Origin of the sequence: Streptomyces acidicola, from assembly GCF_009377235.1 — a bacterium.
Lineage (GTDB): Bacteria > Actinomycetota > Actinomycetes > Streptomycetales > Streptomycetaceae > Streptomyces > Streptomyces acidicola.
The window spans coordinates 1-42,880 of the sequence record NZ_VMNX01000060.1 but is presented as its reverse complement, the minus strand read 5'-3'; the positions used below and the strand labels follow the sequence as shown (position 1 = coordinate 42,880).

46 protein-coding genes and 2 pseudogenes are annotated in these 42,880 nt (G+C 70.6%); 34 read left to right on the top strand and 14 right to left on the bottom strand.

The window, feature by feature from the left end; translation table 11 throughout:
- The first annotated feature begins 119 nt into the window (after nucleotides 1-119).
- Complete coding sequence (locus FPZ41_RS18200; protein ID WP_152863889.1) at nucleotides 120-1,037, top strand: LysR family transcriptional regulator; 918 nt, start codon at nucleotides 120-122, stop codon at nucleotides 1,035-1,037.
- Between the two features lie 83 nt (nucleotides 1,038-1,120).
- Here the strand turns inward: FPZ41_RS18200 and FPZ41_RS18195 are convergent, their stop codons facing one another.
- Complete coding sequence (locus FPZ41_RS18195) at nucleotides 1,121-1,588, bottom strand: pyridoxamine 5'-phosphate oxidase family protein (protein WP_152863887.1); 468 nt, start codon at nucleotides 1,586-1,588, stop codon at nucleotides 1,121-1,123.
- A gap of 117 nt (nucleotides 1,589-1,705) precedes the next feature.
- On the opposite strand from FPZ41_RS18195, the gene FPZ41_RS18190 reads away from it, so the two are divergent.
- The gene (locus FPZ41_RS18190; protein WP_152863885.1) at nucleotides 1,706-2,350 is read left to right on the top strand and encodes an isochorismatase family protein; all 645 of its coding nucleotides are present in this window, start codon (nucleotides 1,706-1,708) and stop codon (nucleotides 2,348-2,350) included.
- A 12-nt stretch (nucleotides 2,351-2,362) separates the two neighbouring features.
- Here the strand turns inward: FPZ41_RS18190 and FPZ41_RS18185 are convergent, their stop codons facing one another.
- Entirely contained in the window at nucleotides 2,363-2,860 is a 498-nt protein-coding gene (locus FPZ41_RS18185; RefSeq protein ID WP_152863883.1) for a Rieske (2Fe-2S) protein, read from the bottom strand.
- A 198-nt stretch (nucleotides 2,861-3,058) separates the two neighbouring features.
- Here FPZ41_RS18185 and FPZ41_RS50570 point away from each other — a divergent pair.
- The 4 genes and pseudogenes from FPZ41_RS50570 to FPZ41_RS18170 all read left to right on the top strand — a co-directional run.
- A pseudogene (locus FPZ41_RS50570) lies at nucleotides 3,059-3,177 on the top strand (HipA family kinase); the annotation flags it as partial.
- A gap of 173 nt (nucleotides 3,178-3,350) precedes the next feature.
- Entirely contained in the window at nucleotides 3,351-3,533 is a 183-nt protein-coding gene (locus FPZ41_RS48330; protein WP_228022800.1) for a hypothetical protein, read from the top strand.
- Between the two features lie 318 nt (nucleotides 3,534-3,851).
- Nucleotides 3,852-4,457, top strand: coding sequence for a TetR/AcrR family transcriptional regulator (locus tag FPZ41_RS18175; protein ID WP_322620389.1), 606 nt, complete (start codon nucleotides 3,852-3,854; stop codon nucleotides 4,455-4,457).
- Nucleotides 4,458-4,754: 297 nt separating this feature from the next.
- A complete protein-coding gene (locus FPZ41_RS18170; RefSeq protein WP_152863881.1) occupies nucleotides 4,755-6,056 on the top strand; it encodes an MFS transporter in 1,302 nt (433 codons plus the stop codon).
- Nucleotides 6,057-6,203: 147 nt separating this feature from the next.
- On the opposite strand, the gene FPZ41_RS18165 is transcribed toward FPZ41_RS18170, so the two are convergent.
- Both FPZ41_RS18165 and FPZ41_RS18160 read right to left on the bottom strand, forming a co-directional pair.
- Nucleotides 6,204-6,953, bottom strand: a complete 750-nt coding sequence (locus FPZ41_RS18165) for an SDR family oxidoreductase (protein ID WP_131565151.1) — start codon at nucleotides 6,951-6,953, stop codon at nucleotides 6,204-6,206.
- A 72-nt stretch (nucleotides 6,954-7,025) separates the two neighbouring features.
- Complete coding sequence (locus FPZ41_RS18160) at nucleotides 7,026-8,096, bottom strand: NAD(P)-dependent alcohol dehydrogenase (protein ID WP_152863913.1); 1,071 nt, start codon at nucleotides 8,094-8,096, stop codon at nucleotides 7,026-7,028.
- A 253-nt stretch (nucleotides 8,097-8,349) separates the two neighbouring features.
- Here FPZ41_RS18160 and FPZ41_RS18155 point away from each other — a divergent pair, with 253 nt between their 5' ends.
- Nucleotides 8,350-9,495: an acyl-CoA dehydrogenase family protein gene (locus FPZ41_RS18155; RefSeq protein WP_152863879.1), complete on the top strand. Its 1,146-nt coding sequence runs from the start codon at nucleotides 8,350-8,352 to the stop codon at nucleotides 9,493-9,495.
- A 178-nt stretch (nucleotides 9,496-9,673) separates the two neighbouring features.
- Here the strand turns inward: FPZ41_RS18155 and FPZ41_RS18150 are convergent, their stop codons facing one another.
- A complete protein-coding gene (locus FPZ41_RS18150; RefSeq protein WP_152863877.1) occupies nucleotides 9,674-10,537 on the bottom strand; it encodes a 3-hydroxybutyryl-CoA dehydrogenase in 864 nt (287 codons plus the stop codon).
- A 256-nt stretch (nucleotides 10,538-10,793) separates the two neighbouring features.
- Here FPZ41_RS18150 and FPZ41_RS18145 point away from each other — a divergent pair, with 256 nt between their 5' ends.
- The 16 genes from FPZ41_RS18145 (at nucleotide 10,794) to FPZ41_RS18070 (ending at nucleotide 25,216) form a co-directional block, all read left to right on the top strand.
- Nucleotides 10,794-11,582: an enoyl-CoA hydratase/isomerase family protein gene (locus FPZ41_RS18145; RefSeq protein WP_131565157.1), complete on the top strand. Its 789-nt coding sequence runs from the start codon at nucleotides 10,794-10,796 to the stop codon at nucleotides 11,580-11,582.
- Entirely contained in the window at nucleotides 11,567-11,968 is a 402-nt protein-coding gene (locus tag FPZ41_RS18140; RefSeq protein WP_407698791.1) for a Zn-ribbon domain-containing OB-fold protein, read from the top strand. The genes FPZ41_RS18145 and FPZ41_RS18140 overlap by 16 nt, the downstream gene beginning before the upstream one ends.
- Nucleotides 11,965-13,110, top strand: a complete 1,146-nt coding sequence (locus FPZ41_RS18135) for a thiolase family protein (protein WP_152863875.1) — start codon at nucleotides 11,965-11,967, stop codon at nucleotides 13,108-13,110. The genes FPZ41_RS18140 and FPZ41_RS18135 overlap by 4 nt, the downstream gene beginning before the upstream one ends.
- Before the next feature lie 61 nt (nucleotides 13,111-13,171).
- Complete coding sequence (locus FPZ41_RS18130; protein WP_194236132.1) at nucleotides 13,172-14,386, top strand: acyl-CoA dehydrogenase family protein; 1,215 nt, start codon at nucleotides 13,172-13,174, stop codon at nucleotides 14,384-14,386.
- Nucleotides 14,383-15,363, top strand: coding sequence for a phosphotransferase family protein (locus FPZ41_RS18125; RefSeq protein WP_152863871.1), 981 nt, complete (start codon nucleotides 14,383-14,385; stop codon nucleotides 15,361-15,363). Before FPZ41_RS18130 ends, FPZ41_RS18125 begins: the two co-directional genes overlap by 4 nt.
- A 92-nt stretch (nucleotides 15,364-15,455) precedes the next feature.
- Nucleotides 15,456-16,709 (top strand): acyl-CoA dehydrogenase family protein, encoded by a 1,254-nt coding sequence (locus FPZ41_RS18120; RefSeq protein ID WP_322620388.1) that lies wholly within the window; start codon nucleotides 15,456-15,458, stop codon nucleotides 16,707-16,709.
- Complete coding sequence (locus FPZ41_RS18115; protein WP_131565167.1) at nucleotides 16,706-17,482, top strand: SDR family oxidoreductase; 777 nt, start codon at nucleotides 16,706-16,708, stop codon at nucleotides 17,480-17,482. Before FPZ41_RS18120 ends, FPZ41_RS18115 begins: the two co-directional genes overlap by 4 nt.
- A complete protein-coding gene (locus tag FPZ41_RS18110; RefSeq protein ID WP_152863869.1) occupies nucleotides 17,479-18,264 on the top strand; it encodes an SDR family NAD(P)-dependent oxidoreductase in 786 nt (261 codons plus the stop codon). The genes FPZ41_RS18115 and FPZ41_RS18110 overlap by 4 nt, the downstream gene beginning before the upstream one ends.
- Complete coding sequence (locus FPZ41_RS18105; RefSeq protein ID WP_228022798.1) at nucleotides 18,261-19,055, top strand: enoyl-CoA hydratase/isomerase family protein; 795 nt, start codon at nucleotides 18,261-18,263, stop codon at nucleotides 19,053-19,055. The genes FPZ41_RS18110 and FPZ41_RS18105 overlap by 4 nt, the downstream gene beginning before the upstream one ends.
- Nucleotides 19,056-19,166: 111 nt before the next feature.
- Entirely contained in the window at nucleotides 19,167-20,315 is a 1,149-nt protein-coding gene (locus tag FPZ41_RS18100; protein ID WP_322620387.1) for an acetyl-CoA C-acetyltransferase, read from the top strand.
- A 94-nt stretch (nucleotides 20,316-20,409) separates the two neighbouring features.
- Nucleotides 20,410-21,033, top strand: a complete 624-nt coding sequence (locus FPZ41_RS18095; protein ID WP_152863863.1) for a TetR/AcrR family transcriptional regulator — start codon at nucleotides 20,410-20,412, stop codon at nucleotides 21,031-21,033.
- Nucleotides 21,034-21,404: 371 nt separating this feature from the next.
- Nucleotides 21,405-21,758: a nuclear transport factor 2 family protein gene (locus FPZ41_RS18090; RefSeq protein ID WP_322620386.1), complete on the top strand. Its 354-nt coding sequence runs from the start codon at nucleotides 21,405-21,407 to the stop codon at nucleotides 21,756-21,758.
- Nucleotides 21,755-22,132, top strand: a complete 378-nt coding sequence (locus FPZ41_RS18085; RefSeq protein WP_131565179.1) for a hypothetical protein — start codon at nucleotides 21,755-21,757, stop codon at nucleotides 22,130-22,132. The genes FPZ41_RS18090 and FPZ41_RS18085 overlap by 4 nt, the downstream gene beginning before the upstream one ends.
- 18 nt (nucleotides 22,133-22,150) lie before the next feature.
- Entirely contained in the window at nucleotides 22,151-22,471 is a 321-nt protein-coding gene (locus FPZ41_RS18080) for an EthD family reductase (RefSeq protein ID WP_152863859.1), read from the top strand.
- Nucleotides 22,472-22,673: 202 nt separating this feature from the next.
- The gene (locus tag FPZ41_RS18075) at nucleotides 22,674-24,182 is read left to right on the top strand and encodes a class I adenylate-forming enzyme family protein (RefSeq protein ID WP_152863857.1); all 1,509 of its coding nucleotides are present in this window, start codon (nucleotides 22,674-22,676) and stop codon (nucleotides 24,180-24,182) included.
- Entirely contained in the window at nucleotides 24,179-25,216 is a 1,038-nt protein-coding gene (locus FPZ41_RS18070) for an MBL fold metallo-hydrolase (protein WP_152863855.1), read from the top strand. The genes FPZ41_RS18075 and FPZ41_RS18070 overlap by 4 nt, the downstream gene beginning before the upstream one ends.
- Before the next feature lie 96 nt (nucleotides 25,217-25,312).
- Here the strand turns inward: FPZ41_RS18070 and FPZ41_RS18065 are convergent, their stop codons facing one another.
- Genes FPZ41_RS18065 through FPZ41_RS18045 form a run of 5 tightly spaced genes read right to left on the bottom strand, consistent with a single transcriptional unit; the run spans nucleotide 25,313 to nucleotide 29,695 of the window.
- Nucleotides 25,313-26,071, bottom strand: coding sequence for an SDR family NAD(P)-dependent oxidoreductase (locus tag FPZ41_RS18065; protein WP_322620385.1), 759 nt, complete (start codon nucleotides 26,069-26,071; stop codon nucleotides 25,313-25,315).
- A gap of 47 nt (nucleotides 26,072-26,118) precedes the next feature.
- Nucleotides 26,119-27,147: a phosphotransferase family protein gene (locus FPZ41_RS18060; RefSeq protein ID WP_322620384.1), complete on the bottom strand. Its 1,029-nt coding sequence runs from the start codon at nucleotides 27,145-27,147 to the stop codon at nucleotides 26,119-26,121.
- Nucleotides 27,144-28,346 (bottom strand): acyl-CoA dehydrogenase family protein, encoded by a 1,203-nt coding sequence (locus tag FPZ41_RS18055; protein ID WP_322620383.1) that lies wholly within the window; start codon nucleotides 28,344-28,346, stop codon nucleotides 27,144-27,146. Before FPZ41_RS18055 ends, FPZ41_RS18060 begins: the two co-directional genes overlap by 4 nt.
- A 35-nt stretch (nucleotides 28,347-28,381) precedes the next feature.
- Nucleotides 28,382-28,786, bottom strand: coding sequence for an ATP-binding cassette domain-containing protein (locus tag FPZ41_RS50255; RefSeq protein ID WP_194236134.1), 405 nt, complete (start codon nucleotides 28,784-28,786; stop codon nucleotides 28,382-28,384).
- 60 nt (nucleotides 28,787-28,846) lie between these two features.
- Nucleotides 28,847-29,695, bottom strand: a complete 849-nt coding sequence (locus FPZ41_RS18045; protein ID WP_228022797.1) for an alpha/beta hydrolase — start codon at nucleotides 29,693-29,695, stop codon at nucleotides 28,847-28,849.
- A gap of 569 nt (nucleotides 29,696-30,264) precedes the next feature.
- On the opposite strand from FPZ41_RS18045, the pseudogene FPZ41_RS18040 reads away from it, so the two are divergent.
- The 9 genes and pseudogenes from FPZ41_RS18040 to FPZ41_RS18000 all read left to right on the top strand — a co-directional run.
- Nucleotides 30,265-30,570: pseudogene (locus FPZ41_RS18040) on the top strand (IS3 family transposase); the annotation flags it as partial.
- A 5-nt stretch (nucleotides 30,571-30,575) separates the two neighbouring features.
- Nucleotides 30,576-30,977, top strand: a complete 402-nt coding sequence (locus FPZ41_RS48325) for a tyrosine-type recombinase/integrase (RefSeq protein ID WP_228022796.1) — start codon at nucleotides 30,576-30,578, stop codon at nucleotides 30,975-30,977.
- 76 nt (nucleotides 30,978-31,053) lie between these two features.
- Nucleotides 31,054-31,809, top strand: a complete 756-nt coding sequence (locus tag FPZ41_RS18030; protein WP_152863851.1) for a HipA family kinase — start codon at nucleotides 31,054-31,056, stop codon at nucleotides 31,807-31,809.
- The gene (locus FPZ41_RS18025; protein WP_322620382.1) at nucleotides 31,806-32,216 is read left to right on the top strand and encodes a DUF3037 domain-containing protein; all 411 of its coding nucleotides are present in this window, start codon (nucleotides 31,806-31,808) and stop codon (nucleotides 32,214-32,216) included. Before FPZ41_RS18030 ends, FPZ41_RS18025 begins: the two co-directional genes overlap by 4 nt.
- Nucleotides 32,217-32,398: 182 nt before the next feature.
- Complete coding sequence (fabG, locus tag FPZ41_RS18020; RefSeq protein ID WP_152863849.1) at nucleotides 32,399-33,160, top strand: 3-oxoacyl-ACP reductase FabG; 762 nt, start codon at nucleotides 32,399-32,401, stop codon at nucleotides 33,158-33,160.
- 17 nt (nucleotides 33,161-33,177) lie between these two features.
- Nucleotides 33,178-33,945, top strand: coding sequence for an SDR family oxidoreductase (locus tag FPZ41_RS18015; RefSeq protein ID WP_152863847.1), 768 nt, complete (start codon nucleotides 33,178-33,180; stop codon nucleotides 33,943-33,945).
- A gap of 201 nt (nucleotides 33,946-34,146) precedes the next feature.
- The gene (locus FPZ41_RS18010) at nucleotides 34,147-35,727 is read left to right on the top strand and encodes an ABC transporter substrate-binding protein (protein ID WP_322620381.1); all 1,581 of its coding nucleotides are present in this window, start codon (nucleotides 34,147-34,149) and stop codon (nucleotides 35,725-35,727) included.
- 163 nt (nucleotides 35,728-35,890) lie between these two features.
- On the top strand, nucleotides 35,891-36,574 hold the full coding sequence (locus FPZ41_RS18005; protein ID WP_322620380.1) for a uracil-DNA glycosylase: 684 nt from the start codon (nucleotides 35,891-35,893) through the stop codon (nucleotides 36,572-36,574).
- Nucleotides 36,575-36,716: 142 nt separating this feature from the next.
- The gene (locus FPZ41_RS18000) at nucleotides 36,717-37,244 is read left to right on the top strand and encodes a hypothetical protein (protein WP_322620379.1); all 528 of its coding nucleotides are present in this window, start codon (nucleotides 36,717-36,719) and stop codon (nucleotides 37,242-37,244) included.
- Nucleotides 37,245-37,268: 24 nt separating this feature from the next.
- On the opposite strand, the gene FPZ41_RS17995 is transcribed toward FPZ41_RS18000, so the two are convergent.
- The 3 genes from FPZ41_RS17995 to FPZ41_RS17985 form a co-directional block, all read right to left on the bottom strand.
- Entirely contained in the window at nucleotides 37,269-37,733 is a 465-nt protein-coding gene (locus FPZ41_RS17995; RefSeq protein ID WP_322620378.1) for a hypothetical protein, read from the bottom strand.
- Between the two features lie 73 nt (nucleotides 37,734-37,806).
- Entirely contained in the window at nucleotides 37,807-38,319 is a 513-nt protein-coding gene (locus FPZ41_RS17990) for a DinB family protein (RefSeq protein WP_131564293.1), read from the bottom strand.
- 80 nt (nucleotides 38,320-38,399) lie between these two features.
- The gene (locus tag FPZ41_RS17985) at nucleotides 38,400-38,999 is read right to left on the bottom strand and encodes a TetR/AcrR family transcriptional regulator (RefSeq protein WP_152863843.1); all 600 of its coding nucleotides are present in this window, start codon (nucleotides 38,997-38,999) and stop codon (nucleotides 38,400-38,402) included.
- A gap of 103 nt (nucleotides 39,000-39,102) precedes the next feature.
- Between FPZ41_RS17985 and FPZ41_RS17980 the strand changes: the two genes are divergently transcribed.
- Together FPZ41_RS17980 and FPZ41_RS17975 are read left to right on the top strand one after the other, a co-directional pair.
- Nucleotides 39,103-40,320 carry an FAD-dependent monooxygenase gene (locus FPZ41_RS17980; protein ID WP_152863841.1) on the top strand — a complete coding sequence of 406 codons (1,218 nt, stop codon included), beginning with the start codon at nucleotides 39,103-39,105 and terminating at the stop codon, nucleotides 40,318-40,320.
- Between the two features lie 35 nt (nucleotides 40,321-40,355).
- Nucleotides 40,356-41,261 carry a Gfo/Idh/MocA family protein gene (locus FPZ41_RS17975; protein ID WP_322620377.1) on the top strand — a complete coding sequence of 302 codons (906 nt, stop codon included), beginning with the start codon at nucleotides 40,356-40,358 and terminating at the stop codon, nucleotides 41,259-41,261.
- On the opposite strand, the gene lnt is transcribed toward FPZ41_RS17975, so the two are convergent.
- A complete protein-coding gene (lnt, locus tag FPZ41_RS17970; protein ID WP_152863839.1) occupies nucleotides 41,185-42,750 on the bottom strand; it encodes an apolipoprotein N-acyltransferase in 1,566 nt (521 codons plus the stop codon). The two genes, FPZ41_RS17975 and lnt, sit on opposite strands and share 77 nt — an antisense overlap.
- Nucleotides 42,751-42,880 lie beyond the last annotated feature (130 nt).

Sequence of the window (42,880 nt, the reverse complement as noted above, 5' to 3'; positions counted from 1 at the left end):
GGGGCCTGGGCGGACGGGCGGGAGGCGCCAGTGGCGGTGGTCATGGGCGTAACGATGCCTCCCCGCGATCTCGTAGCACAAGCGAGAAATGCTGAGCTGAATCTCGTAGCATTACTTACATGTTGAATCTGGAGCGCCTGCGCACCCTGGATGCCCTGGCCCGGCACGGCTCGGTCAGCGGAGCGGCCGAGGGGCTGCACGTCACGACGTCGGCCGTCTCCCAGCAGATGGCCAAGCTGGAGCGCGAGGTGGGACAGCAGCTCCTGGCCAGGAACGGACGCGGGGTGCGGCTCACCGACGCGGGACGGCTGCTCGCCGACCACGCCGCACGCATCCTGTCCCAGGTCGAGCTCGCTCAGTCCGATCTGGAGGCGCAGCGCGGGCAGGTGGTGGGCGAGCTGCGGCTGATCGCGTTTCCGACGGCGATGCGCGGGCTGTTCCCGGCGGTGCTGAGTACGCTGCGGGCCGACCATCCGGCACTGCGGGTGCGGTCACGTGAGCTGGAGCCCGAACTCGGGGTCAACGCGGTGATCCGGGGCGACGCCGACCTGGCCGTCGTCCTCGACTGGTACAACAAGCCCCTGCCCATGCCTGAAGGGCTCGCCAAGGCCGCGATCCTCGACGACCCCGTGGAGATCGCGATGCCCGAGGGGCACCCGCTCGCCGGCCGGGACGCGGTCGACCTGGAGGACTTCGCCGACGACGAGTGGGTCGCCTGGGCCGAGGGCGAGTTCTGTCATGAGTGGCTGCTCTACACGCTGCGGGGCAAGGGCATCGAGCCCTGTATCGCCCACCGCGCCGAGGAGCACCAGACCCAGCTCGCCCTGGTTGCCGCCGGGCTGGGCGTCTGTGTCGCACCCCGGCTCGGACGCGATCCGATACCGGCGGGGGTGCGGGCCGTGCCGCTGCGGCACCGTGTCCACCGGTACATCTACGCGGTGTGGCGCGCGGACGCCGACCGGCGCCCCTCGATCAGGGCGGCGGTGGAGGCCCTGCAGAAGGCGGGGGAGAGCATCGGCTCGGCGGCCTCGCAGTGATGCCGTGAGTCACAGTGATGCTGTGAGTCACAGAGACGGCGTGCCTCACTGTGACGCGGTGCCTCGCCGCCATGCCGACGGCTTCACGAGGACGCCATCTTCCTGAAGTCCCACGAAGCGATCGACTCCGGCGTCAGCCGTACCCACGCGTGGCGGCCGTCGTGCGGCATCTCGTCCAGGCCGAAGTTCTTGCGGGCGAACAGGCGCTCCACGGAGGCGAGTTCGGGGGCCGGCTCGCCCGTACGAGGAGCCTCCCCGACGAAGTCCACGGTGCCCGACAGCTCGACGCCGCGCAGTTCGCCGTAGTCCTCGCCCGCGTCGACCGTGACGGCGACCCGCGGATCACGGCGCAGGTCGGCCCACCGCTTGCTGCGCGTGATCGAGTACAGCCACAGCGAGGTTCCGTCCCAGACGAACCACAGCGGGCTGACGTGTGGAGCTCCGTCGGCCGAGACCGTCGCGACGCGGCAGGTGCGCTGCGTGGCCAGGAACTCGTTCAGCTCGGCCGGCGCCATCATGATCTTCCGGCCCCGGCGCTGCGTGACGGCCATGAAACCTCCCCGGTTCTGACGTAGTGTCAGAAAGGCAGCATGAGTTGTCTTCCGCCCAGGCGCAAGGGGCGTTACGCTCGCCCGCCCCGAGTGCCGGTGACAGGACGAAGGGGAGCCATGCCGTCGTACGAAGCGCTCAGCGCCCTGCTCGACCCCGCGACCACGGTGCTGCTCACCGTCGAGTGCCAGCAGGGCGTCGTGGGCCCGGACAGCGCACTGCCCGAACTGGCGAAGGAGGCGCGCTCGTCGGGTGCGCTGGCGAACGCCGCCCGGCTGGTCGCCGCGGCCCACGAGAGCGGGGTACAGGTCGTGCACGCCGTCGCCGAGCGGCGCCCCGACGGCCGTGGCGCGAGCCGCAACGCCAGGCTGTTCCGCGCGGCCGAACGGCTGCCCGTCCGACAGTTGTCGGGCACCGCGGCCGTGCGCGTCGCGCCGCCCGTCGAGGTCGCCGAGGAGGACCTGGTCGTACGGCGGCTGCACGGGCTCTCACCGCTCGCCGGCACCGACCTCGACGCGCTGCTGCGCAACCTCGGCTGCCGCACACTGGTCGTGACCGGTGTCTCGGCCAACGTGGCCGTCCCGAACACGGTGTTCGACGCCGTCAACCTCGGCTACACGGCCGTCGTGCCCGGGGACGCCATCGCGGGGGTGCCCTCCGAGTACACCCCCGCGATGATCCGCAACACCCTCGCGTTGGTCGCCACGGTCGCGACCACGGACGAGGTGCTGGCCTGTCTCAAGCGGCACCGCCGACGGGCATGAGCGTTCGCCGGCTCAGGCCATCTTGATCGAGTCGCCGTCGACGGTGATCTCCATGGCGGGCAGGGGCTTGGTCGCCGGGCCGCTCTTCACGCTGCCGTCGGTGATCGAGAAGTTGCTGTTGTGGCAGGGGCAGTTGATGACGCCGTCCTTGATGCTCTTCACGGCACAGCCCTGGTGGGTGCATGTCGCCGAGAACGCCTTGAACTCGCCCGCCGTCGGCTGCGTGACCACCATCTTCTGGTCGGCGAAGACCATGCCGCCGCCCTCCGGGATGTCGGAGGTCTTCGCCACCTCCGTGCCGCCCGAGCCCGCGTCGCCGCCGCTCGTGCCACCACTGCTCGCGGTGTCGCCCTGCTCGGTGCCGGCGGCGCTGGAGTTCGAGGAGGCGGACGAGGAGTCGTCTTCCGATCCGCACGCGGTCAGCGCGACGGCGAGCCCCGTCGCGCCGGCTGCTGCGATCACGGCGCGGCGGGCCGGTTTCGATGCGGGCTGGTGCGGTGCGCTGGTCATGCTGGGGTTCCCTTCCATGGAGGTGTGCATCTGCCGACAGGTACGGTCGGCAGAGATCGCCTGTTCAGACGATGCCGAAATCTTCGCCCGTATGCGATGAGACATGGGTAAAGCGGAGCTGTCGGTTCGCTGTCGGGGGGCGCGCACCGCCGCCCGGGCCGTCTCCGGCGTCCGTCCCTGCCCCAGTAACCTGGGGCGATGCTCAAAGAAGTCACCGCGACCCGGTACATCACGCCGCTGCGTGAGGGCGGGTCGCTGCCGGGACTGGTCGAGGCCGCGACCTCGGCACCCATGTCATGACGTTGTCCGGCTGGGGGAGTTGATCTGCGGTGATGCGGCTCCCCCTGGAGCCGGCCTGCGATGATTCGTCTTTCAGCGACTTTCACAGGCGTGCCGTGTTATGCGCTCGGTCCTCCCCGTGTGCTCCCCGGCAGCGCGGATACTCCCCAGACTCCACAAGAAGTGCCGTCGTCACGGGCAGCGGTACCACGTGACGCTGGTCAGCGACGCCACCGCCGCTTTTCTCCCCGAGATGCTGTACGCCGCCCATGAACGGAACCGGCCCACCTGCACCCAGGCCATTCTCACCACGGACCGGCTCGTCGAGGGCTTCGCGGCCCAGGTGTTCTGTCGACGGAGGCTGGTGACGCAGCTCTCGGCTGAGAGATCTTGAAATGGGTGAGGGGCCTTCTGGCAGTGATCCTGCGGCAGTCTCGGGTGGCGACTGCTGCGCTTGTTGAGCGGATGGTGCGGCAAGACCGGTGAGAGCTCTTCCAGCGGGTGGGTCCCTCCGGCTTCCGGAACGTCAGCAGGGCGGCGGCCGGCGTCGGCGAGGCGAGGCGAGCCGCGCCGCGGTAGCGGCGGCATGGGCCCGCGAGCGCGTTCGCGGGCTTTCCTTGGAGGCAGTAGGCCAGGGTGCGTTAGGGTCGGGGGCGAAAGAATTCCCGTATCCGCCCACGGGGCGACGGCCGACGGGTAGGGCGGAGGAAGCGTGACGCCAGAGAGCGGCCGTCGGTCGCCGACGGTTTCCGGTCTGCGCGCGGCGGAGATCCGGACCGCCGCCCTCGCCCTCTTCGCCGAGCGCGGGTACGCGGCCACCACGATGGCCGACATCGGCGCGGCGGTGGGGATGCGAGGCCCGAGCCTGTACAAGCACGTGAGTTCCAAGCAGGAACTGCTCGCGCAGATCATGACGGGCACGATGGAGGACCTGCTGCGTTCGCATCGCAACGCGGTGACGGGCTGCGAGGACACCGTGGAGCGGCTGCGCCGGGCCGCCGAGGCCCACGTCCGCTTCCATGCACGCAACCGCCTGGAGGCCTTCGTGGGGACGGGGGAGATCCGAAGTCTGGAGGAGCCCCACCGGGCGCACGTACTGCGGCTGCGGGCGGACTACGAGCACGCCTTCCGGAACCTGCTCACCGAGGGCGTGGAGGCCGGCCGGTTCCGGATCACCTCGGTGAAGCTCACCTCCTACGCGATCCTGGACCTCGGGATGGGCGTGTCGGTCTGGTACAGGGAGAACGGGGACCTGGCGGAAGACCAGGTCGTCTACCAGTACGGCGATTTCGCCCTGCAACTGGCCGGCGTGCGCTGAGTCCGGGTGTGGACCCGTCGCCCGGCCGCTCGTCCCTGTCAGGCGCCAGACCGCTGAGAGCGACATCGTGGTCGGTTACATGAACTCGACTCGGCTCAGGTAGTCAGTCGCGAGTACGCCCCCTCCTTCCTGATGCGAAACCGGGCCCGGGCCAGCCTTCTTGCCTCGGTGAATCGTTGGATTCCCGCTGTCCGCCAACGCATGGCTGCACGAGGCTAGCTGTACTGAGTTCAGTTCGAGTAGCCTCCCCGCACATCGGCAGGGGTCGGCCCGTGCCGCAGGAAGGAGAGCCGGATCATGAGTGCGACTGAGCGGTCCGCCGCGCCAGGGGCGGAGGACTCGTCGCTCGATCCGCGGTCGGTACGTCGTGCGATGCTCGCCGGCAGTATCGGCACCCTGATCGAGTACTACGACTTCAGTGTCTACGGCTATCTAGCCGTGGCGATCGCCCCGCAGTTCTTTCCCAGCGACGATCCGGCGGCCTCCGTGCTGGCGGCTCTCCTGGTCTTCGCCACCGGACTCGTGGTGCGTCCGATCGGCGGCGTCTTCTTCGGGTGGCTGGGCGACCGGTGGGGCCGGCGCAAGGCCCTGGTCTCATCGGTGCTGGCCATGGGGGTGGCCAGCAGCATCACGGGGCTGCTCCCGACCTATGGCCAGATCGGTGTGACCGCGACGGTGCTGCTCTTCCTCATCCGCGTGGTGCAGGGCATCTCCTCCGGCGGTGAGTCGGTCGGCGCCTACACCTACATCTATGAGTCGGCGCCGCCGAAACGCAGGGCGTTCCTCGGCGCCGTCACGCCCATCGGGTCGAACCTCGGGTTCATGTTCGCGGCCGCCACGGCCGGGACGATCTCCGCGCTCACCACCGAGGAACAGATGGCCGCCTGGGGCTGGAGGCTGCCTTTCCTGATGGCCATTCCGCTCACCCTGGTCTGCCTCTGGGCCCGGCTGCGCATCGAGGACACCCCGGAGTTCAAGAAGGCCGCGGAACAGGCCGACATCCCCACGGCTCCGATCCGCGAGACCCTGTCCACGCACCGTACGGCGCTGCTGCAGTCCATCGGTCTGGCGATGGCGCAGGGCGGGGCCATCTTCCTCGGCCTGACGTACCTCGGCATCTACCTGACCACCGACCTCGGATACGACTCCACACACGTGTTCTGGCTGAGCGCGGGCGTCGTCTTCGTCACGGTCCTGCTCATGGTGCCGGCGGGCTGGCTGTCCGCACGGTTCGGCTGCCGTCGCGTTCTGCTGGCCGGGCTGATCGGATTCCTGGTGACCGCTTATCCGGCGATGATGCTGATGGGCCGCCACAGCCTGGTCCTGGCGGGCCTGGCCTACCTGCTGTACATGCTGAGCAGCGCCATCGTGCAGGTTCCGGCGGCAAGTCTGTGGCCGCACCTGTTCGACCGTCGGGTCCGCTACACCGGCATGGCCATCGGGTACAACATCGGCACCGTGCTCGCGGGCGGAACGGCACCTTACATCGCCGCCTACCTGGTTCAGCGGACCGGCAACCTGCTCTCCCCGGCGTGGTTCGTCATGACGGTCTGCCTGATCGGTATCGGCACCCTGTTCACCGTGCGAAAGGACGTGTAGCGGCGTCGGCCACCGCGACGCTCCAGGCCGGTCTTCCCGATCATGCCGGGCCCCGCGCGCCCATGTGCCAGGGAAGGCCGGCCTGCTGTGTGCGAGGGCCCACGGCACCCGTCCGGACCCTGGACGGATGCCGGCCGGCGGAGCAGATCAGTGCGCCGGGGCCTGCTCGTGACCGATCACGCCGATGGTCTGGCCGCCGTCGATGAGGAACTCGCCCCCGGTGGTGAAGGAGGCGTCGTCACTGGCCAGGAAGAGCACCATGCGAGTGACCTCCTCGGGCTCCCCCATGCGCGGTACCGGCTGGTGGGCGAACAGGTCGGGTGAAGCGCTCTCGCCCATGGGCGTCCGGATGACCCCCGGGTGTACGGAGTTGACACGTACCCCGCTGCCCGCCATGTCCAGCGCCGCGGCTTTCGTCATGCCGCGCACGCCCCATTTGCTCGCGACATAGCCGACTCCGCCGGCGAAGCCCACGAGGCCGGCCGCCGACGACACGTTGACGACCGCTCCCCGGCCGCGGTCGCGCATGCCCGGGAGGACGGTGTGCATGCCGAGGAAGGACCCCACCAGGTTGACGTCGAGGATGCGCCGGAAGTGCTCCGGAGACTGCTCCTCGACACCGCCGAAGTGAACGATCCCCGCGTTGTTGACCAGGACGTCCACGGGACCGAGGGCCTCCTCGGCGGTGTGCAGGGCATGCTGCCACGAGTCCTCACGGGTGACGTCGAGGTGGACGTATCGGGCGCCGGGCACTTCTTCCGCCAGGGCCTTTCCCTCGGTGTCCAGTACGTCGCCGATCAGGACCCGGGCGCCTTCCGCGGCCAGGCCGCGGGCATGGGAGGCTCCCATGCCCCGGGCCCCGCCGGTGACGATCGCGACCTTTCCCTGGAAGCGCATGACGAACTTCCTTTCTGCAGTGGGTGATCCGGCAACGGGCGCGGCGCATGGGGACGTGCCCCGCGGCCGGTCTCAGTCGGGCACGAGCACTGCCCGCCCTCGGACCCGGCCCCCTCGGAGCCGGTCGAACGCCTCCTGTGCGGCGGACAGCGGGAACGGTTCCGTTTCCACATGGATCGCGCCGGAGCGCGCGAGCGAGATGACGTCCGCGAGCTCGGGGCGAGTGCCCCAGAAGGGCAGGGAGAGCCTCAGGCCCGGCGGGAGGGCACCGGGCTTGCGGACCGTCAGATGGCCGCCGCCGCTGCCCACCACCGCCAGCTCGCCTCCTGGGCGCAGCACGCCGGTGGCGAGCGTCAGCGACGTGCTGCTGCCCACGAAGTCGAGCACGGCGTCCGCCCCGGAGCCCGCCGTCCGTGCCCTGAGCACCCGGGCCGTGTCGTCCCGCAGCAGCGTGCCGAACTCCGCTCCGCAGCGGTGCGCGAGGGCCAGGGCCTCCTCCCGGACGTCAACCGCGAACACGCGGCCCGCGGTCGTCGCACGGAGGATCTGGATCGCCAGGTGACCGAGCCCGCCCACTCCGATGACGACGGCGGTGGTGCCCTCGCCGAGCGCGGGCCGCATCCCGGCCACGGCGTGGTACGACGTCAGGCCCGCATCGGACAGGGGGGCCGCCTGACCGGCGGCGAGATCCCCTGTCGGCGCCAGATGGCGCGCGGACGGGACAAGCACGTACTCGGCCATTCCGCCGTCACGGCCCAGACCCGCCCCGTGCCAGGCGAGGGACTCCCGCCGGTCACAGTAATTGGCCCTGCCCGAAGCACAGCGACCGCAGGAGTCGCAGCCCCACGGTCCGTACACCACCACGCGGTCACCGGCCGCCAGGCCGTCGGTGTCGAGGCCGTCCGCATCCGGGCCGTCGGCGTCGGGGCCGAGTGCCTCGACGATCCCGGCGATCTCGTGGCCGAGGGTGAACGGAAGCCGGTACGGGAGCACTCCGGGAGCCGCGCCGACGACATGCAGATCGGAATGGCACAGCCCGGTGGCTTCGACGCGCACCAGCACCTCGGCGCCGCGGGGTACGGGCCGCTCGACCTCGCACCATGCCGGTGGCTCTCCCCATGCCGTCAGCCTCAGCGCCCTCATCTCCACCGCCCAGGTCATGTCCGTACCCGACTGCGGCAGGATAACAGAGCTGAAGTTGATTCAGGATGGTGTGGTGACGATGCGCGGAGCCGCCGTCAGCTCCCCGTCGATGCAAGTTTCCCGGGCTTCCTGGGAGTGAAAGGGTGCGCGCTCCGGTCTTGTCCGGTCAGCGGCCGCTGTCTACGGTTTGAATTGACTTCGATTCTAGATAGTGGTTGATCATTCTTCGCCGCACGAACCCGATGGAGACCCCATGCCCCCCGGTCGCCCCGAGATCGACCCCCAGTTGCTCTTCGAAACCGATGAACAGCGGCAACTGCGCACCGTCCTGAGGGACTTCTACAGCGAGGTGAGCGGCCCCGAGGAGGTCCGCAAGCATCTGGACACCCCGCGCGGACACGCCGAAGCGCTGTGGGCGCGGCTCGCGGGCGAGATCGGGGTCCACGGGCTGGCGATACCCGAGGAGTACGGCGGGGCGGGTTTCACGTTCGTCGAACTGGCGGTCGCCCTTGAGGAAGCCGGACGCGCACTGTACTGCGCGCCGCTGCTGCCCACGGTGGTCCTCGCCGCTCACGCCCTGCTGTACAGCGGTGACCGCACGTCCTGCGAGCGTTACCTGCCCCGGATCGCGGAGGGTGCGCTCACCGCGACCGTGGCCGCGTTCGACGAGGGCGAACCGCAGGTCACCGCCGAGCAGGAGGGCCGGGGCTGGGTGCTGCGCGGCCGGGCGGACTTCGTGCTCGACGGCGCCGGTGCGGAGCTGGTCCTGGTGCGGGCGCGAACGCCCGGTGGTATCGGGCTGTTCGCCTGCGAGCCGGCCGAGGACAGCTGCCGCCGGACGCCGCGCCGCGTTCTGGACGAGACGCGCCGCCAAGCGGTGATGGAGTTCAGAGGCGCGCCGGTCACCGCCGTGGGCACGGCGGAGCGCATCGAGGACACGGTGGCCGCGACCCTCGACGTCGGGCGGGCCGCACTCGCGGCCGAGCAGGTCGGCGGCAGCGGCCACGCGCTCGACGCCACCGTCGAGTTCGTCGCGCAGCGCCACCAGTTCGGACGCCCCATCGGATCCTTCCAGGCCGTCAAGCACCGGCTGGCCGACGTGCTGGTCGCACAGGAGGCGGCGCGTTCGGCGGCCGCGTACGCGACGGCCTGCGTGGCCGCCGCGTCGCCGCAGCTGCCGGTCGCCGCCGGCGCCGCCGCCGTGGTCTGCTCCGAGACCTTCCGCCTCGCGACGGCCGAGTACGTCCAGTTGCACGGGGGGATCGGCTTCACCTGGGAGCACCCGGCGCATCTGTACGTGCGGCGGGCGCGCGGCAGTGCGGTCCTCTTCGGCACCGCGGACCGGAACCGGGCGCGGCTCGCCGGACTCATCGGCCTCGGCGGTGAGCCCGCGGCCTGAGGAGACCCGGACTCCGGCAGTGCGTGCCGGACGGGCACCGTGCCGCCGTGCTGCGCCGACGCACCGCGCCCGGGCGTCCGGGCGACCCGGCGCGGGCACCGTGGAAACGGGCCGGCGCCGGTGTTCCGGCGACCGGCCCCGTCCGCGTCGGGCGGGGCCGGGTGTGTCAGGTGCCGTGTCAGGCGTCGTAGACGTAGAACCCCCGCCCGCTCTTGCGGCCCAGGCGGCCGGCGGCGACCATGCGCCGCAGCAGTGGGGGAGCGGCGTACAGCGGCTCCTTGTGTTCCTCGTACAGCGACTCGGCGACAGCCTGTGCCGTGTCGAGGCCGATCAGGTCCAGTAGCCGCAGCGGACCCATCGGATGGGCGCAACCGAGTTCCATACCGCTGTCGATGTCCTCCGCACTCGCCGTTGCGGACTCGACCATGCGGATCGCGGCGAGCAGATACGGCACCAGCAGTGCGTTGACGACGAAACCGGAGCGGTCGGGTGCCTGGACGGCCACCTTGCCGAGGTTCTCGGTGGCGAAACCGCGGGTCCGGGCCACGGTGTTGGCGCTCGTGGTGAGGGCGGGGACCACCTCCACCAGTTTCTGCACCGGTACGGGGTTGAAGAAGTGCAGGCCCACGACGCGGGAGGGCCGACCGGTGGTGACGGCGAGGTCGACGACGGGGATGGAGGAGGTGTTGGTGGCGAGGACGGCGTCCGGGTCGGTCACCGCGTTGTCGAGCCGGCGGAAGACCTCCGACTTGATCTCCCGGTTCTCCGCGACGGCCTCGATGACGAACTGCCGGTCGGCCAGGTCGCCCAGGTCGTGGGTGAAGGAGAGCCGGGTCAGCGCCTGTTCGCGTTCGGTTTCGGTGAGCTTGCCGCGCCTCAGACCGCGGTCCAGGGAGGCGGTGACGCGGTCGCGCCCGGCGGCGGCCAGCTCGGGTGTCGACTCGGCGACGACGACGTCGAGGCCGCGCAGTGCGGCGACCTCCGCGATGCCGGAGCCCATGAGGCCGCAGCCCACGACGCCGAGACGGGAGATGTCGGACATGAATGTCCCTTCCTCGCGAGAAGTGGGGTTGCCGGTGTGGTGCTCGGTGAGGCAAGCCCCTCCGGGTCCCTGTCCGAATGAGTATGTGAAGCAAGTTCGGTTTGATCAACCCGCTTGAGGGTGGGGAGCGGCTTGGGTGGCGTCCTGTGCTCCTGCCCCTTCGGGGCTTGATTCTGCCGCAAGGGGTTGACAGTGGATCAAGGGCGACTCAGACTCGTAGTGAATTCAGTTCAGGTCGAGCGTCGGGAGGCCGGAGATGGCAGTGGAAGACGAGATCCAGTTCGAACGCGACGGTCACGTCGCCCGGGTCTGGCTCAACCGTCCCTGGAAGAAGAACTGCGTCACCGTCCCGATCCTGGACCGACTCGACGAGATCATCACCGAGGTCGACGAGGACCCCGAGCTGCGGGTCCTGGTGGTCCGCGGCCGTGGCGGCACGTTCTGCTCGGGCTTCGACCTCGACAGCCTGAAGGCGGACTACGTCGGCAAGTCCAACGCCATCGACGTGGCGGTGAAGTCGGCCAAGGTGTGCGACCGCCTCTACTCGATGAAGACCCCCTCGGTCGCGGTCCTGGAGGGACACGTCACCGCCGGCGGCTTCGAGATCATGATCTCGTGCGACTTCGCCATCGCCGCGGACGACGCCAGGATCGGCGACTTCCACATCCGCCGCGCGCTGTTCGGCGGGGCCGGCCCGATCTACCGGGTGCCGCGCATGATCGGCATCCGCAAGACGAAGGAGCTGATGCTCACCGGCAAGCTGCTCTCCGGCGTCGAGGCCGCCGAATTCGGTCTGATCAACAAGTCCGCCCCGGCCGACAAGCTGGACGAGACCGTCCAGGACTTCATCGGCGACCTCGTCGACAAGAGCCCCTTCACGATGTGGCTCACGAAGATGACGATCGACCGCAGCCTGGACGCGGACACCCAGTCCCTGATGGTGATGGAGCATCTCGCCGTCGGTGTGGCCCTCAACTCCGAGGACGCCAACGAAGGCGTGTCGGCGTTCCTGGAGAAGCGTGAGCCCAAGTGGCGGGGGCGCTGATCCGGATGGTCACGGACCGGCGGAGCCCGAGCGGGGGCCTGGAAGGCTCGCGCTGCTCCGGCTGCTCGGTGACGGTGTACCCCGCGGACGAGGCGTGCCCACGCTGCGGCGGCCCCGCCGAGCCGGCAGGCCTGAGTGGCAGGGGCACGCTGTGGACCTGGACGGTACAGCGGTACGCCCCCAAGTCCCCGCCCTACCGGGTGCCGGCCGGCGGCTTCGCGCCGTTCGCACTCGGCTACGTCGAGCTGGCCGAAGGCGTGCGGGTGGCTGCCGTGCTGGAGGTCGACGACCTGGACGACATCCGTATCGGCATGCCCCTCACGGTGACCGGGGGCCGCGGGGTGCCCCGGGCCAGGGCCCTCGACCCGGGTGAGGAGGGCTCATGAGCACCGAGGTGCTGATCTGCGGCGCCGGACGCACCCCGTTCGGCCGGACGGAGGCGAGCGGCCGACAGCTGGCCGTCGCCGCGGTGAACGCCGCGTTGGCGGACGCGGGGATCGAGTGGTCACGCGTCCGGGCCGCGTTCGGCGGCAGTGACAGTGCCGGGCTCGCCGACACCCTGGTGGCCCGACTCGGCCTGACGGGGCTGCCGTTCGTCAACGTCAAGAACGGCTGCGCCACCGGGGGCAGCGCGCTGGTCTCCGCGGTGAACGCCATCCGCTCCGGCATGGCGGATGTCGTCCTCGCCGTCGGATTCGACAAGCACCCACGGGGCGCCTTCGACCCCAGGCCCGAGGACTGGGGGCTGGCAGCGGAGTACGGCAGCGACGGCCTCATGGTGACCACCCAGTTCTTCGGCATGAAGATCCAGCGCTATATGCATGACCACGGGATCACCCCGCGCACCCTCGCGCTGGTCGCCGAGAAGGCGTACCGCAATGGGGCCCTGACCCCCGAGGCGTGGCGCCGTGAGCCGGTCACCGCCGAGGACATCCTCGGCTCGGGCATGGTCAGTGATCCGCTGACCCGCTTCATGTTCTGCTCGCCCGGAGCGGGCGCCGCCGCGCTCGTCCTCTGCTCGCCCGAGGCCGCCCGCCGTCTGGACGCCCGGCCGGTCGCACTGCGGTCGGCGGTGGTGCGCAGCCGGCGGTTCGGTTCGTTCGAGGTGTTCAGCCCGTGGATACCCGCCGGCGAGCTGACCAGTGTCAGCAGTGACGCCTCGGCCGCGGCCTTCGAGGAGGCGGGGATCGGCCCCGGTGACGTCGACGTCTGCCAGCTCCAGGACACCGAGAGCGGCGCCGAGGTCATGCACATGGCCGAATGCGGATTCTGCGAGGACGGCGAACAGGAGAAGCTGATCGCCACCGGTGCCACCGGGATCGGCGGCGTACTGCCGGTCAACACCGATGGCGGCTGCATCGCCAACGGCGAGCCCATCGGCGCCTCGGGGCTGCGTCAGGTCTACGAGGTCGTCCAGCAGCTGCGCGGCCGGGCCGGCGACCGTCAGGTCCCGGGCGGGCCCAGGGTCGGCTTCACCCATGTGTACGGCGCCCCGGGCGTCAGCGCCTGCACGGTGCTCTCCCTCTGAACCACCCGCGAACCCTCTGAACGACCCGCGAAACGTCCGTCGAACGTCCTGCCGAGCTGAGATGGAGGAAGAGTTGAGCGGCACACCGGAAACGGAGGACTTCCGCGCCGAGGCCCGGCAGTGGCTCGCCACGGTCGCCCGGAGGCGGGCCGCCGACGGGGAGTGGGGCAGCGGCTCCGACTCAGTCGCCGTGTTCGAGAACTGGAGCGAACGGCAGGAGCGTGAGCACACCGCCGGGACCCAGGAATGGGAACGCACGCGCTACGACCAGGGGTGGGGTGCGCTCACCTGGCCCGCCGAGTACGGAGGACGCGGCCTGCCCGCGCACTACGAGCAGCTCTACCGCTCGGAGGAGGCGGCCTTCGACGTCCCCCAGCGCACCGAGATCTTCCCTGTGACGCAGCAGCTCGTCGCCCCGGCGATCGGCATCTGGGGCACCGAGGAGCAGAAGCGGCGCTGGCTGCGGCCCATGCTGCGCACGGACGAACTGGCCTGCCAGCTCTTCTCCGAGACCGAGGCCGGTTCCGACCTGGCCGCCGTGCGGACGAAAGCCGTACCCGAGGGCGACACCTGGGTGCTGAGCGGTCACAAGGTGTGGACCTCCGGCGCCCGGGTCGCGGCCTGGGGGGTCGCCGTCTGCCGCACCGACCCCGACGTGCGCAAGCACGCGGGCATCACCGTCTTCCTCGTCCGCATGGACGCGCCGGGCGTGACCGTGCGGCCGATCCGTCAGATGACCGGAGGGTCCAGCTTCAACGAGGTCTACCTCGACGGCGTGGTGGTGCCCGACACCGACCGGCTCGGACCGGTCGGGGAGGGCTGGCGGGTCACCCTCAGCGTGCTCGCCGCCGAGCGGCTCGACTCCGGGAGCCTCGGCCTGGACAACGCCGACCGGGCGCTGGAACTCGCCCGGCACCTGGACCGCCCCCTCACCGGCAGCGAACGGCAGCGGGCCGCCGATCTGCACATCCGCACCCTCGTCCAGCGCCTCATCGGGCTGAGGGTGACGGCGGCCCTCGTCGCCGGTCGGGAGCCCGGCGCTGAAGCCTCGGTCGGCAAGCTCTACGCCACCGAGACCATGCGCCGCACCAGCGATCTGGTGTCCGAACTGCTGGGGCCGCGCCTCGTCGCGGACACGGGGGAGTGGGGCACGTACGCCTGGACCGAGCACCTGCTCGGTGCACCTGGCTACAGCATCGCGGGCGGTACCGACGAGATCCAGCACAACATCCTCGCCGAGCGCGTCCTCGGCCTGCCGAAGGAGCCCGTCCGATGAACACGGCGACCCGGGTACCGGACCTGGCCGTACGGGTCCGGGACCGTCTCGCCCAGCGCCATCCGGGAGCGTCCATAGGGGAGTTGCGGACCCTGCCGGGCGGCCACTCGGGTCTGACGTACTCGGTGACCGCCGGTGACTCCCGGTACGTCGTCAAGGCGGTCCCCGAGGGACAGCGGCCCGTGGGCCGCAACGACGTGCTGCGCCAGGCGCGGGTACTGACGGCACTCGCCGGATCGGACGTACCGGTACCGGGCGTGGCATGCGTCGACAGGACCCAGCCGGCCTGGTTCGCCATGGACTTCGCCGAGGGTGAGGCCGTCGAACCCGTACTCGACGACCAGGAGGTGCCGGCCGCGACGGCGCGTGCGCGGATGCTGGAGATCGCGCGCGTACTGCGGCGGCTGCACGCGACCGATGTCCACAGCCCCGGGCTGGACCCGCCCGAACCGCTGGACGCGGCGGGTGAGCTGATGCGATGGAGCCGCACGATGCACGCCGTACCCGAGGAACTGCGGCCGGGCGGTGAGGAGTTGCTGCAACGGCTGGCCGACGACGTACCGAGCGGCATGGCGCCGGTCCTGCTGCACGGTGACTTCCGGCTCGGCAATGTGCTGTGCGTCGGCGAGCGTGCCGCGGCCGTCGTCGACTGGGAGATCTGGAGCGTCGGCGACCCGCGGATCGACCTCGGCTGGTTCCTGCTCTTCGCCGACCACCGCAACTTCCCCCGGCTGGGACACCCCGTGCCCGGCCTGCCCACCGAGGCCGGACTGCTGGACGCCTACCTCGACGGGCGACCGGCGCTGCCCGCCATGGACTGGTTCAGGGCGCTGGGCCGCATGAAGATGGCCGCGATCATGGGCCACAACCTGCGCCGCCACCGCGAGGGCAAGCACCACGACCCGCACCAGGAGCGGCTGCCCCCCACCATCGCCGCGATGATCCGCACGGCCCGCGACATCCTCGGCGGGCCCTGACCGGCCCGGGGCCGCGGCACTCGGCCCACTTGCCACGGCATGGCCACGGCACGGGGACACCACCCGATCCGCACGTGAAGACAGGAGCAACCGTGGATTTCGCATACTCGCCGCGGGCGAGAGAACTCGCCGACCGCATGCGGGCGTTCATGGAGCAGCACGTCCTCCCGGCGGAAGCCGTGTACGACCGGCAGCTGGCCGGGGCCGACGACCCGCACGCCCTGCCCCCGGTGATGGCCGAGCTGAAGGAGAAGGCGCGCGCCGAAGGCTTGTGGAACCTCTTCATGGCACACGGCGACTGGGGCGCGGGACTGACCAACCTCGAGTACGCGCCGCTCGCCGAGCTGGCGGGCCGCTCCGTCATCGGCCCCGAGGTGTTCAACTGCTCCGCGCCCGACACCGGGAACATGGAACTGCTGGCGCTCTACGGCACCCGCGAGCAGCAGGAGCGCTGGCTGCGGCCCCTCCTGGACGCCGAGATCCGCTCCTGTTTCGCCATGACCGAGCCCGAGGTCGCCAGTTCCGACGCACGCAACATCCGCACGCGCATCACCCGCGACGGCGACAGCTACGTCGTCAACGGCCGCAAGTGGTACACCTCCGGGATCCTCGACCCCGACTGCGAACTGATCATCCTGATGGGCAAGACGGACCCGGGGGCGCCGGCCTACCGGCAGCAGAGCATGGTGCTCATCCCGCGGGACACCCCGGGCGTGCGGGTCCTGCGGGACCTTCCCATGTTCGGCTACACCGACCGGCTCGGGCACGGCGACGTGCTCTTCGACGACGTCTGCGTACCGGCGGAGAACATCCTCGGCGGGGAGGGGCAGGGCTTCGCACTCGCCCAGGGGCGGCTCGGCCCCGGCCGTATGCACTACGCGATGCGCGCCGTCGGCTTCGCGGAACGCGCCCTTCAGCTGATGTGCGAACGCGTCACCGAACGCATGGCGTTCGGCGGGCCGCTCGCCGACCGGGGAGTGGTGCGCGAATGGATCGCCCGCAGCCGCATCGAGATCGAGCAGGTGCGCCTCCTCGTCCTGAAGTCCGCCTGGCTGATGGACACCATCGGTAACGCCGCCGCCCGAATGGAGGTCGCCGCGATCAAGGTGGCAGCGCTGGAGGTCGCCCACAAGGTGGTCGACCGCGCCGTCCAGGCACATGGTGCGGCAGGCGTCAGCGACGACACCGTACTGGCCCGGCTGTACGCCATCACGCGGGCGCTGCGCATCGCCGACGGCCCCGACGAGGTCCATCTGCGGACGGTGGCCCGCCAGGAACTCGCCAAATACCGGAAGCCCGGGAGCGAAAAGGGCGAAAAGACCGACATGAAGGCAGGGGAAGCATGAGCACCGACACCCTGGCGGGCCGGGTCGCCGTCATCACCGGCGGATCCCGCGGTATCGGCCTCGGCATCGCCACCGCCTACCGGGCCGCGGGCGCCCATGTGGTGATCGCCGCCCGGAAGGCGGCGGGACTCGACGAGGCGCGCGAGGAACTGTCGCGCGTCAAGGGCGACGGCGACATCCACACGGTCGTCGCCAACGCCGGCGAACCCGAACAGGCCCAGGCCTGCGTCGACGGGACCATGACCCGGTTCGGCCGCGTCGACATCCTCGTCAACAACGCGGCGACCAACCCCTACCACGGCGACCTGCTCGATCTGGACCTGCCCCGCGCGGAGAAGACCGTCCGCGTCAACCAGTACGGCATGGTCGCCTGGACCCGCTGCGTCTGGCAGGCATGGATGGCCCAGCACGGCGGAACGGTGGTCAACATCGCCTCCGTCGGCGGCCTGATCGTCGACCCGCACATCGGCTACTACAACGCCACCAAGGCCGCCATGCTGCACATGACACGGCAGCTCGCCTACGAACTCGGGCCTCGGGTCCGTGTCAACGCCATCGCTCCCGGGCTGATCAAGACGGAGCTGGCACGGGCGGTGTGGGAGGTGCGCGAAACCGTCCTCACCGCCAGGCTGCCGCTGCGGCGCCTCGGCACGGTGGAGGACGTGGCGAACGCGGCACTGTTCCTGGCCTCCGACGCCTCCTCATGGATGACCGGCCAGACGCTGGTGCTCGACGGCGGCGCGACCGCCCTGCCGATCGGGGTGGACGAATGAGCGCCCCGCGATCCGCCTCCGACCTGTTCTCGCTGCACGGCAGGACGGCGATCGTCACCGGCGCCTCGGCGGGGCTCGGCGCGCGCTTCGCCGCCGTCCTCGCGGGCGCCGGCGCCACCGTGTTCGCCGCCGCCCGCCGCACCGTCCGGCTGAAGGAACTCGCCGACTCCGACGCGCGCATCCACCCCGTCGCCTGCGATGTCTCCCTGGAGGCCGACCGCGTGAGACTCGTGGACACGGCGCTGAGCGCCACCGGCCGTATCGACGTCCTGGTCAACAACGCGGCCACTTCCGGCGAGACGCTCGCCGAGCACGAGTCCCCGGATTCCTTCGCCGGCGTTCTCGGGGTGAACCTCACCGCGCCGTTCCATCTGGCTCGGCTCACCGTCGAGGCCCCGGCCCCCGCCGGCCCGCCGCCCGCGGGCAGGAGCATCATCAACGTCTCGTCCATCCTCGGCCTGGTCACCGCCGCGCCCCTCGGCGGGGCGAGTTACTCGGCGTCCAAGGCGGGTCTGATCGGTCTGACCCGTGAGCTGGCCGGACAGTGGGGCCGCGGCGGAACACGCGTCAACGCCCTGGCTCCAGGCTGGTTCCGTACGGAGATGACCGCGGACCTCTTCGCCGACGGCCGCTCCAGCCGCTGGGTCGAGCGCAACACGCTGCTGTGCCGCGGCGGCCATGACCACGAACTCGACGGCGCGCTGCTCTTCCTGGCCTCGGACGCCTCCTCGTACTGCACCGGACAGGTGCTGACCGTCGACGGCGGATGGACCGCGCGATGAGTGTCCGCACCGAGATCCGCGACGACGGCCTGGCCCATGTCTCCCTGTGCCGGGGCGCGGCGGGCAACGCCATCGACCTGGAGACGGCGCGTGCGCTGCTGGACGCGGCACGGGAGTGCGAGCGGCAGGACGTGCGGGCCGTCATGCTGACCGGTGAGGGACGGTCGTTCTGCGTGGGAGGCGACCTGCGGGAGTTCTCCACGCTCTCGGGTGAGGCTCTGCAGCAACACCTCCTCGCGGTCACCGACGCGCTGCACGAGGCCCTGCGCACGTTCGCCGCCATCGACGCACCCATGGTGGCCGCCGTGCAGGGCGCGGTGGCCGGGGCAGGCATCGGCCTGGCCGCGGCGGCCGATGTGACGCTCGCTGCCGACGACGCGTCGTTCACCGCCGCGTACACCGGCATCGGCTACTCGCCGGACGCCGGAGTGAGCTGGTTCCTGCCTCGTCTCGTCGGCCCCAAGAGGGCCCTGGACCTGCTGCTGACCAACCGCCGGGTACCGGCGGCGGAGGCCGCGGCCATCGGACTGGTGAGCCGGGTCGTCGCCGCCGGGCGGCTGGCCGAGGAGGCCGCGCGCACGGCCGAGGCCCTGCGCCGGGGACCCACCGCCGCGTTCGGTGCCACGCGCAGGCTCGTAGCCTCCGGGTTCACCGTCGATCTGGGTCCGCATCTGGACCAGGAGGCCCGCGCCCTCGCCGCCGCGGCGGTCTCCGACACGGGCCGCGAAGGCGTCGCCGCCTTCCTCGCCAAACGGACGCCCGAATTCCTGCCCCTGCCGCCCAGTCCGTGACCAGTCCCTGACCCGGCCCTGACCCGTACGACGCGGGGGTGACCCGCAGGCCCGGCCCACCGGCCCGTACGCCTCAGTTCCGCCCCCTCCCCCGAACTCATGGAGTCCACCGTGTCGGAAGCATTCATCGTCGGAGCCCTCCGCACCCCCGTCGGCCGGCGTAAAGGCGCGCTCAGCGGCGTGCACCCGGCCGACCTGGGCGCGCATGTGCTGCGCGCGCTGCTGGAGCGGACCGGCGTCGACCCGGGCGCGGTCGACGACGTGTACTTCGGCTGCGTCAGCCAGATCGGCGCACAGACCGGGAACATCGCCCGCACGGCGTGGCTGTCGGCGGGGCTGCCGCAGCACGTCCCCGGCACCACCATCGACCGCCAGTGCGGCTCCTCCCAGCAGGCCGTGCACTTCGCCGCCCAAGCCGTCGGATCCGGTGCCGCCGACCTGGTGGTGGCCGGTGGCGTGGAGGTCATGAGCCTGGTGCCCATCGCCAGTCCGATGACCGTCGGCGAACAGGCGGGCATGGGTTCCCCCTACGCGGGTGACGGCTGGCGCGAGCACTTCGGCGACCAGGAGGTCTCGCAGTTCCGGGGTGCCGAGCTGATCGCCGAGAAGTGGGGTGTCTCCCGCGCGGACATGGAGAGGTTCGCCCTCACAAGTCATCAGCGTGCCCTGGCCGCCCAGGCCGGGGGCGCCTTCGACGCCGAGATCGTCCCGTCCTTCGGACTCACAGAGGACGAGGGCCCGCGCGCCGACACCACCCTGGAGAAGATGGCGGGCCTGAAAACCCTGACGGAGGACGGTCGGCTGACCGCTGCCGTTTCCAGCCAGATTTCCGACGGTGCCGCCGCCCTGCTGATCGCCTCCGCCGAGGCGGTACGCCGCCACGGTCTGGTCCCGCTGGCCCGCGTGCACACCATGGCCGTGGTCGGCTCCGACCCGATCCACATGCTGACCGGTCCGATCCCCGCCACGGAGAAAGTGCTGGACAGGGCCGGGCTGGCGATCGACGACATCGACCTGGTCGAGATCAACGAGGCCTTCGCCTCCGTCGTCCTCGCCTGGCAGAAGGAGGCCGGTGCCGACCCGGAGCGGGTGAACGCCTTCGGCGGCGCCATCGCGCTGGGGCATCCGCTCGGCGCCACGGGAGCCCGGCTCATGACCACGCTCGTGCACCAGCTGAGCAGGACCGGAGGACGCTACGGCCTGCAGACGATGTGCGAGGGCGGCGGAATGGCCAACGCGACCGTGGTCGAGCGTGTGTGACCGGGGCCGCCGGCCGAGCCGATTGGCAACCGAGTTCAACTTGGGTCTACTCTCCGGTACGGAACAGGACAGGTGACAGCCGGGAGACCAGCTCATGGCGACAAGGATCGTTGAACCCGAAGCGGGACCGAGGTCCAAGCGCGCGGCCATCCTCACGGCCGCCGTCGACTGCTTCGGTGAGACAGGTTTCGAAGCCACCAAGTGGTCCACCGTGGCGGAGCGGGTAGGTATCGGCCAGACCGCGCTGTACCACTACTTCGAGTCCAAGACGCACTGCCTGCTCACCATCATGAGGCTGGAACTCCAGCGCTCCCACGACAAGTTCACGGAGGCGACCGAGAGCGTCGCGGACCCGGTGGAGGCGCTGCGCGCGGCGGTCCGGGGGGCCTACGACGTCTCCGACCACGAGGTGCTGCAGATGCGCATTCTGCAGAGCCACATGGACCTCCTCGCCGGGCCCCGGAAGTCCAAGCGCGAGGAGGCCGAGCGGGTGGCGGCCCGGCGCCTCGTCCAGCTGGTCGAACGGGACTGGACGCACCTCCTGGTCCGCGGCATGTCCCAGGGTTCCTTCCCGCTGCGGGACGCGCAGTTGCTCGGCGCGGCCGTGCTCGGTCTCATCGTCAGCGTCTGGCGGTGGTACCGCCCCTCGGGGCCGACACCGCTGTCGGAGATCAGCGAGCTGATCGAGGGCGCCTGTGTGCGGATGGTCGCCATGTGACGCACCGGCGGCGGCCCCTGTGTCCGCCCTCCGGGCCTCCGGCGGCGCGTGTCCCGGCCCCCTGACGGTTTGCCGTCGGGGGGCTTCTCTTTGCCCGTGGTCCGGCACATGCTGCCGGTGCGTGATCGGCGCGATCGGTCGGTGAAGGGATATTGCCAGGCGTGTTTCACCCGGATTACCATCCAAACTGAATTGAACTTGGCTCAGGTTGATCTGAGGCGCGTTGATCCGGGACGCATTGATCCGGGACGCGCTGGTCCGAGACGCATCGGTTCGAGACGCATCGGTTCGAGGCGTGCGGCTCCGAGGCGCGCTGAGCGGCCGTCGTCCGAAAGGGCTCAATCATGACGTTGCTCGCATATTTTGCCAGCATGGACAGTCCACATCCGGAGCGGACAGTGGATCTGCTCGAACCCGGCTTCCGCTTCCTGCTGGCTCTGCCGGGCAAGGAGGTCACGGGGAAATCGAGGGACGACTTCGCCGCGTACATCGCCCAGCGCAACCCGGTGCGGCGGGCTCACAAGATCCTGCGGCACAGCCGTGACGGTGATCTCGAAACCGTGTACGGGATCGTGACGGAGGACGGGCGGTACACCGGATCCTTCCTCTCGGCCGCGGTGACCGCGCCGAGCGGGCTCCTGGCGCGGTACCAGTCCTTCTTCACCACGGACTTCGAACTGGTCGACCGGAACACCGACAGGAACACCGACAGGAGCCGGACGTGACCGACACCCCCACCGCGGCGCCCTTCCTCACCGCGTGGTTCGAGATCCTCGACGGCGACGAGCCGTCCAGGATCCTCGATCTGATCAGCGACGACTTCTCGCTCTCCATCCTCTTCTCCGCCGGCGACGGCAACGCCACCGACTTCGCCGGGGACCGCGCCGCCCTGGTCGGCTACCTCGAACAGCGCGAGAAGGGCACCCGCACCCACCATCTGTTGTCGGCGACCACCCTCGGCAAGGACGAACTCTTCCTCGGGGAGGTCCGTCGATCGGGTGTCCCCGAGGCCAGCTTCGTCGCAGCGGGGCGGGTGAACGACGAAGGACGGCTCCAGCGTCTGCTCATCGGTCGCTCGTCACAGGTCCGCTTCGACTGACCCCCACGGAAGGCAGCCATGTACAACCTCGTCCTGCTCGCCGCCCGGCCCCCGGAATGGACGCACGAGCGGTTCATCGACTGGTGGCGCGGCGATCACGCGGAGCTGACCCGCCGCCTGCCGGGACTGCGCGCCTGGCGGCACACCGAGATCGACGCCGCTCTGGAACGGCGCTCGGAAGGCTGGGACGGAATCTCCGTGCTCAGCTTCGACTCCCCGGAGGACCTGAGGAAGGCCCTCGCGAGCCCCGAGTGGGCGGACGCCGTCGCCCAGGTCGGCGACATGAGGGGCCGCCGCATCGCGGTCATGGGCCATGAGGCGGAGATGTTCGCCGCCTGAGGGCGGGGCCGTCGGGGCCGAACGGGGGTGCGGCGGCGAAGGACGGGCAAGGCGCACCGCGCCCCGGCGCAGCGAGCACGACCGGCCACGGAAGGCATGACCGGCCACGGAAGGCATGACCGGCCACGGAAGGCATGACCGGGCACGAAAAGCACGACAGCGTTCGGCAGACGGAGTTCGGCACAGCACAGCGAGGGACGGGATGCGACAGGTAGTGCGGGAGTTCCAGCAGAAGGCGGACGACGCCGACTTCGTTGCCGTCATCGACGACACCGGACCCCATACGGCGCGGGAACTGCTCACCGAGGCGGGCAGGCTGGCCGAGATGCTGTCCGCCGGCGCGGCCGGCGGAGCGGGCTGTACCGTCATGGTCCAGGCGGACAACTCATGGCGCACCGTCGCCGCCACCCTCGCCGTGGGTCTGACCGGCGGGGTCCTGGCGGTGGTCAACCGGCACACCACGCAAGCCGAGTTCACAGCGGCGTGGGAGGACATCCGGCCGGACGCCGTCGTCGCCGAGCCCTCCGCGATGGACGACTGGTCGGTGCCCGGGCTGCTGCCGGGCCAGGCGGCCACGGTACTCGGCGGCTTCAGCTGCCTCACCGCCGCCCGGCGGCGTGATACGTCGCGCTGGTCGGGCGGTGTCCTGATCGGCCTCACCTCGGGTTCGACCGGTCGGCCCAAGGGCGTCGTGCAGTCCGAGCAGGCACTGCGCTACGCCGCCACGAGCACCATCACGGTCAACGGGCTGGCGCCCGGCGACGCGGTCGCCGCGATCGTTCCGCTGTCGTCGACGGCCGCGTACTGCTTCGGCGTCTACCTGTCCCTGCTCCTGCGCGGCCCCCTGGTGCTGATGGCGAAGTGGGATCGTGCCGTCGCCTTGCGGCGGATGGCCGACACCGGCGTCCGCTGGACGATGTGCGTCCCCACGATGGCGCTGCAGATGGGCAGCGAAGCGGCCGGCTCCGGGGTCCTGGGCTCGGTCGCCTCGATCACCGTCGGCGGCGGTCCCATGGACCGTGGGGCCCTGGCCCGCGCCGAACGTTCCCTGGGAACGAAGATCCTCCGCGTCTTCGGCATGTCCGAGTGCCTCGGGCACACGTCGCCGAGCCCCGAGGACCCCGAGGAGATCCGGCTCGGCAGGGACGGCCGGCCCTTTCCCGGTACGGACCTGCGCGCGGTCACCCCGGAAGGCCGAGCCGCCGGAACCGGTGTGTCCGGCCCGGCGCAGGTACGCGGACCGTCCCTCTTCCTCGGTTACGCCCGTGACGGGCGGGTCGATCCGCCGGCGCTGACCGAGGACGGCTACTTCGCCACCGGCGATCTGCTGATGACCCATGAGGACGGCACCGTCACCGTGATGGGCCGGGAGAAGGACGTCATCATCCGCGGCGGCCGCAACATCGACATCACCGAGATAGAACGCGCCGTCGCCCGCTACCCGCGCCTGGCCAGGGCCTGTGTCGTCGCGGTCCCCGACGAGGTGCTCGGCGAACGCGTGGCGCTGCTCGTCGTCACGGAGGACGGCGGCGACATCGACCTCGCCGAGATCACGGGCCATCTGGAAAGTACCGGGCTGTCCAAGACCAAGTGGCCGGAATTCGTCTACGGGGTGGAGGAGTTGCCGCAGACCAAGGTCGGCAAGCTCGACCGGGGTACGGCCCGCGAACTCGCTCGCCGGTTGCGTACGGCGGCAGGGGGAGGACGATGACGCAGCGGTTCGACCAGGGTCCATGGGCCGAGCCCGGAGTCCGGACCGTACAGTCCGGGGTGCACCGCGTCCCGTTGCCGCTGCCCAACGACGGTCTGCACGCCGTCAATGTCTATCTGCTGGAGAACCTGGCGGAGGACGGCCTCGTCATGATCGACGGAGGATGGGCGATACCCGAGGCACGCAAGGCGCTCGAGGAGGCACTCGCGGTCATCGGCCACGACCTCGGCGACATCAGCCACATCCTGGTCACCCACATCCACCGCGACCACTACACCAACGCCGTCGAACTCCGTCGTCTGCTGGGCTCCCGCGTCTATCTCGGCGCCGGCGAACGTCCGGGCCTGGAGATGCTCGGCCGGTTGCGCAGCGACGAACCCGCCGGCTCACTGGACACGCTGCGCAGAGCCGGCGCGGCAGAACTCGCCGAGCGCATCCGGCGGATGGACCACGGCGGCTACGACCCGAGAGTCTGGGAGGCACCCGACCGCTGGCTCGGCGCCGAAACCCTGAGCTTCGGCAGCCGTGAGCTGAAGGTCGTCCCGACCCCGGGACACACCAAGGGGCATGTGGTCTTTCTGGACGAGCAGCGAGGACTGCTGTTCTCGGGTGACCACGTCCTGCCGCACATCACCCCGTCCATCGGCTTCGAGCTTGCCGAGCCCGGCGGCCGTCCGCTCGCGGACTACCTGGACTCGCTGCGGCTCATGACCCGGTACGCCGACGCCAGGCTGCTCCCGGCGCACGGGCCGGTCGCCGACAGTGCCCACACCCGGGTCGCCGAACTGCTCGCCCACCATGACGACCGGCTGGTCAAGAGCCTGTCGGCACTGGGCGAGGGCACGGCCGACGCCCACGCGGTGGCACGCGAACTGGGCTGGACCCGCCGAAACGTGCCGTTCGGCGAGCTCAGCGCCTTCAACCAGATGCTCGCGATCAACGAGACAGCGGCGCATCTGGACGTCCTCGTGCTGCGCGGGCAGGTCACGATGGCGTCCGTGAACGGGGTGGACCAGTACACGCGTGTGCGGTGACAGCGCCTGACACCGCGACGAACAGAGACCGGGACACGTGGGGGCGGGAGCGGCGCGCTTCCGCCCCCACGTGTGGAAAGCCCCGTCCTGTCCGACTCAGCGTGCCGTCCAACCCCCGTCCACATACAGCTCGGAGCCGGTGACGAAGGTCGCGTCGGGGGAGGCGAGAAAAGCCACCGCCCCGGCGACCTCGTCGGGTCGGCCCAGCCGCCCCATGGGCGTGCCCTCCACCATCGCCGTGTGGCGGGGCGTGCCCTGCCACAGTTCGCGTGACCGCGGCGTCTCGATGAAGCCGGGGTGAACCGAGTTGACCCGTACACCGCGCGTGGCCCAGTGCAGTGCCGCGTTCTTCGTCATCAGCCGCACCGCGCCCTTCGCGGCGTGGTACGAGAACTGGCTGCCGAAGCCGCCGACCGTACCGAAGATGGAAGCGACGTTGACGATCGAGCCGCCACCGGAGCGCTCGATCGCGGGCCCCGAGTGCTTCATGCCGAGCCAGACACCGGTCTGGGTCACCGCGATGACCGTGTCCCAGGTCTCCTTGGTCTCCGTCTCCACGTCCCGCAGCCGGGCGATGCCCGCGTTGTTGACGAGCACGGTCAGGCCACCGAACTCCGCGGTCACGCGCTCGACCACGGCATGCCACGCCTGCTCGTCGGCGACGTCCAGCGCGAGACCGAGGGCGCTCGCTCCGGCGTCCGTCAGCTCCTTCGCCAGTGCTTCGCAGTGGTCGGCGTCCAGGTCGGTCACCACCACGGTCGCGCCCTCGGCGGCCAGCCGGCGCGAGACGGCGTCTCCGATGCCGCCGGTCGCGCCTGTGATCAGAGCGATCTGTCCTGACAGTCGGTCACCCACGGGTTCCCCTTCACTCAGCTCGTCGGTTCCACCCGGCTCGTCGCAGTTCACGGCACCAACTCCAGCCCCGAGCGCAGTAGCGCAGGCACCGCGGACCCGACCCGCTCGAAGCCGGTTCCGACGGTCCGCCCCGCGAGATGACGGGCGTGGATGCCTTCGGCGATCACGGCCAGCTTGAAGCAAGCCAGCGCCTGGTAGAAGGTCAGGGCGCCGATGTCCCGGCCGGATCGCTCCGCGTAGCGCTCGGCCAGCTCGCGGCCCGAGGGGAAACCGGGGTTGGACGTCGGGACGTGACCCGACCCCAGCACCGGTTCGCACACCGGTTCCCAGTACATGAGGAGCATCCCGAGGTCGGCGAGCGGGTCACCGAGGGTGGCCATCTCCCAGTCCACGATCGCGGCGATCCGCCCGAAGCCGCCCGGCGCCAGGATGGTGTTGTCCAGACGGTAGTCACCGTGCACGATCGCCGCGGCGCCGCTCTTCGGCAGCGCACGGGCCAGCCGGTCGTGCAGCGCGTCGAGTTCGGGCAGCGCCCGTGTGGCGACCCTCTCCCACTGGCCGCGCCACCGGCGCACCTGGCGTTCCAGATATCCCTCGGGACGGCCGAAGTCACCGAGCCCGACATCGTCGGCGTCGACCGAGTGGAGCACCACCAAGGCGTCCACGAGGGCCATGGCGGCCCGTCGCGCGTCGGCGGGCCGCAGTGCGGTGGCCTCGTCGCCGTCGCGCAGCACCTTGCCCTCCACGAAGTCGACGACACAGAACGGCGCGCCGATCACCGCCGGGTCCGTGCACGACAGCACGGCCCGGGCCACCGGCACTCCGGTGGGGCCGAGGGCGGCGACCACACGGTACTCGCGGTCCATGTCGTGCGCCGTCGGGGTGAGAACTCCCAGCGGCGGCCTGCGCAGCACCCAACGGTGTGTCCCGTCGGTCACCTCGTAGGTGAGATTCGAACGCCCGCCCTGGAGCAGTGCCACCCTCAAGGGGCCCGCGCACCGGGGCACGTGACGCTCGAAGTAGCGCTGCAAGGCGGTCTGGTCGATGCCCGCCAGGGCCGACCCGGACGCGGTCACCGCGCGGCCCTCCGTTCGCGCGCCGCGCGTACCGCGCGCTTGGCGATGGCCCAGCGGTGCGTCTCCGACGGGCCGTCGTAGATCCGGAACGGGCGTACCTCCCGGTACAGCCGCGACAGCGGGGCGTCCCCCGAGATGCCGAGTGCGCCGCACACCTGCACGGCACGGTCGACGACCCGGTTCACGGCCTCGGAGACGTAGGTCTTGGCGATCGAGGTGTGCTGGGCGGCCGGGCGGCCCTGGTCCAGTTCCCAGCAGGCCCGCCAGAGCATCGCGCGGCCGGTCTCGATGTCGATCTCACTGTCGGCGAGCAACTGCTGCACCATGCCCAGTTCGGCCAGCGGCCTGCCGAAGGCCGACCGGTCCGCGGCACGCTCCAGGGCGATGTCCTGGGCCCTGCGGGCCGCACCCAGCCAGCGCATGCAGTGGGTCATCCGGGCGGGACCGAGGCGTACCTGCGCGTAGGCGAAGCCCTGGTCCGGTTCGCCCAGCACCGCGTCGTCGTCGACCTCGCACCCGTCGAGGACGAGCTCGCTGTGCCCGCCGAACAGGCCCTGGTCCAGAGTGTCGATGTTCCGGGTGATCTTCATGCCCGGGTTGGCGGCGTCGACGAGGAACATCGTGGCGCCGCCGGGGTCCCCGGGGGTCCCGCTGGTGCGTGCCATGCAGATGGCGAAGGCGGCGCCGTCCGCGCCGCTGATGAACCACTTGCGGCCGTCGATCCGCCAGCCGCGCCCCGTCCGTGTCGCGGTGGTGGAGAGCGCACGGGGGTCCGAGCCGGCCCCTGGCGCCGGCTCGGTCATGGCGAAGCACGAGCGGGTCTCACCGGCCGCGAGCGGACGCAGATACCGCTCCTTCTGCTTCTCGGTGGCCACTGCCTCCAGCAGGTGCATGTTGCCCTCGTCGGGAGCCGCGCAGTTGAGCGCCAGCGGTCCCAGCAGTGAGTAGCCCGCCGCCTCGAACACCACGGCCTGCCCGCACAGATCGAGGCCGAGCCCGCCCCATGCACGGCCGGCGTGCGGCGCGAACACCCCCGCCGCACGAGCCGCCTCCTGCAATCGGCGCCGCAGTGGCTCCGGCCCGGCGTGGACGTTCCCACCGGAGGCTTCTTCCGCCGGCAGCACGGTGTTCCGTACGAACTCGGTGGTGCGCCGCGCGATGTCGGCGACCCTTTCATCGATCTCGAACCCGATGGACACCTTCGCCCCCGATCTAGGCTACTGAGTATTAGCCATCACAAGGGTGAGCGGTCTGTCGTGTCAAGAGTGTGCAGGAAAAGAACAAGGCTGATCCCGAGGTCATGGCTATCAACGGATAGCTTCATCGCGACGTCCGTATCCCCGATGCCGCCTGGCACCGGGCTGAGAACTGACGCCTCGCCACGGCGGAGTTGGACGCGGACGGCCGCCAGGCCGTCGGGGAGTCCGTTGAGGGCGTGGTCGGCTCCGCCGGCGCGGGCGGCTTGGTGAACTGTGGCGTCGCCGCCGGTCCGTGGTGCGTCGAGGGTGATGTTCTCTCGGCGGTGAGCGGCCAGCGGGTTTATTCCTGTGGGGTCATGGCGATGGGCGTGGATGAGGGTGGTCTTGCCGGAGCCGTTCCCGCCGAAGAGTGCCGCGATCTCGCCGCGCTCGAGGTCCAGGTCGACGTGATCGATGGCGGGCCGGTTGGTGCCGGGGGAGCGGAAGGTGGTGCCGCGGCCTCATTGCACGGACGAGATCGCCGACCGGATCACCTTCGTCACGGCTGCGGGGTCCGACACGAGTGTCAGATGCGAACCGCCCTTGTAGACGGTCACCTTGGACCGCGCACGGCTCGCCATCTTCTTCTCCGAGTCCGGAGTGATGATCTGGTCCCCGCTGCTGATGAAGTACCAGGAGGGAATTGTCTTCCACGCCGCGTATTTGGAGGGGGTGTTGAAGGCCACCGTGGTTGCGGCACGCTGCGTGGCCCACAGGTTGACCGCCTGCTCACGAGCCACACTGCTCGCGAACTTCGTGACGAACACGTTCTCCTTGAGGTACAGCGCGGACGCCTTGGACGGTGCGTTCGGGTACGGCACGGCGTCGTACAGATCGGACGGTGACCATTTGGCCAGAACGGACGTCGGGCCACTGAGCTGTGCTGTCGTCTCCCCGACCGCCGGTGCGGCGGCGTCGACGTAGACGAGCGCCTTGACGTTGCTGACGCCCTGGGCGGCATTCGTGATCACCGATCCGCCGTAGGAGTGCCCCACCAGCACGATCGGGCCCTTGATGCTCTTGAGGAAGTACTTGACCGCCTGCGCGTCGGTCGTCAGGTTCTGCAGCGGGTTGCCGATGGCACGCACCGTGTAGCCCGCGCGGCGCAGGATACTGACCTCGCCGTTCCAGCTCGACGTATCCGCCCACGCCCCGTGCACGAGGATGACCGTGGGTTTCGTCTGTTTGCCGGCCTTGTGCCCGGCGTTCGCGGCACCGTCCGGAGGGGCCGCGGCAACCATGGTGGTGGCGGCGATCGCGGCTGCCGCCAGAGTCATGGGGAGATCCCGCCGCCGTGCAGTGGGCGCCATCGGAAGCCTCCTTGTTCCAGCTTCACCGGAGGGACGCGTTCCGACGAAAAGGAAAGGCTGGCACGCGGATCCGAGATGAAGCCCGCTGCGGCCGAACGAACGCGTCCCTGACTCTCCACACGACGGTAGCGCCACGCCGCCGCACAAGCATCTGGGCCCGAACGGTGGCCAACGCACTCTATTGCGACCCGTCCGGCCACGTCCGGCGTTCAGCCGACGAACACGCTGGCGACACGTGCGACTCGGCGGTCCGGCCGGCGATCCACCGCGGCGCTTCCGGCCGCAAGGTGAACGGGCGTCGGAGTGCACACTTAGGAGGGTGGCGCGTAGCCTCAGCCACGGCAACAGCCGCGCTCCACCACCCGGGCCGTGCCGGTCATGAGCAATAGTCGCTGTGAGGCTGACCCTTCGGAGCGGACACCCTGACAATGGATCTTGATGGTCCAGGAAGGGACGTCCGGTGGAGGCCGGTCCCAATGGCCGAGCAAGACGTGCCCGGGGCCGGTCAAAGCCCGGCTGAGGAACTGTCCTGGCTGCGGGCCGAGAACGCCCGGCTGCTCACCAGGCCCACCGCACCGGCCTGCGTCGAGCGCGAAGCGGCCGAGGACCGGGCGGTCACGGAGATCCGCGCCATCCACGCCGAACACCACGGCGCCTGCGGCGCCCTGCGCGTACATGCCGAACTCAGCTCCCGCAGGCGGAAGATCAACCGCGAGCGCGTGGCCCGGCTGATGCGCGTCAACCATATGGTCGGCCGGCACCTGCGGCGCATGAAGCGCACCACGATCGCGGACAAGACCGCGCCGCCCACCCCGGACCTGCTGATGCGCGACTTCACCGCGGACACGCTGAACACCGAGTGGTGCGGCGACATCGCCGTATGAAACCCGGTGTCCACTTCCAGGGATCAACCTCACGATTCGGCAACGCCATTGCGGTGAACACGCGGAACACCTGCACCTGGAAGCCCGCGTTGGCCAAGGTCGGCGTCATCCCGCCGCGTGTCGAGGGGGCAAAGGACTGGCAGTGGGAGGCTGCACCGAAGGACGGCTTCCATGTGCTGCGGCACACCTGCGCTTCGATCATGCTGGAGGCCGGAGAATCCGTCGTGACCTTGGCGCGGTGGCTCGGGCATTCCTCGCCCGCGATCACCCTCGGTTACTATGCTCACTTCATGCCGGAGGCTGGAGACAAGGGGCGCGCTGTCATCGACGGACTGCTCGGGAAGCAGGGAGAACTGCATGCCAGTCGAAACTCCCCACATTCTCCCCAGGGCCGTTGAGGACCGATACGCGATGCTGCGCCTCTCCTAAGTTGGTCGTGGATTGCAAGGCTGAAGAGACAGGTGGCCTGGGAAAATGCTGAAAGAGGTCACCGCGACCCGGTACATCGCGCCCCTGCGTGAGGGCGGGTCGCTGCCGGGACTGGTCGAGGCCGACGACCGCGGCACCTACGTCATGAAGTTCACCGGTGCGGGGCAGGGGCGCAAGACCCTCGTCGCGGAGGTCGTCTGCGGCGAGCTCGCCCGTCGGCTCGGACTGCGGGTGCCCGGCCTGGTGACGATCGACCTGGACCCCGTGCTGGGCCTCGGCGAGCCCGACCAGGAGGTGCAGGGCCTGCTCAAGGGGAGCGGCGGAGCCAACCTGGGCATGGACTTCCTGTCCCGCGCGATCGGCTTCGACGCCCTGGCCTTCCCGGTGAGTCCGGAAGAAGCAGGCCGGATCGTCTGGTTCGACGCCCTCGTGGGCAATGTGGACCGCTCCTGGCGCAATCCCAACCTCCTGGTGTGGCACGGCGACCTGTGGCTCATCGACCACGGCGCCACGATGATCTGGCACCACAACTGGCCCGGCGCCCGGACCCTGGCCGAGCGGCCGTACGACGCCTCCGACCACGCGCTGGCGCCCTTCGGGCCGGATGTCGCGGGCGCCGCCCATGCGTTGGCGCCCCTGGTCACCGAGGACCTGCTGGCGGAGGTCACCGCCGAGATCCCCGAGGTGTGGCTGGCCGGCGAACCGGGGTTCGGCGACCCGGACGAGCTGCGGCGGGCGTACGCGGAGCAACTGCTGGCGCGGGCCGCCGTCATCCACGAACGCATCGAGGGGATCAAGTGAGCGAGCGCACCCTGGGGACCCGGCCGAGGGAGCAGGACGTCTTCGAGTACGTGCTGCTGCGGGTCGTGCCCCGCGTCGAGCGCGGCGAGTGCTTCAACGCGGGCGTACTCGTGTACTGCCGTGCCCGGTCCTTCGTGGCCGCACGCACGCACCTCGACGAGACGAAGCTGCTGGCGCTGGACCCCGAGGCGGACGTCGCGGGCGTACGGGCCGCTCTGCGCGCCGTCGAGAGGGTGTGCGCCGGAGGCGAGGCGGCGGGCCAGGCCGCGCGCGACGACGCCGGGCGGCGCTTCCGCTGGCTGATCGCGCCCCGTTCCACGGTGGTCCAGCCGGGGCCCGTGCACACCGGGCTCACCGCCGACCCCGGTTCCGAGGCGGAGCGCTTGCTCGACCTCCTGGTCAAGTAATGGATCACAGGTCGCTCGTGTGCCGTTGACACCGGCTGCCAGGGCTTCTAGCGTCACGTCCGGGCAAGGTACTAAGCGGTCGCTCACTGGAACGGCGTACCGCGGGACCGCAGGCTCACCAGAAGGTGTCCCTGGACTTCCAGGGCCGTCCACATGCTTTCCGAGGGCGAGGAGAAGCAGCAATGTCCACCACTGAGCAGCGGGTCGCCGTGGTCACGGGTGCCGCGCGCGGCATCGGCGCCGCGACCGCCGTACGACTGGCCGCGGAGGGCCGCGCCGTCGCGGTGCTCGACCTCGACGAGTCCTCGTGCAAGGACACCGTGGAGAAGATCACCGCCGCCGGCGGCAAGGCCCTCGCGGTCGGCTGCGACGTCTCCGACGAGGCACAGGTCGAGGCCGCCGTCGCCCGGATCGCCGAGGAGCTCGGGGCCCCCACGATCCTGGTGAACAACGCGGGCGTCCTCCGCGACAACCTGCTATTCAAGATGAGCTCAACCGACTGGGACACGGTCATGAGCGTGCACCTGCGGGGCGCCTTCCTGATGACCAAGGCCGTCCAGAAGTACATGGTGGACGCCAAGTTCGGCCGCGTGGTGAACCTCTCCTCGTCCTCCGCGCTCGGCAACCGCGGCCAGGTCAACTACTCGGCCGCCAAGGCAGGTCTGCAGGGCTTCACCAAGACCCTCGCCATCGAACTCGGCAAGTTCGGCGTCACCGCCAACGCCGTCGCGCCCGGCTTCATCGTCACCGACATGACCGCCGCCACCGCCGCCCGCGTCGGCATGGACTTCGAGGAGTTCCAGGCCGCTGCCGCGACCCAGATCCCCGTGCAGCGCGTCGGCACCCCGGACGACATCGCGGGCGCCATCGCCTACTTCACCGGTGACGCCGCCGGCTTCGTCTCCGGCCAGGTGCTGTACGTCGCCGGCGGACCGCTCAACTGAGACCGGAGAACCAGAACATGACGACCGCTCAGCTCCCCGAGCCCTCCGGCAAGGTCGCGCTCATCACCGGCGCCAGCCGCGGCATCGGCTACGGCGTCGCCGAGGCGCTCGTCCGCCGCGGTGACCGCGTGTGCATCACCGGCCGCAACGAGGACGCCCTGAAGGAGGCCGTCGAGCGGCTCGGCGCCGACCGCGTCATCGGCGTCCCCGGCAAGGCCCACGACGAGGCCCACCAGGCCGTCGCCGTCGAGCGCACCATGGAGGCCTTCGGCCGCGTCGACTTCCTGGTCAACAACGCCGGCACCAACCCGGTCTTCGGCCCGATCGCCGACCTCGACCTGAACGTGGCGCGCAAGGTCTTCGAGACCAACGTCGTCTCGGCCCTCGGCTTCGCCCAGAAGACCTGGCACGCCTGGCAGAAGGACAACGGCGGAGCGATCGTCAACATCGCCTCCATCACCGGTGTCTCCGCCTCCCCGTTCATCGGCGCCTACGGCATCAGCAAGGCCGCCATGATCAACCTGACGCTGCAACTCGCGCACGAGTACGCGCCCAAGGCGCGGGTCAACGCGATCGCGCCCGCGGTGGTGAAGACCAGGTTCGCGCAGGCCCTGTACGAGGGCCGCGAGGCGGAGACCGCCGCCTCCTACCCGCTGGGGCGGCTGGGCGTGCCCTCCGACATCGGCGGTGCCGCCGCGTTCCTCACCTCGGAGCAGTCCGACTGGATCACGGGCCAGACGCTGGTGGTCGACGGTGGCATCTTCCTCAACGCCGGAGTGCACTGACGGCGGCGGTGGGTGTCCGCGCGGCACCGGAGAAACGCGCGGGCGCCCACCGGTGCGAGGCACACAAACGGAGAACACCATTCCTTCACGGCGCGGACATACTCGCTGATCGCGGCCGTTTCAGAGGCGGGGTCCAACCGGGCGAAACACTGCGGTAAGGTCTGCCCACCCTTGCGGTACGCCCGATCGAGGATGGTGCGCGTGTTCAAGCGGGACAGATGCCTGCGTCAGCTGGCAACGGTCACATCCATAACCATGGTCGCCGGATGTGGCGTCCTCTCCTCGGACTCGTCCGACGACAACCGGCCCATCGTCGTGGGGACCACCAGCACCCCGAGCACCCTGGATCCGGCGGCCGCCTGGGACAGCTCCTGGGAGTTGTTCCGCAATGTCTTCCAGACCCTGCTGAACTATTCCCCCGACGCCGCCGAGCCCCAGCCCGACGCCGCCGAGAGCTGCGCGTTCACGGACAGCTCAAGCACGGTGTACAGCTGCAAGCTCCGCGAGGGCCTGAAGTTCTCCGACGGGCACGAGCTGAACGCGGAGGCCGTCAAGTACTCCATCGACCGGGTCAAGAAGATCAACGTCAACGGCGGCCCGGCGGGCCTGCTCGGAACCCTCTCCCGAGTGCAGGCGAAGGGCGACCGCGAGATCGTCTTCCACCTCTCCGAGCCCGACGCCACCTTCCCCTTCGTGCTGTCCACGCCCGCCATGTCGATCGTCGACCCCGAGGAGTACCCCGCGGACTCGCTCCGCGAGGACGGCACGATCACCGGTTCGGGGCCGTACAACCTGGAGTCCTACGACGACGGCGACAAGGCCCGGCTCGTCCGCAACGACAGCTACCAGGGCATCGCTGACCGCAAGAACAACGCCGTCACCATCCGCTACTTCCAGCAGTCGTCGCAGATGGTCGACGCCCTCAGGAACAAGCAGATCGACGTCATCTACCGCGGTCTCCCTGCCTCCGACACCGTCGACATCCAGGCCAACGGTGAGGAGGAGGGGCTCCAGCTCATCGAGAACCCCACCACCGAGATCAGTTACCTGGTGTTCAACCCCAAGGACCCCTGGGCCAAGAACCCGGCGGTCCGCAAGGCGGTCGCCCAGGTCGTCGACCGCCCGGCGCTCGCCCACGAGGTCTACAAGGACACCGTCGAACCGCTGTACTCCATGATCCCCAGGGGTCTGGTCGGCCACACCACGGGCTTCTTCGACGACTACGGGGACCCCAGCGCGAAGAAGGCCAGGCAGATCCTTGAGGACGCGGGGATCACCGAGCGCGTCCCGCTCACTCTCTGGTACACCAGCGACCGCTACGGCTCCCAGACCAAGCCCGCCTTCGAAGAGCTGAAGCGACAGCTCGACGCCTCCGGCCTGTTCACGGTGACGCTCAAGAGCCGACCCTGGAAGACGTACGTACAGGGCTACCAGAAGGGCGAGTACCCGGTGTTCGGGCGCGGCTGGTTCCCCGACTTCGCCGACGCCGACAACTTCGTCGCCCCCTTCGTGGGCGAGCAGAACGCGCTCGGTACCCCCTATGAGGCTCCCGAGATCACGGGCAGCCTGCTCCCCGAGTCGCGCCGCAAGAGCGACCGCGGGGCCGTGGCCGAGGAGTTCGAGAAGGCTCAGCAGATCTTCCTGGACGACGCCCGGCTGCTGCCGCTCTGGCAGGGCAAGCAGTACGTGGCCGCCAACGAGGAGATCGCCGGCGCCGAGAAGGCCATCGACCCGGCGACGATGATGACGATGTGGGCACTGTCCTGGAAGACCAGCTGGTAACTCCGCCGATATCCCGATGACCGGCCGGTGGCCTCGCTTTCGGGCGCGGTTGTCAGTGGGCGCCTGTAGGTTCTGTGCTCGGAAGGCGGCCGTGCTCGCGCGCGGCGGCCCACGGTCGCGCGCTGTGCGGCCGTGAAGCAAGCGCACACCGGAGGAAGTTGACGTGACCGACATCGCCATGCTGCCCGAGTCCTGGCGCGGCGTCCTGGGCGAGGAGCTCCAGCAGCCCTACTTCAAGGAGCTCACCGAGTTCGTCGAGGAGGAGCGCGCGAAGGGTCCCGTCTACCCGCCCCGCGAGGAGGTCTTCGCCGCGCTGGAGGCGACGCCGTACGACCGCGTGAAGGTGCTGATCCTCGGCCAGGACCCGTACCACGGCGAGGGCCAGGGCCACGGCCTGTGCTTCTCGGTGCGCCCGGGCGTGAAGACCCCGCCCTCGCTGCGGAACATCTACAAGGAGATGCAGGAGGAGCTGGGCACGCCCGTCCCGGACAACGGCTATCTGATGCCGTGGGCCGAGCAGGGCGTGCTGCTGCTCAACGCGGTGCTCACGGTCCGCGCCGGCGAGGCGAACTCGCACAAGGGCAGGGGCTGGGAGAAGTTCACCGACGCGGTGATCCGCGCGGTCGCGGACCGGTCCGACCCGGCGGTCTTCGTGCTGTGGGGGAACTACGCGCAGAAGAAGCTGCCCCTGATCGACCAGGAACGGCACGTGGTGGTGAAGGGCGCGCACCCCTCGCCGCTGTCCGCGAAGAAGTTCTTCGGCTCCCGCCCGTTCACGCAGATCAACGAGGCGGTGGCGGCGCAGGGCCACGAGCCGATCGACTGGACGATTCCGAACCTGGGCTGACCCGGGTTCCCGCCGTACGGCCAGTGGGACCGTCACCGGCCTGGCCCAGTGGCCGTACGGAGCCGCCTGACCGCGATTGTCAGTGCCTGCCGTTAGCGTCCTTAAGGGACCGACGACGAGTACGACGAGCAGGGAGGCCGCGGTGGCGGAGCAACAGGAACAGGTGGCGCCGGATGCCGTGATGACCCGGATCGGCCAGGTCGTCATGCTGCACCACGGCGGTGACGTCGACGAGGCCCGGGACCGCTTCCTGGAGCTGTGGGCGGAGATCGGCGAGGACGGCGACGCACTGCACCGCTGCACGCTGGCGCACTACATGGCGGACACGCAGCAGGACCCTGCCGACGAACTCGCCTGGGACCTGAGGGCCCTGCAGGCCGCAGGGGAGTTGACCGACGGGCGGGTGGAGGAGCACCACCACTCGCTCGCGGTGCGCGCCTTCTACCCGTCGCTGCACCTGAACCTCGCCGCCGACTACGCGAAGCTCGACCGGACGGAGGCCGCGCGCAGCCACCTCCGCCTGGCGTACGAGGCGGTCGGCACCCTCGGCGACGACAGCTACGGCGACGGCATCCGCGCGGCGATGATCCGCCTGGACCTGCGACTGAACGGGCACGACTCCGCCGGCGGGCGGGAGGAGCGGCCGGGACCGCCCGGACAGCGACACTAGGTCCCAGCGCCGGGGGACCCGTCGTCAACGCCCGTAGGTGTTCTGGCAGATACCGGCCTGCGGGCTGTCGTCCGGCCATCCGCCGTACTTGCGGCCGAGGGCGCACAGATCACTGGTCCTGGGCGGTTCGGCCAGCTCCCGGGGGATCGCGGTCCGGGGGTCCGGCACACGGGGCTTCGGCTGTGCCGGTGGGGCGGGGTCCGGTCGTCGGGGCTTGGCGGAGGGCGCGGTCGCCGGGGTGGAGACGGACTTCGGTGCCGCGGACGCGCTCGGGGTGGGCGTCCGCGACGGGCCGACGCGCTCCAGCGCCTCCTGGGCCGGGGCCTGCACGACCTGGGGTTCGGCGTGGCCGCCGGAGGGCGGCGCCGACGGCCGGGTGGGCGCGGGCTTCACTTCTGGTGGGGCCGGGTGCTTGATGGTCACACAGCCGGAGAGGGCCGAGACGGCTGCGGTGACCAACAGCGTCGCGGTGGTCGTCGTTCGATGCACCCGTGCCACTCTGCTGTGTCCGGACCGATTCCGGGAGAGGACGGGCCCGGGATGCCCCGCATGAGTGACGGGGTCACTCGCCTGTGGCACCGTCGAGGCGCTCCCTGAGCAGATCGGCGTGGCCGTTGTGCCGTGCGTATTCCTCGATCATGTGGTTGTAGATCCACCGCAGGGTGATGGGCTCCTCGATGAGCCGGCTCCTGCCCTCACTGACGTCGTCCAGGGCGAAGCGTGCCGCGTTGCTCCGGGCCGCCGCCATCTCGGCCTGCCAGGCGGCGTACGCGTCCTCCCAGGTGTCCGTGTCGGTGAGGTGGAACTCGCCGTCCGGGTCCTCGTCGCTGTAGTGGAGGGGCCCCGCGTCCTCGTTGGCGAGCACCCTGCGGAACCAGTTGCGCTCCACGTCAGCCATGTGCCGTACGAGGCCCATGAGGGAGAGCTCGGAGGGCGGCACCGAAGCGGTCCTGAGCTGGGCGTCGTCCAGGTCCGCGCACTTCAGCTCCAGCGTCTGGCGGTGGTAGTCGAGGAAACCCTCCAGCGTGGACCGTTCGTCGGCGTTGGTCGCGGGGTCGGTGCGCTTGATCGTCATGATGCGCATCTTCCTGGAGCGGCTCACGCGGCACCACGCATTTGCCGGAACGCCGACGGGAGCCGGTCGGTCGGCCGGGGTCAGCGGCGCAACATCCCGCTCGTCAACTCCCGGAAGCTCTCCCGCAGTTCGTCCAGGGTCGGCACGGCCGCGTGGAACGAACCCGCGACGCACGCGAACATCAACCCGTCGCAGAACGCCACCAGCGACAGCACGTGCCGGGCGGGGTCCCGCGAACCCGCCTCGGTGACCCACGCGGTCAGCGGATCACGGAACCGCCTCCCGGTCGCGTCGTAGAACTCCCGCAGTCCGGGCCGCCGGGTGGCTTCGAGGGCGAGTTCGTAGCGCGCGACCAGCAGGTCGCGGTGACCGGTCAGGTAGCGGTGCAGGGCGAGAGCGAGCCCGTCCACGATGCCCTCGACCCCGTCGTGCCCCTCCTGGGCGGCCGGCATCTCGTCCGGCATGAGCACCTGGGCCTCCCGCTCGGCCAGCCTCCGTACGGCGATCTCCAGCAGTGCCTGCCGGGTGCGCGCGTGGTTCGAGGTCGAGCCCTGAGGGAGCCCCGCCGCCTCGTCGACGGCCCGGTGGGTGAGGCCGCGCATGCCGCGCTCGGCCAGCAGGACGAGGGCGGTGTCGGCGATGAGGTCGGCGCGGGAGGGGCCGGGGCTGCGTACGGGCATGAGATCAACCTACCCCCGGAACTACACCTGTAGTACGGTCGAAAGGGAGGGCAACTACAGCTGTAGTAAGCGTTCGTCGGTACGGAGCGCACGAGGAGGAGCCATGACACAGCAGCGCGGCAGGTCCCACGCCGTGATCGTCGGAGGCGGCATCGGAGGGCTCACCGCGGCGGTGGCCCTGCATCTGAGTGGCTGGCGCGTCACCGTCCTGGAGCGGGCCCGCTCCCTGGAGCCTGTGGGTGCCGCGATCTCCCTCGCCCCCAACTCCCTGCGCGCCCTCGACGTCATCGGACTCGGCGACGAGATCCGCGGCCTCGCCGCCTGGCAGGGCGACGGAGGGGTCCGTACGCCGAGCGGCCGCTGGCTGTCGCGCGCCAACACCGCTGCCCTGGCCGAACGCTTCGGCGGTCCACTCGTCCTCCTCCACCGCTCCGCGCTCATCGACCGACTCGCGGCCCGGCTCCCCGAGGGCGCCGTACGGGTGTCCGTCCCCGCGGCCCTCACCGACCCCGGCGGCCCGGACCGGCCCGCCCGTGTCAGCACTCCCGACGGTGAACTGGAGGCCGACCTGGTCGTCGCGGCCGACGGCATCCACTCCGCCGTACGCCGTGTGCTCTTCCCCGACCACCCCGGCCCCGTCTACGCCGGGTTCACCACGTGGCGCGTAGTCATCCCCGTACCGGGGCTGCACCCCGGCAACGTGACCTCGCACGAGACCTGGGGCAGGGGCCGCATCTGGGGCACCCACCCACTCAAGGACGGCAGGGTGTACGCGTACGCCGCCGCCGTGACCCCCGCCGGAGGGCACGCACCGGACGACGAGCAGGCCGTACTCGTGCGCCGGTTCGGCACCTGGCACGACCCGATCCCGCAGGTCATCGCGGCCGCGCGCCCCGAGGACGTGCTGCGTCACGACGTCCACCACATCGCCGAGCCCCTGCCCGCCTTCCACCGCGGCCGGGTGGTGCTGCTCGGGGACGCCGCGCACGCCATGCCTCCGACCCTCGGGCAGGGCGGCAACCAGGCAGTCGAGGACGCGATCGTGCTGGCCGCCCACAGCGGGGACCTCGCCGCGTACACGGCCGCTCGACTGCCCCGTACGACGGAGATCGCCCGCAAGGCGGTGGGCGTCGCCCGGCTCAACCTGATGTCCGGCCGGGTCGGCACGGCCGTACGCGACGCGATGGTCGCCGCGCTCTCCAAGGCCGCGCCCGGCGTCCTCCTGCGGAGCTTCGACGGGATCGCCGACTGGTGCCCGCCCCAGCCGCCGTATGCTTCGGACGAGGCACGTGCCGGCACGCCCCGGAAGCCCTACGAGTAGCCCTGCGTCCCGGTGGCGCTGGACGGGAGATCCCTGTGAAGGTCGGCTGCATCGGACTCGGCGACATCGCGCGGAAGGCGTACCTGCCGGTGCTCGGCACCCAGCCCGGGGTCGAACTGCACCTGCAGACGCGGACGCCCGCGACGCTCGGGCGGGTCGCCGACAGCCTCCACCTCACCGCGGCGCAGCGGCACGTGGACCTCGACTCCCTGCTCGCCCAGGACCTCGACGCGGCCTTCGTCCACGCGCCGACCGAGGTCCACCCTGAGATTGTCGCGCGGCTCCTGGAGGCGGGCGTACCGACGTACGTCGACAAGCCGCTCGCGTACGAACTCGCCGATTCCGAACGCCTGGTGGAGCTCGCCGAGAAGCGCGACGTCGGGTTGGCGGTGGGCTTCAACCGGCGCTACGCACCCGGGTACGCACAGTGCGCGGACCACCCGCGCGAGCTGATCCTGATGCAGAAGAACCGCGTCGGGCTGCCCGAGGTGCCGCGCACGATGATCCTCGACGACTTCATCCACGTCGTCGACACCCTGAGGTTCCTGGTGCCCGGACCGGTCGACGACGTGACCGTGCGTGCCCGCGTCGAGCATGGACTGCTGCACCACGTCGTGCTCCAGCTGTCCGGCGACGGCTTCACGGCGCTCGGGGTGATGAACCGGCTGAGCGGCTCCGCCGAGGAGATCCTGGAGGTGTCGGGGCAGGACACCAAACGCCAGATCGTCAACCTCGCCGAGGTCATCGACCACAAGGGGCAGCCGACCGTGCGGCGGCGCGGCGACTGGGTGCCGGTCGCCCGGCAGCGGGGGGTGGAGCAGGCCGTGCTCGCCTTCCTCGACGCCGTCCGCGCGGGCAGGGTGCTCAGTGCCCGTGACGCACTGGCGACTCACGAACTGTGTGAGCGGGTGGTGCGGGTGGTGGAGGAGTTGTTCTCCTGAGCCGCACGGCCCGTCCGCCCTCGACGGCGCCCAGCGCGACCAGCACCAGCACGGACGCGTGCACCGGCCATGCGCCGAACCGGACGTAGGGAGTGACACCGTCCGCCAGCGGCACCTGGTACACCACCGCTGTGCTCGCGCTCGTGCCGAGCCAGGAGCCGATGCGCTCGCCGCTCGGGCCGTAGACCGCGGAGACGCCGGTGAGCGTCGCATGCACCATCGGCCGGCCGGTCTCGGCGGCCCGCAGCGCGGCCAGCGACGCATGCTGCTCGGGAGCCCAGCTGTGCTGGAAGGTGGAGGTCGACGACTGGGCGACCAGCAGATCGGCGCCGTCCCGTGCGAGATTGCGGCTCATGTCGGGGAAGGCCGACTCGAAGCACACCATCGGGCCCACCTTCAGCCCGTGCCCCACATCCATGACGACTTGTTTGGTTCCGCGCATACGATCCTCGCCCGCCGCCTTGCCGACCGAGGTGGCCCAGCCGAGGAGCGGACGGAAGGGTATGTACTCGCCGAAGGGGACAAGCCGCATCTTGTCGTAGCGGTCACCGGTGAGGCCCTGTGGGCCGACGAGCACCGAGCTCTTGTATATGCCGGGGTGGCCGGCGCGGCGGGCGTCCACGTTCACCAGGATGTCCGCCCCCGTCTCGCGGGACAGGGCGGCGACACGGCCCGCGAGGTCGGGGCGGTGGGTGAGGTCGTAGCCGACACTGCTCTCGCCCCAGACGATCAGGTTCAGGTCGCGCCCGGCAAGCCCGCGGGTGAGGACCTCCTCGCGGGCGAACCGCTGTTCCGGGCCCACGATGACACCGGGCTGCACGACCCCGATCCGCGCCTGCCCGACCACGTCGGGCCGCGGCGACCACACCCAGGCCGCCGAGGTGACGGCGACGGTCGCGGCGAGCCCGGCGACCGCGGGAACACGGGACCGCCGCACCGCGACGAGCACGGTGACCGCGACGTTGACCGCCACCACCAGGAAGCTGAGCAGCCACACCCCGCCGACCGAGGCCAGCCGCAGCGCGGGCTCCACCTGCCACTGGCTGGACCCGAGCAGCCCCCACGGCCCGCCCAGTCCCTGCCAGGACCGTACGAGCTCCACCATCAGCCAGCCCGACGGCAGCACGACCAGCGCGGCCGCCACCCGCCCGGCCGAGGGCGCACCGGCCAGGAACCTGCGCACCAGCCAGCCCCAGGGCGCCCACAGCACACCCAGCAGCGCGGCTATCACGAAGATGAACACGTGCAGGCTCGGCAGCAGCCAGTGGTGCACGGCCACCAGGAAACCGAAACCGCCCAGCCAGCCGTCGTACGCGGCCCGCCTGCCGGTGGGCGCCGAGCGGGCCAGCAGCATCCAGGGCACGAGCGCGATGTACGCGAACCACCACAGGGATGGCGCCGGGAACGCGAACATCGGCAGGGCCCCGGACGACGCGGCCAGCAGTCCGCGCCGCCACGGGGAGGCCAGCCAGTGATCGGGCATTTTCATGGAGCGCCTCCCTCCCCGGTGGTGCGTACCTCCAGTGTGCGCGCGGCGGACGATCTCCGACAGGTGGTCTCCGGCCACGGTGATCTCCGCGTGGGGGCGGCTTGGAGGCGGCTCAGGGTCGGCTGGGGGC

Bases quoted from the DNA above. Each gene is read 5' to 3' on its own strand.
- FPZ41_RS17985 (WP_152863843.1), bottom strand. From the start codon at position 38,999: ATGCCCGTACGCAGCCCCGGCCCCTCCCGCGCCGACCTCATCGCCGAC.
- FPZ41_RS18195 (WP_152863887.1), bottom strand. From the start codon at position 1,588: ATGGCCGTCACGCAGCGCCGGGGCCGGAAGATCATGATGGCGCCGGCC.
- FPZ41_RS18160 (WP_152863913.1), bottom strand. From the start codon at position 8,096: ATGAGGGCGCTGAGGCTGACGGCATGGGGAGAGCCACCGGCATGGTGC.
- FPZ41_RS18095 (WP_152863863.1), top strand. From the start codon at position 20,410: ATGGCGACAAGGATCGTTGAACCCGAAGCGGGACCGAGGTCCAAGCGC.
- FPZ41_RS18030 (WP_152863851.1), top strand. From the start codon at position 31,054: ATGCTGAAAGAGGTCACCGCGACCCGGTACATCGCGCCCCTGCGTGAG.
- FPZ41_RS18155 (WP_152863879.1), top strand. From the start codon at position 8,350: ATGCCCCCCGGTCGCCCCGAGATCGACCCCCAGTTGCTCTTCGAAACC.
- fabG (WP_152863849.1), top strand. From the start codon at position 32,399: ATGTCCACCACTGAGCAGCGGGTCGCCGTGGTCACGGGTGCCGCGCGC.
- FPZ41_RS18165 (WP_131565151.1), bottom strand. From the start codon at position 6,953: ATGCGCTTCCAGGGAAAGGTCGCGATCGTCACCGGCGGGGCCCGGGGC.
- FPZ41_RS18145 (WP_131565157.1), top strand. From the start codon at position 10,794: ATGGCAGTGGAAGACGAGATCCAGTTCGAACGCGACGGTCACGTCGCC.
- FPZ41_RS48325 (WP_228022796.1), top strand. From the start codon at position 30,576: ATGAAACCCGGTGTCCACTTCCAGGGATCAACCTCACGATTCGGCAAC.
- FPZ41_RS18015 (WP_152863847.1), top strand. From the start codon at position 33,178: ATGACGACCGCTCAGCTCCCCGAGCCCTCCGGCAAGGTCGCGCTCATC.
- FPZ41_RS18070 (WP_152863855.1), top strand. From the start codon at position 24,179: ATGACGCAGCGGTTCGACCAGGGTCCATGGGCCGAGCCCGGAGTCCGG.
- FPZ41_RS18150 (WP_152863877.1), bottom strand. From the start codon at position 10,537: ATGTCCGACATCTCCCGTCTCGGCGTCGTGGGCTGCGGCCTCATGGGC.
- FPZ41_RS18170 (WP_152863881.1), top strand. From the start codon at position 4,755: ATGAGTGCGACTGAGCGGTCCGCCGCGCCAGGGGCGGAGGACTCGTCG.
- FPZ41_RS18105 (WP_228022798.1), top strand. From the start codon at position 18,261: ATGAGTGTCCGCACCGAGATCCGCGACGACGGCCTGGCCCATGTCTCC.
- FPZ41_RS18200 (WP_152863889.1), top strand. From the start codon at position 120: ATGTTGAATCTGGAGCGCCTGCGCACCCTGGATGCCCTGGCCCGGCAC.
- FPZ41_RS18110 (WP_152863869.1), top strand. From the start codon at position 17,479: ATGAGCGCCCCGCGATCCGCCTCCGACCTGTTCTCGCTGCACGGCAGG.
- FPZ41_RS17980 (WP_152863841.1), top strand. From the start codon at position 39,103: ATGACACAGCAGCGCGGCAGGTCCCACGCCGTGATCGTCGGAGGCGGC.
- FPZ41_RS18080 (WP_152863859.1), top strand. From the start codon at position 22,151: ATGTACAACCTCGTCCTGCTCGCCGCCCGGCCCCCGGAATGGACGCAC.
- FPZ41_RS18125 (WP_152863871.1), top strand. From the start codon at position 14,383: ATGAACACGGCGACCCGGGTACCGGACCTGGCCGTACGGGTCCGGGAC.
- FPZ41_RS18045 (WP_228022797.1), bottom strand. From the start codon at position 29,695: ATGGCGCCCACTGCACGGCGGCGGGATCTCCCCATGACTCTGGCGGCA.
- FPZ41_RS18090 (WP_322620386.1), top strand. From the start codon at position 21,405: ATGGACAGTCCACATCCGGAGCGGACAGTGGATCTGCTCGAACCCGGC.
- FPZ41_RS18115 (WP_131565167.1), top strand. From the start codon at position 16,706: ATGAGCACCGACACCCTGGCGGGCCGGGTCGCCGTCATCACCGGCGGA.
- FPZ41_RS18190 (WP_152863885.1), top strand. From the start codon at position 1,706: ATGCCGTCGTACGAAGCGCTCAGCGCCCTGCTCGACCCCGCGACCACG.
- FPZ41_RS17990 (WP_131564293.1), bottom strand. From the start codon at position 38,319: ATGACGATCAAGCGCACCGACCCCGCGACCAACGCCGACGAACGGTCC.
- lnt (WP_152863839.1), bottom strand. From the start codon at position 42,750: ATGAAAATGCCCGATCACTGGCTGGCCTCCCCGTGGCGGCGCGGACTG.
- FPZ41_RS18185 (WP_152863883.1), bottom strand. From the start codon at position 2,860: ATGACCAGCGCACCGCACCAGCCCGCATCGAAACCGGCCCGCCGCGCC.
- FPZ41_RS18135 (WP_152863875.1), top strand. From the start codon at position 11,965: ATGAGCACCGAGGTGCTGATCTGCGGCGCCGGACGCACCCCGTTCGGC.
- FPZ41_RS18130 (WP_194236132.1), top strand. From the start codon at position 13,172: ATGGAGGAAGAGTTGAGCGGCACACCGGAAACGGAGGACTTCCGCGCC.
- FPZ41_RS18075 (WP_152863857.1), top strand. From the start codon at position 22,674: ATGCGACAGGTAGTGCGGGAGTTCCAGCAGAAGGCGGACGACGCCGAC.